Annotated in this window: 51 protein-coding genes, 1 rRNA gene, 5 pseudogenes and 1 riboswitch (1 of these 58 cut by a window edge); of the genes and pseudogenes, 21 read left to right on the top strand and 36 right to left on the bottom strand. The window is 71.6% G+C overall.

Features of this window, described 5'->3' with window-relative positions:
* Positions 1 to 574, top strand: partial view of a PHP domain-containing protein gene (locus AB0F13_RS23590; protein WP_362085679.1) — the 3' portion only. Its footprint begins 434 nt before the window's first position; only the last 574 of its 1008 coding nucleotides appear in the window; the start codon falls outside the window, past its left edge; its stop codon occupies positions 572 to 574.
* A gap of 32 nt (positions 575 to 606) precedes the next feature.
* On the top strand, positions 607 to 1530 hold the full coding sequence (gene ligD, locus AB0F13_RS23585; protein ID WP_362085676.1) for a non-homologous end-joining DNA ligase: 924 nt from the start codon (positions 607 to 609) through the stop codon (positions 1528 to 1530).
* Positions 1531 to 1533: 3 nt separating this feature from the next.
* On the opposite strand, the gene ligD (AB0F13_RS23580) is transcribed toward ligD (AB0F13_RS23585), so the two are convergent.
* Complete coding sequence (ligD, locus tag AB0F13_RS23580; protein WP_362085673.1) at positions 1534 to 2454, bottom strand: non-homologous end-joining DNA ligase; 921 nt, start codon at positions 2452 to 2454, stop codon at positions 1534 to 1536.
* 32 nt (positions 2455 to 2486) lie between these two features.
* On the opposite strand from ligD (AB0F13_RS23580), the gene AB0F13_RS23575 reads away from it, so the two are divergent.
* Positions 2487 to 3506: a Ku protein gene (locus tag AB0F13_RS23575; RefSeq protein ID WP_362085670.1), complete on the top strand. Its 1020-nt coding sequence runs from the start codon at positions 2487 to 2489 to the stop codon at positions 3504 to 3506.
* A gap of 36 nt (positions 3507 to 3542) precedes the next feature.
* On the opposite strand, the gene AB0F13_RS23570 is transcribed toward AB0F13_RS23575, so the two are convergent.
* Positions 3543 to 6272: an AAA family ATPase gene (locus AB0F13_RS23570; protein WP_362085667.1), complete on the bottom strand. Its 2730-nt coding sequence runs from the start codon at positions 6270 to 6272 to the stop codon at positions 3543 to 3545.
* A gap of 382 nt (positions 6273 to 6654) precedes the next feature.
* Here AB0F13_RS23570 and AB0F13_RS23565 point away from each other — a divergent pair, with 382 nt between their 5' ends.
* From AB0F13_RS23565 to AB0F13_RS23545, 5 genes are read left to right on the top strand one after another with little or no spacing between them, the layout of a single operon-like run.
* Positions 6655 to 8169, top strand: a complete 1515-nt coding sequence (locus AB0F13_RS23565; RefSeq protein WP_362085664.1) for an ATP-binding protein — start codon at positions 6655 to 6657, stop codon at positions 8167 to 8169.
* A 28-nt stretch (positions 8170 to 8197) separates the two neighbouring features.
* The gene (locus AB0F13_RS23560) at positions 8198 to 8584 is read left to right on the top strand and encodes a roadblock/LC7 domain-containing protein (RefSeq protein ID WP_190132885.1); all 387 of its coding nucleotides are present in this window, start codon (positions 8198 to 8200) and stop codon (positions 8582 to 8584) included.
* On the top strand, positions 8581 to 8952 hold the full coding sequence (locus AB0F13_RS23555; protein ID WP_362085661.1) for a DUF742 domain-containing protein: 372 nt from the start codon (positions 8581 to 8583) through the stop codon (positions 8950 to 8952). Before AB0F13_RS23560 ends, AB0F13_RS23555 begins: the two co-directional genes overlap by 4 nt.
* Positions 8933 to 9556 (top strand): ATP/GTP-binding protein, encoded by a 624-nt coding sequence (locus tag AB0F13_RS23550; RefSeq protein ID WP_362085659.1) that lies wholly within the window; start codon positions 8933 to 8935, stop codon positions 9554 to 9556. Before AB0F13_RS23555 ends, AB0F13_RS23550 begins: the two co-directional genes overlap by 20 nt.
* Complete coding sequence (locus tag AB0F13_RS23545; protein WP_362085656.1) at positions 9553 to 10980, top strand: cytochrome P450; 1428 nt, start codon at positions 9553 to 9555, stop codon at positions 10978 to 10980. Before AB0F13_RS23550 ends, AB0F13_RS23545 begins: the two co-directional genes overlap by 4 nt.
* A 225-nt stretch (positions 10981 to 11205) precedes the next feature.
* Here the strand turns inward: AB0F13_RS23545 and AB0F13_RS23540 are convergent, their stop codons facing one another.
* Positions 11206 to 12267, bottom strand: coding sequence for a hypothetical protein (locus AB0F13_RS23540; protein WP_362085653.1), 1062 nt, complete (start codon positions 12265 to 12267; stop codon positions 11206 to 11208).
* Positions 12268 to 13160: 893 nt separating this feature from the next.
* On the opposite strand from AB0F13_RS23540, the gene lnt reads away from it, so the two are divergent.
* Positions 13161 to 14708 (top strand): apolipoprotein N-acyltransferase, encoded by a 1548-nt coding sequence (gene lnt / locus AB0F13_RS23535; protein WP_362085788.1) that lies wholly within the window; start codon positions 13161 to 13163, stop codon positions 14706 to 14708.
* On the opposite strand, the pseudogene AB0F13_RS23530 reads toward lnt, so the two are convergent.
* The 3 genes and pseudogenes from AB0F13_RS23530 to AB0F13_RS23520 all read right to left on the bottom strand — a co-directional run.
* Positions 14680 to 14900: pseudogene (locus AB0F13_RS23530) on the bottom strand (gfo/Idh/MocA family oxidoreductase); the annotation flags it as partial. The gene lnt and the pseudogene AB0F13_RS23530 sit on opposite strands and share 29 nt — an antisense overlap.
* Positions 14901 to 14990: 90 nt before the next feature.
* Positions 14991 to 15487, bottom strand: a pseudogene (locus tag AB0F13_RS23525) (transposase); the annotation flags it as partial.
* 45 nt (positions 15488 to 15532) lie between these two features.
* The gene (locus AB0F13_RS23520; RefSeq protein WP_362085650.1) at positions 15533 to 15991 is read right to left on the bottom strand and encodes a MarR family transcriptional regulator; all 459 of its coding nucleotides are present in this window, start codon (positions 15989 to 15991) and stop codon (positions 15533 to 15535) included.
* Between the two features lie 84 nt (positions 15992 to 16075).
* Here AB0F13_RS23520 and AB0F13_RS23515 point away from each other — a divergent pair, with 84 nt between their 5' ends.
* A complete protein-coding gene (locus AB0F13_RS23515) occupies positions 16076 to 16447 on the top strand; it encodes a VOC family protein (RefSeq protein WP_362085647.1) in 372 nt (123 codons plus the stop codon).
* A gap of 82 nt (positions 16448 to 16529) precedes the next feature.
* On the opposite strand, the pseudogene AB0F13_RS23510 reads toward AB0F13_RS23515, so the two are convergent.
* Positions 16530 to 16646, bottom strand: a pseudogene (locus AB0F13_RS23510) (gfo/Idh/MocA family oxidoreductase); the annotation flags it as partial.
* 22 nt (positions 16647 to 16668) lie between these two features.
* Positions 16669 to 17850 (bottom strand): FAD-dependent monooxygenase, encoded by a 1182-nt coding sequence (locus AB0F13_RS23505; RefSeq protein ID WP_362085644.1) that lies wholly within the window; start codon positions 17848 to 17850, stop codon positions 16669 to 16671.
* A 71-nt stretch (positions 17851 to 17921) separates the two neighbouring features.
* Here AB0F13_RS23505 and AB0F13_RS23500 point away from each other — a divergent pair, with 71 nt between their 5' ends.
* The 3 genes and pseudogenes from AB0F13_RS23500 (at position 17922) to AB0F13_RS23490 (ending at position 19898) form a co-directional block, all read left to right on the top strand.
* A complete protein-coding gene (locus AB0F13_RS23500; protein ID WP_362085641.1) occupies positions 17922 to 18527 on the top strand; it encodes a TetR/AcrR family transcriptional regulator in 606 nt (201 codons plus the stop codon).
* Between the two features lie 133 nt (positions 18528 to 18660).
* Positions 18661 to 19103 (top strand): annotated as a pseudogene (locus tag AB0F13_RS23495) (DinB family protein).
* Between the two features lie 105 nt (positions 19104 to 19208).
* The gene (locus AB0F13_RS23490) at positions 19209 to 19898 is read left to right on the top strand and encodes a hypothetical protein (RefSeq protein ID WP_362085638.1); all 690 of its coding nucleotides are present in this window, start codon (positions 19209 to 19211) and stop codon (positions 19896 to 19898) included.
* 51 nt (positions 19899 to 19949) lie between these two features.
* Here AB0F13_RS23490 and AB0F13_RS23485 read toward each other — a convergent pair whose 3' ends face one another.
* From AB0F13_RS23485 to AB0F13_RS23465, 5 genes are all read right to left on the bottom strand, one after another.
* Positions 19950 to 20642 carry a uracil-DNA glycosylase gene (locus AB0F13_RS23485; protein WP_362085635.1) on the bottom strand — a complete coding sequence of 231 codons (693 nt, stop codon included), beginning with the start codon at positions 20640 to 20642 and terminating at the stop codon, positions 19950 to 19952.
* Positions 20643 to 20775: 133 nt separating this feature from the next.
* A complete protein-coding gene (locus tag AB0F13_RS23480; RefSeq protein WP_362085632.1) occupies positions 20776 to 21537 on the bottom strand; it encodes an SDR family oxidoreductase in 762 nt (253 codons plus the stop codon).
* A gap of 17 nt (positions 21538 to 21554) precedes the next feature.
* Positions 21555 to 22316 carry a 3-oxoacyl-ACP reductase FabG gene (gene fabG / locus AB0F13_RS23475; protein WP_362085629.1) on the bottom strand — a complete coding sequence of 254 codons (762 nt, stop codon included), beginning with the start codon at positions 22314 to 22316 and terminating at the stop codon, positions 21555 to 21557.
* Positions 22317 to 22454: 138 nt separating this feature from the next.
* A complete protein-coding gene (locus AB0F13_RS23470; protein ID WP_362085627.1) occupies positions 22455 to 22847 on the bottom strand; it encodes a DUF3037 domain-containing protein in 393 nt (130 codons plus the stop codon).
* Complete coding sequence (locus AB0F13_RS23465) at positions 22844 to 23668, bottom strand: HipA family kinase (protein ID WP_362085624.1); 825 nt, start codon at positions 23666 to 23668, stop codon at positions 22844 to 22846. Before AB0F13_RS23465 ends, AB0F13_RS23470 begins: the two co-directional genes overlap by 4 nt.
* Positions 23669 to 23785: 117 nt before the next feature.
* On the opposite strand from AB0F13_RS23465, the gene AB0F13_RS23460 reads away from it, so the two are divergent.
* Positions 23786 to 24280, top strand: a complete 495-nt coding sequence (locus AB0F13_RS23460) for a Rieske (2Fe-2S) protein (protein ID WP_362085621.1) — start codon at positions 23786 to 23788, stop codon at positions 24278 to 24280.
* A 29-nt stretch (positions 24281 to 24309) separates the two neighbouring features.
* Here AB0F13_RS23460 and AB0F13_RS23455 read toward each other — a convergent pair whose 3' ends face one another.
* Entirely contained in the window at positions 24310 to 24951 is a 642-nt protein-coding gene (locus AB0F13_RS23455; protein ID WP_362085618.1) for a cysteine hydrolase, read from the bottom strand.
* Between the two features lie 126 nt (positions 24952 to 25077).
* On the opposite strand from AB0F13_RS23455, the gene AB0F13_RS23450 reads away from it, so the two are divergent.
* Complete coding sequence (locus tag AB0F13_RS23450; RefSeq protein WP_362085615.1) at positions 25078 to 25563, top strand: pyridoxamine 5'-phosphate oxidase family protein; 486 nt, start codon at positions 25078 to 25080, stop codon at positions 25561 to 25563.
* Here AB0F13_RS23450 and AB0F13_RS23445 read toward each other — a convergent pair.
* Positions 25560 to 26468 carry a LysR substrate-binding domain-containing protein gene (locus AB0F13_RS23445; protein ID WP_362085612.1) on the bottom strand — a complete coding sequence of 303 codons (909 nt, stop codon included), beginning with the start codon at positions 26466 to 26468 and terminating at the stop codon, positions 25560 to 25562. The two genes, AB0F13_RS23450 and AB0F13_RS23445, sit on opposite strands and share 4 nt — an antisense overlap.
* Before the next feature lie 73 nt (positions 26469 to 26541).
* On the opposite strand from AB0F13_RS23445, the gene AB0F13_RS23440 reads away from it, so the two are divergent.
* Positions 26542 to 27585: a DMT family transporter gene (locus AB0F13_RS23440; protein WP_362085609.1), complete on the top strand. Its 1044-nt coding sequence runs from the start codon at positions 26542 to 26544 to the stop codon at positions 27583 to 27585.
* On the opposite strand, the gene AB0F13_RS23435 is transcribed toward AB0F13_RS23440, so the two are convergent.
* On the bottom strand, positions 27576 to 28907 hold the full coding sequence (locus AB0F13_RS23435; protein WP_362085606.1) for an aminotransferase class I/II-fold pyridoxal phosphate-dependent enzyme: 1332 nt from the start codon (positions 28905 to 28907) through the stop codon (positions 27576 to 27578). The two genes, AB0F13_RS23440 and AB0F13_RS23435, sit on opposite strands and share 10 nt — an antisense overlap.
* Positions 28908 to 28942: 35 nt before the next feature.
* Between AB0F13_RS23435 and AB0F13_RS23430 the strand changes: the two genes are divergently transcribed.
* Positions 28943 to 29635, top strand: a complete 693-nt coding sequence (locus AB0F13_RS23430; protein ID WP_362085603.1) for a pyridoxamine 5'-phosphate oxidase family protein — start codon at positions 28943 to 28945, stop codon at positions 29633 to 29635.
* On the opposite strand, the gene AB0F13_RS23425 is transcribed toward AB0F13_RS23430, so the two are convergent.
* The 5 genes from AB0F13_RS23425 to AB0F13_RS23405 all read right to left on the bottom strand — a co-directional run bounded on the left by AB0F13_RS23425 (position 29622) and on the right by AB0F13_RS23405 (position 35632).
* A complete protein-coding gene (locus tag AB0F13_RS23425) occupies positions 29622 to 30698 on the bottom strand; it encodes an EamA family transporter (RefSeq protein ID WP_362085600.1) in 1077 nt (358 codons plus the stop codon). The genes AB0F13_RS23430 and AB0F13_RS23425 overlap by 14 nt on opposite strands.
* A gap of 155 nt (positions 30699 to 30853) precedes the next feature.
* Entirely contained in the window at positions 30854 to 31855 is a 1002-nt protein-coding gene (locus AB0F13_RS23420; protein ID WP_362085597.1) for an EamA family transporter, read from the bottom strand.
* 112 nt (positions 31856 to 31967) lie between these two features.
* Positions 31968 to 32492: a Clp protease N-terminal domain-containing protein gene (locus AB0F13_RS23415; protein WP_362085594.1), complete on the bottom strand. Its 525-nt coding sequence runs from the start codon at positions 32490 to 32492 to the stop codon at positions 31968 to 31970.
* Between the two features lie 157 nt (positions 32493 to 32649).
* On the bottom strand, positions 32650 to 34932 hold the full coding sequence (locus AB0F13_RS23410; protein WP_362085591.1) for a glycoside hydrolase family 3 N-terminal domain-containing protein: 2283 nt from the start codon (positions 34930 to 34932) through the stop codon (positions 32650 to 32652).
* A 121-nt stretch (positions 34933 to 35053) separates the two neighbouring features.
* A complete protein-coding gene (locus AB0F13_RS23405) occupies positions 35054 to 35632 on the bottom strand; it encodes a PadR family transcriptional regulator (protein ID WP_362085588.1) in 579 nt (192 codons plus the stop codon).
* Positions 35633 to 35822: 190 nt separating this feature from the next.
* Here AB0F13_RS23405 and AB0F13_RS23400 point away from each other — a divergent pair, with 190 nt between their 5' ends.
* Positions 35823 to 36638 (top strand): PhzF family phenazine biosynthesis protein, encoded by an 816-nt coding sequence (locus AB0F13_RS23400; RefSeq protein WP_362085585.1) that lies wholly within the window; start codon positions 35823 to 35825, stop codon positions 36636 to 36638.
* A 19-nt stretch (positions 36639 to 36657) separates the two neighbouring features.
* Here AB0F13_RS23400 and AB0F13_RS23395 read toward each other — a convergent pair whose 3' ends face one another.
* A complete protein-coding gene (locus tag AB0F13_RS23395; RefSeq protein ID WP_362085785.1) occupies positions 36658 to 37407 on the bottom strand; it encodes a CPBP family intramembrane glutamic endopeptidase in 750 nt (249 codons plus the stop codon).
* Positions 37408 to 37592: 185 nt separating this feature from the next.
* On the bottom strand, positions 37593 to 39095 hold the full coding sequence (locus AB0F13_RS23390; protein ID WP_362085582.1) for a glutamate-cysteine ligase family protein: 1503 nt from the start codon (positions 39093 to 39095) through the stop codon (positions 37593 to 37595).
* 482 nt (positions 39096 to 39577) lie between these two features.
* Between AB0F13_RS23390 and AB0F13_RS23385 the strand changes: the two genes are divergently transcribed.
* Both AB0F13_RS23385 and AB0F13_RS23380 read left to right on the top strand, forming a co-directional pair.
* Entirely contained in the window at positions 39578 to 40165 is a 588-nt protein-coding gene (locus tag AB0F13_RS23385; protein WP_362085579.1) for a hypothetical protein, read from the top strand.
* Positions 40166 to 40482: 317 nt separating this feature from the next.
* The gene (locus AB0F13_RS23380; RefSeq protein ID WP_362085576.1) at positions 40483 to 40689 is read left to right on the top strand and encodes a DUF5999 family protein; all 207 of its coding nucleotides are present in this window, start codon (positions 40483 to 40485) and stop codon (positions 40687 to 40689) included.
* A 103-nt stretch (positions 40690 to 40792) separates the two neighbouring features.
* Here the strand turns inward: AB0F13_RS23380 and gcvP are convergent, their stop codons facing one another.
* The gene (gene gcvP / locus AB0F13_RS23375; RefSeq protein ID WP_362085573.1) at positions 40793 to 43678 is read right to left on the bottom strand and encodes an aminomethyl-transferring glycine dehydrogenase; all 2886 of its coding nucleotides are present in this window, start codon (positions 43676 to 43678) and stop codon (positions 40793 to 40795) included.
* A gap of 185 nt (positions 43679 to 43863) precedes the next feature.
* Positions 43864 to 43982, bottom strand: a riboswitch (glycine riboswitch).
* Between the two features lie 165 nt (positions 43983 to 44147).
* Between gcvP and AB0F13_RS23370 the strand changes: the two genes are divergently transcribed.
* The gene (locus AB0F13_RS23370) at positions 44148 to 44477 is read left to right on the top strand and encodes a PRC-barrel domain-containing protein (RefSeq protein ID WP_362085571.1); all 330 of its coding nucleotides are present in this window, start codon (positions 44148 to 44150) and stop codon (positions 44475 to 44477) included.
* Here the strand turns inward: AB0F13_RS23370 and AB0F13_RS23365 are convergent.
* The 12 genes and pseudogenes from AB0F13_RS23365 to rrf all read right to left on the bottom strand — a co-directional run.
* A complete protein-coding gene (locus tag AB0F13_RS23365; protein WP_362085568.1) occupies positions 44441 to 45823 on the bottom strand; it encodes a DNA polymerase IV in 1383 nt (460 codons plus the stop codon). The genes AB0F13_RS23370 and AB0F13_RS23365 overlap by 37 nt on opposite strands.
* A gap of 112 nt (positions 45824 to 45935) precedes the next feature.
* Entirely contained in the window at positions 45936 to 46577 is a 642-nt protein-coding gene (locus AB0F13_RS23360) for a MerR family transcriptional regulator (RefSeq protein WP_362085565.1), read from the bottom strand.
* A 217-nt stretch (positions 46578 to 46794) separates the two neighbouring features.
* Complete coding sequence (locus tag AB0F13_RS23355; protein ID WP_004947186.1) at positions 46795 to 47268, bottom strand: bifunctional nuclease family protein; 474 nt, start codon at positions 47266 to 47268, stop codon at positions 46795 to 46797.
* Between the two features lie 51 nt (positions 47269 to 47319).
* Positions 47320 to 48099 (bottom strand): MerR family transcriptional regulator, encoded by a 780-nt coding sequence (locus AB0F13_RS23350; protein WP_362085562.1) that lies wholly within the window; start codon positions 48097 to 48099, stop codon positions 47320 to 47322.
* A 43-nt stretch (positions 48100 to 48142) separates the two neighbouring features.
* Positions 48143 to 48586: an FHA domain-containing protein gene (locus tag AB0F13_RS23345; protein WP_362085782.1), complete on the bottom strand. Its 444-nt coding sequence runs from the start codon at positions 48584 to 48586 to the stop codon at positions 48143 to 48145.
* 18 nt (positions 48587 to 48604) lie between these two features.
* A pseudogene (locus tag AB0F13_RS23340) lies at positions 48605 to 48802 on the bottom strand (zinc-ribbon domain-containing protein); the annotation flags it as partial.
* A gap of 319 nt (positions 48803 to 49121) precedes the next feature.
* Positions 49122 to 50132, bottom strand: coding sequence for a DUF881 domain-containing protein (locus tag AB0F13_RS23335; RefSeq protein WP_362085559.1), 1011 nt, complete (start codon positions 50130 to 50132; stop codon positions 49122 to 49124).
* A 5-nt stretch (positions 50133 to 50137) separates the two neighbouring features.
* Positions 50138 to 50470, bottom strand: a complete 333-nt coding sequence (locus AB0F13_RS23330; RefSeq protein WP_071964751.1) for a small basic family protein — start codon at positions 50468 to 50470, stop codon at positions 50138 to 50140.
* Complete coding sequence (locus AB0F13_RS23325; RefSeq protein ID WP_362085556.1) at positions 50467 to 51348, bottom strand: DUF881 domain-containing protein; 882 nt, start codon at positions 51346 to 51348, stop codon at positions 50467 to 50469. The genes AB0F13_RS23330 and AB0F13_RS23325 overlap by 4 nt, the downstream gene beginning before the upstream one ends.
* Before the next feature lie 138 nt (positions 51349 to 51486).
* A complete protein-coding gene (locus AB0F13_RS23320) occupies positions 51487 to 53982 on the bottom strand; it encodes a mannose-1-phosphate guanyltransferase (RefSeq protein WP_362085554.1) in 2496 nt (831 codons plus the stop codon).
* Between the two features lie 74 nt (positions 53983 to 54056).
* Positions 54057 to 54647 carry a CDP-alcohol phosphatidyltransferase family protein gene (locus AB0F13_RS23315; protein WP_362085551.1) on the bottom strand — a complete coding sequence of 197 codons (591 nt, stop codon included), beginning with the start codon at positions 54645 to 54647 and terminating at the stop codon, positions 54057 to 54059.
* A 153-nt stretch (positions 54648 to 54800) separates the two neighbouring features.
* Positions 54801 to 54874 (bottom strand): 5S ribosomal RNA (rrf, locus tag AB0F13_RS23310); the annotation flags it as partial.

Genomic DNA, 54874 nt, shown 5'->3' with positions numbered 1-54874 from the left:
ACTGTCCCCGGAGCGGCTGCGCGCCCAGCTGGAGGTGGTCGCGGAGGTCAACGAGCGGCTCGGCGACGGCTTCCGGCTGCTGACGGGGATCGAGTGCGACATCCTGGCCGACGGCTCGCTGGACCAGGAGGAGGAGCTGCTGGAGCTGCTGGACGTGGTGGTCGCCTCCGTGCACTCGAAGCTGCGCATGGACGCGGAGAGCATGACCCGGCGCATGGTCTCGGCGGTCGCCAGCCCGCTCGTGGACGTCCTGGGGCACTGCACCGGGCGGATCGTGGGGCACCGGCCCGAGTCGGAGTTCGACGCGGAGATGGTCTTCGCGGCGTGCGCCCGCTTCGGCACCGCCCTGGAGATCAACAGCCGGCCCGAGCGGCTCGACCCGCCGCGCCGGCTGCTGCGCACGGCACTCGACGCGGGGGTGCTCTTCTCGGTCGACAGCGACGCCCACGCCCCGGGCCAGCTCGACTGGCAGATCCACGGCTGTGCCCGGGCAGAGGAGTGCGGCGTGCCCGCCGAGCGGGTCATCACGACCTGGACGGCGCAGGAGTTGCTGGAATGGGCCGGGTCGAAGTGACGCCGGCGCACGCTCTCCCCGGGATCAGGCCCATGCTGGCCACACCGGCCCCGCTGCCCGCGGAGGACGACGAGGCCTCCTGGGGCTTCGAGGTCAAGTGGGACGGCGTGCGCTGCGTCGTCAGCTCGCCGGGCGACGGCTCCCTGAGGCTGGTCACCCGGGCGGGCAACGACGCCACCGGAACCTATCCCGAGCTGCAGGGACTCGGCGAGCGGCTGCCCGGCCGGCCGGTGGTGCTCGACGGGGAGGTCGTGGTCGTGGACGAGCGGGGACGGCCCGACTTCGGGCTGCTGCAGCGCCGGATGGGGGTCAGCAATCCGCGCCGCGCCGCACATCTGGCGATGGAGTACCCCGTGCACCTGATGCTCTTCGACGTCATGTACCTCGACGGCGCCCTGCTGACCGGCCTGCCGTACCGGGAGCGCCGCGCCGTGCTGTACGGGCTGGGCCTCGGGGGCCCCAACTGGTCGGTGCCCGCACACCTGGAGGGACACGGCCGGCAGGCGTGGGACGCCACGCTGCGCAGCGGCTTCGAGGGCGTCCTGGCCAAGCGGCTCTCGTCCCGCTACCTGCCGGGCGTGCGTTCACCCGACTGGCGCAAGACCAAGCACGTCATCACTCTTGACGTGGTCATCGGCGGCTGGGCGGAGGGGCGCGGCCGCCTCGCCGGACTTCCCGGTGCCGTCCTGGCCGGCCTGCGGGAGCCGTCCGGCCTGCGCTACGTGGGGTCCGTCGGGTCCGGGCTCTCCGAGCGCGAACGGCAGGACCTCTCCCGCTACCTGTCGGTGATCCCGCGCGCCGGCTCCCCCTTCGCCGGCCCGGTCGACGTTCCCGGCGCGCACTGGGTCGAGCCGCGCCTGGTCGCCGAGATCGTCTTCACCGGGTGGACGGCCGGCGACCGGCTGCGGCACCCGACCTGGCACCGGCTGCGCCCGGACCTGACACAGCTGGGGTGAGGCTCAGGGCAGCCTGCCCCGGGCGCGGTCGCCGGCGAGGGCGGCCAGCAGGTCGCCGTGCGCGTCGAGGCGGTCGAGGACCTGCTCGGGGGTGAAGGCGAGCTCGCCGGGTTCGGTGCAGGCGGCGACCTCGTCCCAGGTGACGGGGGCGGCCACACCGGGGCGGTCGGGCAGCAGGCGCACGGTGTAGGGGGCGGCGGTGGTCTTCGCGCTGGCGTTCTGCGACCAGTCGATGAGCACCTTGCCCCTGCGTTCGGCCTTGGCCATGGAGACGACCACCAGGCCGGGGTGTTCGTTCATCATCCGGGCGGCCAAGCCCTTGGCGTAGTGCCCGGTGGCACGGCCGGAGGCGGCCTCGACGGGCGCGTACAGGTGCAGCCCCTTCGCGCCGGAGACCACCGGGTGGGCCGTGAGCCCGTCGTCGGCGAGCAGCTGGCGCAGCCGCTGGGCGACGCGGCAGCAGACGACGAGGTCGGTGCCGGGGCCGGGATCGAGGTCGAGGACCAGGCGGTCGTGGCCGTCGGGGCCCGCCTCGGCGGTCCACTGCGGGACGTGCACCTCGTACGCGCCGAGGTTCACCATGGCGATCAGGGCCGCCGCGGAGTCGATCATCACCTGTTCGGCCACCCCGTCCCTGTGCCTGACCGGCACGCGGGGCACCCAGCCGGGTGACCCGTTGGGCGGCGTCTTGGCGATCCAGCTCTGCCCGCCGCTGCCCTCGGGGGCACGGACGAAGGAGGCCGGCCGCCCTTCGGCGTGCGGCAGCATCGCCGGGGCGACACGGGCGTAGTACCGCAGGACCTGGGCCTTGGTGTGCCCGGACGCCGGGAAGAGCACCCGGTCGAGATGGGACAGGGAGAGCCTGCGGCCCTCGACCTCCACCACCTGCCGCTCCTGGGACTGCCGCTCCGAAGAAGTGGACATAAGGTAATAATTCCCACGGAGGGACACGAGCTATGCGGACCATGTGGAAAGGCTCGATCGGCTTCGGGCTGGTTTCCGTGCCCGTACGGCTGTACGCCGCCACGCAGGAGCACGGCATCAGGCTGCACCAGGTCCACGACGAGGACGGCGGCCGCATCCACCTCAAGCGCGTCTGCGACGTGTGCGGCAAGGAAGTCGACTACGAGCACGTCGCCAAGGGCTTCGAGGACGACGAGGGCCACACCGCCGTCGTCACTAAGAACGACCTCGCGGGCCTGCCCCTGCCCAGCAAGAAGCTCATCGACGTCCTGGCCTTCGTCGACGCCGACCGCATCGACCCCCTCCAGCTGTCCGGCGCCTACTACCTGGCCCCCGAGAGCGCGGCGGCGAACAAGCCCTACGTCCTGCTGCGCGAGACCCTGAAGCAGACCGAACGGGTCGCCGTCACCAAGATCGCGCTACGGACCCGGGAGTCGCTGGCGCTGCTGCGCGTCCATGAGGACCTGCTGACCCTGCACACCATGTACTGGCCCGACGAGATCCGCGTCGCCGGCGACCTGGCCCCGCCCTCGTCCGTCAGCGTGCGGCCGCAGGAGCTCAAGATGGCCACGAGCCTGATGGACACGCTGTCGGAGGACTTCGACCTCGACTCCCTGGAGGACGAGTACGAGGTGGCCCTCGGCGAGCTGATCAGCGCGCACCTGGACCACCGGCCCGCACCCAGGAAGGAGACGACCCCGGCGCCCGACAATGTGATCGACCTGATGGCCGCCCTGCAGGCATCCATCGACTCGGCGGGCAAGAAGGAAGAACGGAAAGAACCCGGAAAAACAACTGCGGGCGTCGCCTCGCGCAGCCGCGCCAAGAAGACTGTCGAATCGAATAAAGGGGCGACCAAAAAGACCACGGCCAAGAAAACCGCGGCCAAAAGCACCGCGTCGAAGAGCGCGGCCTCCAAAAGCACGGCATCGAAGAGCGCTTCTTCCACAAGCGCCTCCTCGAAGACCACGAAAAAGGCCACCGCCAAGAAAACGGGCCGCCGCGCCTCGTGAGCCTTCGCCCCTCGGCCGGCGACCCGTCCTCCCGCGTCAGCCTCCTTGCTGCTCCCCGCCCTTGAAAGCGCACGCCACGACCTCGGACCGGGCCCTCTCGACGAGCCCGTCGGCCCCGCAGCGCTCGGCGACCGCCAGCCCCTCATGGAGGTGCTCGACCGCCTCGACCTGACGGCCCACCGCCCGCAGCGCGGAACCGTGGTCGACCAGCGCCGCCGCGTACTCGAACCGGCAGGGCGACATCCTCAGCTGCCCGACCGCCTTGCCGAGCCTTTCCACCCGCTCCTGCAGCCCGTACAGCGGGGCCGAGCGGCGCAGAGCCTCGCCGACCGCGGTCTCGGTGCCGAACCGGTGTGCGTGCCTGACGGCCTGGCCGGCGAGGTCCCGGGCGCGCTCGGGCTCCTCCTCAGCGAGGGCGCTCGCCAGGTCGAGCGCCCAGGGCGCCCACAGGGTGTTGTGGCGGCCGCGCTCGTCCAGTCTGCGCCCGGCGGCCTCCAGTTCGGCGACCGCCTCCTTCGTCCGGCCCCGCTCCAGCAGCAGCCGTCCGGCCAGGCACGCGGCATCCGGCAGGACGATCGCCGGGGAGTACGGCGGGTAGAACTGGTTCTCCTCCGCGACGGCCTGGGCCTCCTCGATCTTGCCGCGCGCGATCAAGGTGTCGATCAGCAGGCAGATGCCGTCCCATTGGACGGGCAGCCCCGGGCCGAGGCGGTAGGCCAGCTCCAGCCCCTTGCGCAGGGCCGCCTCGGCCTGGACCAGCTCGCCCCGCCGCCGGTGGACCAGGCCCCGGAAGTCATGCGCGGCCGCGAGGTGGGCGCCGCTCCAGCCGGAGATCTCGAAGGCGCGCACGGCCTCGGTGAAGAACTCCTCCGCCTGGTCGAGCTGGTCGGTGTAGGCGAGGGTGATGCCGATGAGGGTGGGCAGCTCGAAGCCCCACTCGGTGTTGGTCCAGCCCATGCCCTCGGCGAGTCGGCCGCCCACCAGCGCCCGCTGGATGATCTCGACGACCTCCAGGGCGTTCTCACCACGGATCATGCCGTCGAAGCCGCGGAGGGCGAGCAGGGCACGCTCCGCGTTGTCCCGGCCGTCCAGGGGCCGGGCGAGCTCGGCGATGCGCCGGGACCGGCCGAGGGCGTCCTCCTCCTCGACCTGGATGCCCTTCCACAGATAGTGGGCGGCCTGCAGGCGCATCCGGCCGGAGCCCGGCGGGGTGAGCGATGCCTGGTCGGCCACCACCGCGGCGGCCTCACGGAGCTGGCTGTTGTGCCCGTACGCCTGCGAGAGCCGGTAGGTGGCGTCGACGCGCAGCTCGTCGCTGAGGTCCGGCAGGTCCAGTGCGGCGCGCAGGTGGTTCACGGTGGTCTGCGGCGACGTGAGCAGCGCGGCACAGCCCAGTTCGTACAGGAGCATGGCGCGCTCCTCCTCGGGCGGCGGCTCCTGCAGCGCCCGCTCAAGACAGCGGCGGGCGGCGTCCGGGGCGCCCACCGCGAGGTGCTCACGGGCGGCGGCGCGCAGCTGGGTGACCACCTCGGGGTCGTCGTCCGGGTGGACCTCCAGCAGGTGCCGGGCGGCGACGGCCACTCCCTGGCCCGCGTCGGCCGACAGCCAGGCCGCCTGCCCGTGCATGGCGGTGCGGGTGGCCGCGGGGATCGCGCGGTAGACGGCGGTGGCGATCAGCGGATGGACGAACTCCAGCCGGGAGTTGCCGACGAGGATGCGCGCCTCCCGCAGCCGGTCGGCGCTGTCGGCCGCCTCGGCGGGGCCCATGCCCGCCAGGCCGGCGGCCAGTCGCGCCTCGATCTCCGTGCCGAGGACGGCCGCGGCCCAGGCGAAGCGGGTGACCGACGACCCCAGCTGCTCGAGGCGGGACACGAGGCCCTTGCCCCGGGCCGCGGCGCCCAGGTCGCGCAGGAGGGCCGCGGAGTCCTCGACCGGCTCCAGGTCCCGGTCCTGTGCCTTGGCTATCAGCTCCACGACCTCGTACGGGTTTCCGCCGGTGACCGCCCACACCTCGCGGCAGAACGGGTCGTCGGCCCCCTCGCCGAGGGTGTCGCGCACCAGGCCGGCCACGGCCTCCGGCGTCAGGGCCCGCAGCTCGGCCGGGCGGAACTCCCGGCTCTCGACCAGTTCGCGGAAGGCCGGGGTGTGATCGGGCACTTCCTCGGGCCGGTAGGCCAGCACGAGCAGCAGCGGAATCTCACCCAGCCGCACCGTGAAGGACGTGAGCCAGGAGAGGGACTCCGGGTCGGACCAGTGGGCGTCGTCGACCACGACGACCAAGGGCTTGCGGGTCAGGGAGAGTTGGGTGACCACCCAGTCCAGCCCGTCGCGCACGCCCTGGGGGTCGGCCTGGGGGCCGACGGGCGGCGCGATGCCGAGGGCGGGTCCCGCGATGTCGTACCAGCCGCCGAGCAACTCCTGCCGGGCGGCCGTGGTCATCGGTGCGAGAGCGGGCTGGAGCAGCTGCCGGACGACATGGAACGGCACCTTCTCGGCGGACCTGCTGCCACGGGCGAAGAGCACGGTGCAGTCACCGCACTCGCCCGCCATCCGCCGCAGCTCGGTGAGCAACGCCGTCTTGCCCAGACCCGCTTCACCGCTGAAGAGAAGGAGACCTCCTTCCCTCGGCTGGTCGATGTCCTCTGCCGGCCCGTCCGGTCCCTGGCGACGGCAGAGGCCGTGCACCGCTCGTTCGGCGAAGCCGAGCTCACGCTCGCGCTCGAACAGGGCGGCAGATGGGTCGCGTTCACGCTGGTGCCCCGACATGGCGATGTCTCCCCGGAGAAATGTGGTGGGGCGAGCCTAGCCCCGTCCGTCGCCGGGCGGGCAGGGTTCGCCGGACGGACCACCCGTGAGCGTGACTTCCGACGCGTGCCGAACGCCCATTCATGCCGTTCGGAAATACATTCGTTCATGTGGTGCAGGACATTATGAGGCCATTCGAATTCGCTTGTCAGGTCGTCACGCGAATATGACAACTTCGCGCCGGAGCACCGCGCGACAAGCTACGCTCCATCTCGCGCAGCGGGCCGCCTCGACTTCGGCACGCTGCGGTCAAGTGCTGTGCTGCCGCCGCCTTTCCGGGAGAACGGAAAACGCCGCGCGCCGGCCCCCACTCCTTTATGTCTCAAGAGTTCCGAGGATCTCGATGGTTGGTACTGGCTCGTCGGCTCCAGGGCGGCCCCCCTCCGCTCTTATATGGGTGGTCTCCCCTCTGGTACTGGCCGTGTGCACGGTCACGGCGTCCCTCGCCGTGACGCCCGAAGCGCGCGCGCCCGTGGCCTGGTGCGGAGCGGCCGCCACGATCGCGGTGGCGCTGGCCGCCGCCGAGGCGGCGCGCCGCGGACGGGTGATCGCCGGGCTGCGCCGGCGCCACGCCGAGCGGGAGGCCCTCCTGCAGCACCGGCTCGACCAGCACGACGCGGAGACCTGGCGGTTCGCCCGCGATGTGATGCCCGAGGCGCTCAAGCTGATGCGCCACGGCGCCCCCACCGACCAGGTCCTGCGGGTCACCATCCCGATCCACGAGCTCGAACCGGGCTTCGCCGCGGCGCACCGGTCGATCGTGCGCTCGGTGATCGAAGCCGTCCAGGCGGAAGAGGCGCTGCGTGACGCCGCCCACCGCGCGTTCGTCAACATCGCCCGCCGCATGCAGGCCATCGTTCACCAACAGGCCTATGACATCAGGGAGATGGAACACAAGCACGGCAACAACCCGGATGTGTTCGGCGATCTGCTGCACCTGGACCACGGCAACGCCCTGACCGGCCGGCTCGCGGACAGCATCGCGGTGCTGGGCGGCTCGCGCCCGGGCCGCCAGTGGCGGTCCGAGATCCCCCTCTACAACGTGCTGCGCGGCGCGATGTCGCGCATCCTCGAGTACCGCCGCGTGGATCTGCACTCGGTGGCGGACGTGGCCGTCGTCGGCCCCGCCGTCGAGCCCGTGATCCACGCGCTGGCCGAGCTGCTCGACAACGCCACCCGCTACTCCCCGCCGCAGACCCGGGTGCACCTGACCGCCGTGGACATCCAGTCCGGGATCGCGGTCGAGATCGAGGACGCCGGCGTCGGCCTGACCGACGAGGCCCGTCGCCGTACCGACCGGGTGCTCTCCAAGGAGGGCGGCCTCGACCTGGACGACCTCGGCGAGTCACCGCGGCTGGGTCTGGCGGTGGTCAGCCGGCTCGCCAACGCCCACGACTTCATCGTGTCGCTGCGGCCCTCGGCGTACGGCGGTGTCCGCGCAGTGTTGGTGATCCCGCCGAACCTGATCACCGCGAGCAGGTTCCCCGGCGGCGACATCGCCCGCGCCCCCAAGCTTCCGCCGTACAAGAAGAAGCGGCGGCCCGGCTCCGGCTCCATCCCCGCCCAGCCCTCGGCGGCGCCGATCATGGACAGCCCCGTCCCCCCGCCCCTGGGCGACACCGGACTCCCCCAGCGCCGGCGCCGGCGCGGCCCCGCACCGCTCCCGTTCGGCCGGGGTGCGGCCGAACGCGGCCGGGGCACGGCCGCCCGGCGGACCCCGGCCCCGCCCGCTCCCGAGGAGCAATCCGTGCAGCCCGGACTGTGGCTGGCCGCCTTCACCAGCGGCGTCAACGGAGAGCTGCCGCAGGACGGGCCCGGCCGGCCGAACAGTGATATCCCGTCAGACAAGGAAGAGTAGCCAAGTGACGCAGCAGCCGCGGTTCAACATGGACTGGATGCTCAAGGACCTGGCAACCAGCGTCCCCCAGACCCGCCACGTGATTGTGCTGTCCTCGGACGGCCTGCGCATGGCCCAGCACGGCACGGACACGGAGGTCGCCGACCGTCTCGCCGCAGCCTGCGCCGGACTGCAGAGCCTCTCGACGGCCATCGCCTCGGAGTTCCCGCACGGGGACGGGCAGATGCGCCTGGTCGTGATCGAGGTCGACGGCGGTTTCTTCTACCTGATGGCCGCCGGCGCCGGGGCCTACCTGGCGGTACTGGCCGACGACGACGTGGACGCCGGCCTGATGGGCATGAAGATGCGGGATCTGGTGGCCCGTATCGGGTCCCATCTCACCAGCCCGCCGCGGGTCGGTGGGCCGGTGACATGAACGGCTCCGGACCCCAGCGCGAGTCCGGTCCGGAGCCACCGGGCAATCCGGACCGGCTGTACATCCTCACCGGCGAAGGCACCGCGGAGGCGAAGAGGGACCTCGACCTGGTAACGCTCATCGTGACCCGGACCGAGTCCGACCCCGGGCTCCAGCCGGAACACACCGCCGTGGTCAGGATGTGTGACTTCCCCCTGTCGGTCGCCGAAATATCGGCGTACCTGGAGCTGCCGGTCAGCACGCTCACCCCGCTCCTCACCGAGCTGCTCTCCGGTGGGCAGGTCGAGGCCCGCCCACCGGTTCCCGCGGCCGCGCTGCCCGATGTTCGACTGCTTGAGGCGGTGATGCATGGACTACAAAAGCTCTGACGGCTACGCCGGGCCGCGCAGCGAGGACATCCTCCCGGCCTCCGCCACCGCGGCCGTGAAGGTGGTGATCGTCGGAGGATTCGGGGTCGGCAAGACGACCCTGGTCGGTGCGGTGAGCGAGATCCGGCCGCTGACGACCGAGGAGACGATGACCCAGGCCGGGGTCGGCGTGGACGACCTGGCCGGGATCGAGCAGAAGACCGAGACCACGGTCGCCATGGACTTCGGCCGCATCAGCATCAACGACCAGCTGGTGCTGTACCTGTTCGGCACGCCCGGCCAGGAACGCTTCTGGTTCCTGTGGAACGGGCTCTTCGAGGGGGCGCTGGGGGCCGTGGTGCTCCTCGACACCCGGCGGATGGAGGTCAGTTACGACGTGATCGGCCGCCTCGAGGAGCGCGGGGTGCCGTTCGTCGTCGGAGTCAACGCCTTCCCCGGCGCACCCCGGTACCCGATGTCGGAACTGCGCACCGCGATGGACCTGGACGATTCCGTACCCATGGTCGACTGCGACGCCCGCGACCGCGCTTCCTGCCGCGACACCCTGATGGCGCTGATGCGCTATCTGTACACCCTCACGACCGTCCCCACGGAGTCACAGTGACCAACCCCTCTGAACACGCGCGCGCCGAAGCCCTCACGACGCCGCCGCCCGGCTGTCCGGCACACGCCGGCGCAACGCGGCTGTACGGCCCGGAGGCCGAGTCCGACCCGTACGGGCTGTACGAGCGGCTGCGCACCAAACACGGACCTGTGGCGCCCGTCCTGCTCTCCGGCGACATCCCGGCGTGGCTGGTATTGGGCTACCGGGAGAACCTCGATGTGACGCGTACGCCTTCGCGGTTCTCACGGGACTCCCGGCACTGGCGCGAGATTCGCGAGGGCAGGGTCCCGCCCGACCACCCGCTGGCGCCCGTCACCACCTGGCAGCCGATCTGCGTCTTCGCCGACGGTGAGCAGCACGAGCGGTGGCGTGGCGCCGTGAACGACAGCATCGCGCGCTTCGACAAGAGGGGCATCCGCCGCCATGTCACACAGTGCGTCAATCAGCTGGTCGACCGCTTCTGCGCCTCGGGTCAGGCCGATCTTGTAAGTCAGTTCGCCGAGCATCTGCCGATGATGGCGATGACCCAGCTGCTCGGCATGCCCGAGGAGTACAGCCCCCAGCTGGTCAACGCCGCACTCGACATGCTCAGGGGCACCGAGACTGCGGTCGCGAGCAATGCGTTCCTCCAGGAGACCCTGCGCAAGCTCGTGGCGCGGAAGCACGCCCAGCCCGGAGCCGACTTCACCACCTGGCTACTGGAGCATCCCTCCGGCCTTTCGGACGACGAGGTGCAGCAGCATCTGCGACTCGTTCTGATCGCCGCTTTCGAATCTACGGCGAATGTCATCGCGAACACCCTGAAGATGGTGCTCACCGACATCCGCTTCCGGGCCTCCCTGGCGGGCGGGCACATGACCCTGCCCGACGCTGTCGAGCAAGTACTCTGGGATGAACCACCGTTCATCACCATCCTGGGCCGCTGGGCGACTCAGGACACGGAGCTCGGCGGGCAGCAGATCAAGTCGGGCGACGCACTGGTACTGGGACTGGCCGCCGCCAATGTGGACAAGGCGGTGCGGCCCGACCTGGACGCGCCCATCCACGGCAACCGCGCCCACCTTTCCTTCAGTGGCGGAGCTCACGAATGCCCCGGTCAAGACGTGGGGCGGGCTATCGCGGGCACGGGAATCGACGCCCTGTTGTGGCGACTGCCCGATCTGGCGCTCGCCTGTGAGGAGTCCGAACTGAACTACCGGTCGGCCATGATGAGCCGCCGTCTGACTGAACTACCGGTGAAGTTCACGCCACATGAGCCCCAGCTTCTGGAGCCGGCCGACGACGAGTCTCCGTCGGCACAGCCGGTCGGTCCAGAGCACCGGGCAACCGCTCCGGTAGCGACTCCCGGGGAGTCGGCCCCCGCACGTTCCTCGTGGTGGCGGTCGATCACGAAGCGGAGGTGGCTGCGCCGCCGCCGCTCCTGAACTTGATCGGGAGAGATACGCGCAGGGCGACAGCCGGTGTTCTGCCGAAGGGGGCGCACGGACGGTGCCCATGGGCGCGCTCTGCGCCAATCTCAGGGAAGGAACGGGGCTTCCGCTGGCGTGACTTCCCTGACCTGCACCTTGGGTGGCGGGGTGGCGGGGTGGCGCTGGAGCCAGCGCGGTCGAATCACCATTCCCATAACACCCAACCGGCTGGCTGGCTGATCAGCCGACTGGGACAGCCGCGGCAGTCGGGCGTTGTCCTGGGAGCGGTTCGTCCTCAGGAACGTAGCGGCGTGCGCTGGTGTACCAAGCGTAGAGGCCGGACAGGAAACTGAGGGCTCCCTGCAGCCACGTCTCCAGCCCGGCGCGCTCACAGGCGTTCAGCCCGGCCTGCCGGATGAGCGGGGGCAGTTCGGTCTGCGCGAGATGCTCGAAATAGCGAAGCCTGGCATTGACCAGATCAGCTGCGGCACACACCGCCTCCTGGACCGTGATACCCAGGGACGCTTCGAGGACGACGACGAGGTTGTTGACATCGCGTTCGTCGTCAACCTCCCGCTGGTAGGAGACGATGTCGTTCGCCAGTCCCATGTGGTCCATGAAGGCGTCGAGCAGGGCGGAAACGGTCCGGGTGTGCCTGATGTTCTCGGGGATCTGCGCGCCGGTGGAGAGCTCGACAAAGCAGGGGGCGGTGTAGGCGGCGAAGCTTTCGCGCCGAAACAGGGCGTACTCGATGAGGTCGGGCACACGGCCTGCGAGGTTGTTGGCCAGCTCCTGCACTCCCGCGTCGATGTACCTCCGCAGGGCCCGGTTGAGTTCCTGCTGCATGTGCGCCGGTGTGGAGCGGAGCAGATGGTCCTGGATGTCGGCCAGTCCCTGTTCCACGGCGTTGGTCGGATCCGGAACCACCGCCCCCGGCACCGACGACAGGAAGGCGTGGAGACGGGTGGTGAAGGCCCGTGCCCCCGGCAAGTCGCCTGGCTGTTTGAAGGCGGAAGCGAAATAGTCGTCCCAGGCCAGAGTCCAGAGCATGAGCCGGTGAGCGAGCCGAAGATCGGCGAGGGAGGCGCCGGGGACAGTCCATGCCGTCAGCCGGTCAACGGCCATAGCGTGAAACTGGGGCAGGCTCCAGATCGCTTCGCGGGTGGATGACGCGCCACAACCCAGCATGCCCATACGACGGGCCCATGTCTCGTTCTCCTCATGCAGAGCCGGGAAGTGGGAATTCACGTGCGTGGGGTACGGCATCCGCAGCTTTGGGAGCTCGATAGCCTGTCGTGTCACGGGGCTCCTCCTTCAACCAGGCTTCCACCCTGATTTTGGCCACTGACTGTCACGCTGCGATGCCAACGTAATTGAAGAGACACCGGTCGGAGAGTCTTCGTCGGCACCTCTTTCGAGCCATTTTCTCGACCGGAAAGACTTCGGGCAGCTTCACCACCACAACGCCAAGAGGCCCGGCGACACCGACATGGGCTACGGCAGTAGGGAGACTGGGTGCCGCTTCTCAGCAGGCCACTACAACTGGTTCGGATCACACAGGGGATCAAGAAAGCAGGTCTCTTGGGCCTGAGCGCTTCGCCCAGCGAGGAACATGCCTGCCGTCCCGTCGGATTCGAGAACTGCACAGCCGGGAAGCCGGAGCGATCTGGTGCTCATGAGAACCTCCACTGTGAGTACGGAAAGCGCGGCCCATACTCCCGAGAAGCCTCAGGTGTCCGGTAGGCGGAGTGAAAGAGCAGAGGACAGAGCTGGCTGCTCCGACGGATGAGGCGAAGTACTGGCTTCCGGCGCGCTGTTCGCTGACACTGTCTGCCCCTGGCAGTGCTTCTCGTCGCCTGTTTGAGCTGACTCCGGGTACAGGCGACGGTTTGCGCAGCCGGTCGAGTTGCCTGTTAATACGCCTGCGTTCAGGGCGTCGTTGACAAGCTTCTGCCAGTGTGCACGACAGGGACTGTGCGGATGTCTCGGCCGCTTGAGGGGTGGCTGCGGTGCCGTTCCACGCCGCAGGCATGGTTCTTGCGATGCCGGATCATCGTGGAGTGGGCAACCCCGGGGCGGCGAGCAGAGACGTTGCAGCTGCCCTGCGTTCGACGCCATGCGTGGTGACACAGGTGAAATGCCGGGGCATGCCCGACACTGGTGACCAGCGCGCTTGAGGGAGGCACGTGATGACGATGCGGTCGTCGGCGGAGCAGCTCGGACGATTTCTCGCTTCACCCTGGTGGCGGGCCCTTGCGGCCGTCGTCGCCGGGGCGCTGCCCGCGTTGGCCTTTCCCGAGCCGTCGCTGTGGTGGCTGGCCTGGGTGGCCCTCGTACCGTGGCTGCTCATCGTGCGCTCGGCGCGTAGCGGGCGGCGGGCGGCTGTCGACGGGTGGCTGGGCGGCGCCGGGTTTCTGCTGGCCGTGCACCATTGGCTGCTACCGAACCTGCATGTCTTCATTCTGGTGCTGGCCGCGCTGCTGGGGCTGTTGTGGGCGCCCTGGGGGCTGCTGGCCCACCGGTTGCTGGGCGGATCGCCCGGGGCCGGCCGGGTGGTGGTGGCGCTGGTGGTGCTGCCGTCCGGCTGGCTGCTGGCCGAAGGGGTGCGGTCCTGGGAGTACTTGGGCGGTCCGTGGGGGTTGCTCGGCGCCAGCCAGTGGCAGGTCGCGCCCGCGCTGCGGGTGGCCTCGGTGGGGGGCGTGTGGCTGGTCGGCTTCCTGCTGGTAGCGGTCAACACGGGGCTCGCCGCGCTGATTTCGGCGCCCCGTGCCCGTACGGCCGCGGTGGCGGGGGTGCTCGCCTGTGGGGCGGTGGTCGGCGGCGTGTGGGTGTGGGCGCCCGTGCCGCAGCTCGTGGGCACGGTGCGGGTGGCACTCGTGCAGCCGGGGGTGATCGACGGCCAGGGCAGCGTGGAGCGCCGCTTCGACCGCGAGGAGGAGCTCACCCGGCGCCTGGCCGGGCAGCGTCTGGACCTGGTGGTGTGGGGCGAGAGCAGCGTCGGCCAGGACCTGGGGAGCCGTGCGGACCTGCGGGACCGGCTCGCCGCGCTCTCCCGGGCCGTCGGTGCGGACGTGCTGGTCAACGTGGACGCGCGGCGCTCGGACCGGCCGGGCATCTTCAAGAGCTCCGTGCTGGTCGGTCCGGACGGGCCCACCGGGGACCGCTACGACAAGATGCGGCTGGTCCCGTTCGGGGAGTACATCCCGGCCCGCTCGGCGCTGGGCTGGGTCACCTCGGTGGGCAAGGCGGCCGGCGAGGACCGCAGGCGTGGCGAGCGGCAGGTGGTGATGCGGCTGCCGGACACGCGCGGCAGCGGTCTGCGCGTGGGCCCGCTGGTGTGCTTCGAGTCGGCGTTCCCCGACATGAGCCGGCGGCTGACGAAGGACGGCGCCCAGTTGCTCGTGGCCCAGTCGGCGACCTCGACGTTCCAGCACAGCTGGGCCCCTGCGCAGCACGCCTCGCTCGCCGCGCTGCGGGCGGCGGAGACGTGGCGGCCGATGGCGCACGCGACGCTCACCGGAGTGAGCACGGTGGCCGACCCGCGAGGCCGCACGGTCGGCGAGCGGCTGGGCACGGAACGCGGTGCGGCGGCCGTCTACGACGTCCCGCTGGCGCGGGGCACCAGCCCGTACGTGCGGACCGGGGACTGGGCCCTCTACGGCTCGCTCGTGGTCGTGGCCGTCTTCTGTGCCGTCGCTGTCGGCCGACGAGCGGTCAGGAGGCCTGTCGCCGCACGTCGGTGACGATCCGCTCGCACAGTTCGTGGGTGAGCAGCGCGTCCGGCGCGTCCAGCGTCCTGCCTGCCGGCCACCGCCTCGACGAAGGCGTCGAGGCGTCGACGGCCTGCTCGGTGCCGCGCTGCCGGACGACGGGCACCCAGTCGCCGCGGCGGCGGACGGTCGGCCCTTGTGGTCCACGACCTCGGCGAGGTTGAGGGGGTAGCTGTCGCGCGGCATATCCCCGAGAGCCAAGGCTTCGGACGCGGCATCAAGGGCCCTCGACAGCTTCGCTGCCATGTGGAAGTGGGACAGCATCGGCTTCAGGGCGAGGCTGTCGTGGGTGTGGGCCGCGGAGAGCCCGACGCGGAGGGGCAGCCCGGCAGCATCGGACAGGACGTGCATCTTGGAACCCGACCTGCCACGGTCCACGGGCGACGGACCTGCCAGTTCGGCCCCTTTTTGGCGCGGATACGGGCGGAGTCCAGCACCGTGCGCGACAGGTCGGCCAACCCCTGCCCGTCCAGGAGCTCGAGGACCTTCTGGTGGAGCCGGCCCCAGGCGCCGGCCCGTGACCAGATCAGGAACCGGCGGTGGACCGTGGACTTCGATGCCCCGGAACGCGGCGGCAGTGCACGCCCGGCACAGCCTCTGACCAGCACAGACACGATCGCGGCGAAGACCGCCTCATCGTCAATGTTCGCCACCCCACCGCCCTGCGGACGCACCCGCGCCGCAGGCAGCAACGGCTTCACCAACTGCCACAGACCACCCGGAACAATCCAGTACCACCGCCCACCGCCCACTCCCCATGACCACAACAACAGTCACCAGCCGTGTAGGACACAGTCTTACTTGTCGAGTGCTGCTGTCATGCGGTCGAGGTCGGCGAGGAGTTGGGTGAGGCGTTGCTCGGGGACGGCGTCGGTCATGCGTTGATCGATGGCGTAGACGGCGGAGCGTGCCGTCGCGAGGCGGCGGTGGCCTTCCCGGGTGAGGTGGGCGGGTAGGGCGCGGCCGTGGTCGGTGGTGGCCGGGCGGGTGATGAGGCCGGCGTCCTGCAGTCCACGAAGGACGACGTTCATGGACTGCCGTGTGACGAAGGTGCCGCGGGCCAGTTCGGCGTTGGACAGGCCGGGGCGCTGGTCGAGGAGTTCGAGGCAGGCGTACTGCGGCACCGTCAGGCCGTACTCGCGCAGTGCCCTGTCCATCGCGGTGCGCAGGGCCGCGGCGGTGCGCTTGAGGCGGTAGCCCAGGCGTTCGGTCACGTCGGCGGTCGGCGGGGCCTGGCTGGAGGAAGCATCGTGCATGTCAGGAGTTTGACATGAACGGGCGCCGCCGTCTAACTTCTGGGCATGTCAGAGTCCTGACATGCCACAGATTGGGAGGTACTCATGACGGTCACCGTCAGCGGGCCGGACTTCATCGCTCTGCAGGTACGCGATGTGGAAGCGGCTGCCGCCTTCTACGAGGAGCGTCTCGGGTTGCGCCGGGCGCCTGCCTCACCGCCGGGCGCGGTGGTGTTCGCCACCGAGCCGGTTCCGTTCGCCGTCCGCGAGCCGCTGCCGGGAGTGGATCTGGGCACCGTCGAGCGGCCCGGCATCGGGGTCGCCCTGTGGTTCCGCACCACTGACGCACAGGCGCTGCATGACGGGCTCCACGCCGCCGGGATCCCTATCGTCAAGGCGCCCGAAGACGGTCCGTTCGGCAGGATGTTCACATTCGTCGGCCCTGAGGGCTACGCCATCACCGCACACGAAGGCTGACCATGACGGCCATCGCGCGCTGCGCCCTCACCACTTCCTGACATCCCCTCGCTGCATTGCGTGCTCAATGCAGCGGCTTTCAGTGCTCCAGGAACTGGGCGTGCCCGGGGGCGTAGCGGCGGTTGAAGCCGACCATGAGGGAGACCTGCCGCTCCCGGGCCAGGCGGACGAGCCGCTCGGACTCGGCGAGGTCGTAGGCAGGTGCACCTGATGATGACTGTCTAGGCAGCGTACGTGCGGGCCGGTGGCCGCCAGTCGGCGATGCCGTCGAAGCCGCGCAGCAGGAGCCCGGGGGCGAGGCGGCTTGCGGCGGTGATCGCGCCGTCGCGCAGGGCGGTGGCGGGGGCGGGGGCGAGCAGGGCCGTCCGGGCGGCCCGTGCCGAGCGGCGCACGACGTCCATGGTGCGCGGCAGCCGGTCCCGGGTGTAGGCGGCCAGCGCGGGCGCGAGGTCCCGCTCACCGGGCGTCAGGTGGTGGGCGAGGACGACCGCGTCCTCGATGGCCTGGTTGCCGCCCTGGCCGAGGTTCGGGTGCATGGCGTGGGCGGCGTCGCCGAGCAGGGCGGTGCGGCCCCGGTGATAGGCGGGCAGCGCCTCGGCCATGACGTGCACGTCGTGGCGCAGGATCGCCTCGGGACCGGCCGCGGCGAGGAGGGCGGGAACGGGGTGGTGCCAGGTGCCGAAGCGGCGCAGCAGTTCGGCCTTCTCGTCGTCGGGGGCGCGGTCGCGGGCCGGGGCGGCGGCCGAGGCGTAGGCGTAGATCCGCCCGTCCTGCAGCGGCTGGGTGCCCCAGAGCTGTCCGCTGCCCCAGGTCTCGTGCGGTGCGAAGGGCTGCCTGGGCGCGGGGACGATCATGCGCCAGGTGGTGAATCCGGTGTGGACGGGGCCGGGGTGGGCGGGGAAGAGGGCGCGGCGCACGGCCGAGGAGATGCCGTCGGCGCCGACGACGAGGTCCGCCGCGATGTCGCCGTGCGGGGTGGTGACCGTGGCCGGGCGGCCGGATGTGCCGGGGTCGGCGAGCGTCGCGGGGGTGCCGGTGCGGACGGCTCCCGCGGGCAGCCGTGCGGTGAGCAGGCCGGCGAGGGTGGCGCGGTGCAGCAGGACGAGGGGGCCGCCGAAGCGGCGGGCCGCGGCCGCGCTGTCCGTACGGGCCAGCCAGCGGCCGCTCGGCGCGCGCAGTCCGCCGCCGCCCTGCCAGGCGGCCAGTGCGCGGATGTCGTCGCCCAGGCCGAGGACGTCGAGGGCGCGCTGGGCGTTGGGGGCGAGGGAGATGCCGGCGCCCACGGGTTCGAGGGTGGCCGCCCGCTCGAGGACCGTGACCTGCCAGCCGCTCTGCCGCAGGGCGACGGCGGCGGTGAGCCCGCCGACTCCGGCACCTATGACGACGGCATGGGGTTGTTCCATGATTCCTCCTCGTCACTACATTCGTAGTGAGAGATTACTACGGACGTAGTGGAGCGGCTAGATTGGACGCCATGACCGCCGAACGCAGCGCCCGCCCAGCGGGCGCGTCGACCCGCGCCGAGCTGATCGCCGACACCGCCATCGCCCTCCTCGCGGAGCGCGGCATGCGGGGGCTGACCCACCGCGCGGTGGACGAGGCGGCGGGGCTGCCGCCGGGCTCGACCTCCAATCACGCCCGGACGCGTGCGGCGCTGCTGGAGCTCGCGGTACGCCGGCACGCGGTGCGTGAGGCGCGGGTACTGACGCCCCAGGAGATGACCGGCCTCGCGGGCGGGCCCGAGGCGCTGGCCGACGCGCTGGCCCTGGCGCTGCACCGCTCGCTCACCGGCCACCGCGATCTGGTCGTCGCCCGCTACGAGCTGGCGCTGGAGGCGACGCGGCGGCCGGAGCTGCGGAAGATCTACGACGAGGAGGGCCGGGCCTTCCGCGAACCGCTGGTCGCGCTCATGACCGCCGCGGGGTCCACCGATCCGCAGCGCCACGCGCTGTCCCTGCTGGCATGGTGCGAGGGCCTGATGTTCTCGTGCGTGGCCGGCTCGTTCCACGCCGAGGTGCCGGAGCGAGGCGAGTTGCGGGCCGGGTTCGCGGAACTGCTGGGCGGGATGCTCGGCCGATAATCCTCGGCACTGCCGCGCGGCGGCCGCCAGGATGGCGGCCATGATCACTGCCGAACGCGTCGACCTGCCCACCGTGGCCGGCTAGCGCACCGCCCTCGAAGGCTTCCTCGACTATCAGCGCGCCACCCTCGCCATGAAGTGCGCCGGTCTCGGCGACGAGCAGCTGCGGGAGGCCTCGGTGCCGCCCTCGGCGCTGACGCTGCTCGGGCTCGTAGGGCACTTGGCCGACGTCGAACGGCACTGGTTCCGGCGGATACTCGCCGGCGAGATGACGGCCGGGCCCCTCCATTACAGCGACGAGGACCTCGACGGGGAGTCCCACCTGACCGGGCAGGACACGGGAGAGCCGGGCAGGACACGGGGGAAGTGGCCCTCGCCGCCTGGCAGGCGGAGATCGCCGCGGCCCGCGAGGCGGCAGGCGGGCGGTCGCTGGACGACCTGAGCGCCGGCACACGCGCCAACGGCGACCACCATGACCTGCGCTGGATCCTCCTTCACATGATCGAGGAGTATGCGCGCCACAACGGTCACGCGGACCTCATCCGTGAGCGGATCGACGGCGCGACCGGGGAGTGATCCATGCTGCGGGTGGCGCACGGCGGCAGGCAGTGATCCCGTATCACCCCTGCGGGGAGTTCCCCATGGCCGTGGCGAGCCAGCAGGGTTGGGCGGGTGCATCGAATGCCCGCAGCGGCTGCCCTGGTGGCGGTGGCGATGTCGGCCACCGCCGGCTGTGTCTCCGTCAGCCCGCATGACGACCGGTCCGGACCGCCCCGCCTCTCGCGGGCCGCGGAGCCGGAGGCCGGGCCGGGCCCTGCCCGCGAGTCCCTGGTCACCACCGGTGACGACCCGGCCCGTGGCAGAGCGTCACTGGGGCGGTCGTCGGATCCGCCCCTGGCCCTGACCGGTGACCTCTCATGGGGCCCGTCGCGGAACCCCGCCTGGAAGCCGGCATGGGGTCCGGCGTTTGGCCCGTCATGGGACCGGCAGGGCACGGACAGGGGCGCGGCCGGTCCGGCGGACCCCACGCAGCCCGGCGTCCGGGAGCCCGCCCGGCCGCCGCGCCCGGCGCAGCGGCCGCAGGGTGGCGGGCGGTCCGCAGCGCCCCCGCCCCCCGCGTCCGCCCCCGCCTACCAGGAGGCTCACGAGGCGCCCGCCCACCGGCACGATGCGCCCGCACCGCATGCCGGCCGGCACGCGGAGAGCCGGCCGCGGCCCGGGCCCGAGTCGCACGGGGCGGCCGCCGCACCGGAGGCACCGGCGCCCCGCGGCCGTAAGGGCAGCGGCGTCTGTGCCCTGGGCGACTCCTACGGGAAGTGGGAGAAGGGCGGGGACGCCTCGCGGATCTGCCACCAGGTGTACGGGCACTGACCCGTGCGGGGCCGGGCGGGCCGTGCACAGGTCCCGCCCTGCCCGGCGCGGTCAGACCGCGAGGTCCGGGATGCGCCAGTCGACGGGCTCGTGGCCCTGGGCCGTGATGGCCTCGTTGATCTGCGTGAAGGGGCGGCTGCCGAAGAACCTCTTCGCCGACAGCGGCGAGGGGTGCGCGCCCTTGACGACGGTGTGCCGCTCCTCGTCGATGAGCGGCAGCTTCTTCTGGGCGTAGTTGCCCCAGAGCACGAAGACGGCCGGGTCGGGCCGGGAGGCCACGGCGCGGATGACCGCGTCGGTGAACTTCTCCCAGCCCTTGCCCTTGTGGGAGTTGGGCTCGCCGCCGCGGACCGTCAGTACGGCGTTGAGCAGCAGGACGCCCTGCTGGGCCCACGGCATGAGGAAGCCGTTGTCCGGCACGTCGTGGCCGAGCTCCTCCTGCATCTCCTTGTAGATGTTGCGCAACGAGGGCGGCGTCCTGACGCCCGGCCGCACCGAGAAGCACAGGCCGTGGCCCTGGCCGGCGCCGTGGTACGGGTCCTGGCCGAGGATGAGGACCTTCACCTGCTCGTACGGCGTCGCCTCCAGGGCGGCGAAGACCTCCCCGCGCGGCGGGTACACCGGTGCCTTCGTCCGCTCCTCCTCCACGAAGTCGATGAGCTCCTTGAAGTACGGCTTCTCCAGCTCCTCGCCGAGAACACCGCGCCAGGACTCGGGCAGCTTGTCGGTGACGGTCACGCACAACCTCCGGGGTTCGATCCGTTCTCGTCGAAGAACTTACCGGCGACCACTGACAACGCCCGCCGCGGAGCGTCCCCGGCCTCTCGTACCCCGCCTCTCGTACCCCGTACCCCGCCTCCCGGGCCGCACTCGCCCCTCAGACCCCGGCGTTGAGGAAGAGGCCTCCGTCCACGACGAGCGTCTGGCCCGTGATCCAGCCGGCGGCGTCGGACAGCAGGAACGCGGCCGCGCCACCGATGTCCTGCGGCACACCGAGCCGCCCGAGCGGGTACGAGGCCACGGCCTCCTCCTCGCGCCCCTCGTAGAGGGCGGCGGCGAACTTGGTCTTCACCACGGCCGGGGCGATGGAGTTCACGCGCACGCCCGGTGCCATCTCGTGCGCGAGCTGCAGGGTGAGGTTGACCATGGCGGCCTTGCTCATGCCGTACGCGCCGACGAAGGGGGACGCCCCGAGGCCGGCGACGGAGGCGATGTTGACGATCGCGCCGCCGTTGTCCTTCTGCCACGCCTTCCAGGTCTGCTGGGCGAAGCCCAGCGCCGAGACGACGTTGGTCTCGAAGACCTTGCGGGCGACGGCCAGGTCGAGCTCGGCGAGAGGGCCGAACACCGGGTTCGTACCGGCGTTGTTGACGAGGTAGTCCACGCGGCCGAAGGCCTCCATGGTGCGCTCCACGGCCACGGCCTGGTGGGCCTCGTCGTGCGCCTTGCCCGCCACGCCGATCACCTGCCGGTCGCCGAGCGAGGCCACGGCCTGTTTGAGGGCATCCTCGTTGCGGCCGGTGATGACGACACGGTCACCGCGGGCCACGAGGGCCTCGGCGATGCCGTAGCCGATGCCCCTGCTGGCGCCGGTGACCAGAGCGACTCTTCCGGAGAGCTCTCGCTCCTGAACGGTCATGTGTCCCTACCCTTCCCTCAGTTGAGCGGGCCGCCGGCCACGTACAGAACCTGGCCGGAGACGAAGCCGGCCTGTTCACCGGTGAAGAAGGCGACGGCGTTGGCGATGTCCGCGGGCTCGCCGACCCGCTGCACCGGGATCTGGCTCGCCGCGGCGGTCTTGAAGTCCTCGAAGTCCATGCCCACCCGGGCCGCGGTGGCGGCGGTCATGTCGGTGGCGATGAAGCCGGGGGCGACGGAGTTGGCGGTGATGCCGAACTTGCCGAGCTCCTTGGCGAGCGTCTTGGTGAACCCTTGCATTCCGGCCTTGGCGGCCGCGTAGTTGGCCTGGCCGCGGTTGCCGAGGGCCGAGCTGCTGGAGAGGTTGACGATCCGGCCGAAGCCGGCGTCCACCATGTGCTTCTGGCAGGCGCGCGACATCAGGAACGCGCCGCGCAGGTGCACGTTCATGACGGTGTCCCAGTCACTGTCGCTCATCTTGAACAGCAGGTTGTCGCGGAGCACACCCGCGTTGTTGACGAGGATGACGGGGGCGCCCAGCTCCGTGGCGACGCGGGTCACGGCGGTGTCCACCTGGGCGGAGTCGGAGACGTCACAGCCGACGGCGAGGGCCGTACCGCCCGCCACCGTGATCTTCTCCACGGTGTCCGCGCAGGCCGCCTCGTCGAGGTCGAGGACGGCGACCGCACGCCCCTCGGCAGCCAGGCGCACGGCGGTCGCGGCGCCGATGCCACGGGCCGCGCCCGTGACCAGGGCTACGCGCTGCTCGGTGGTGGACATGCGGGTTCTCCTCACCTCGAAGGGCGGCTCTCCCGGCCCCGGATCAGCGGGTGAGCAACCGCTTAGTAACGTCGACGATCTCAGACGCTAGAAGCCCCGCCACCAGCTGTCAACGCCCCGCGGGGCGCCACCGCCCGCTCACCTGACCAGCAGGTCGAGGAGGCGCTCGGACTCGCGGTCGGGGTCGGCGGTCAGGCCGGTGTGCACCGGCCCGGGCTGTACGACCGTGCTGCGCGGCGCGATCAGCCAGCGGAAACGGCGCCCCGCGTCGTCACAGGCCGCCTGGCCGGCCCGGTCGCCGCCGGCGCAGACCCCCTCCACGGCGTGCAGCGCGGCGCGCACGCCCGCCACGTCCGCCGTGGGGTCGAGCGCCAGCAGCCGGGCCTCGTCCAGGTGGACGCGGGCGGCGACATAGGACTTCGCCTGGCAGTAGAGGACGACGCCCGCGTTGATCTGCTCTCCTCGCTCCACGCGCGGTACGACGCGCAGCAGCGCGTACTCGAAGACGTCGCGTCCGTTGTGGCGCGTCATTTCCCGGCCTTTCCGTTCAGCCTGACACGCACCCATTCCGGCGCCTGTGAGGGTTTGCCGGCGCTACGCTCGCCAACGGTGATGCGGTCGCCTATGGTCGCCGCGCGTTCGAGCAGGACCTCGGTGTAGGCGCGGCGCAGGGCGTCCGGGCTGTCGAAGCCCGGCTCGTCCACGAGCCATTCGTCGGGCACGTCGGCGGTGACCTCGGCCAGCAGCTCCGCGGTGACCCGGGGAGCGAGCTCGGCCGCGGCGGCCGCGACGTCCGGACCGAAGGAGGCGAGCACATGGTCGGAGGCGTCGTACGCCTTGCCGGCCGCGGCCGCCGCGCCCGGCCAGTTGTGGTGCCAGATCAGGGTGGCGCCGTGGTCGATGAGCCACAGCCGGCCGTGCCAGACCAGCAGGTTCGGGTTGCGCCAGGAGCGGTCGACGTTGTTGACGAGCGCGTCGAACCAGACCACGCGCCCGGCCTCGGCGGCGTCGGTCTCGAAGGCGAGCGGGTCGAAGCCGAGGGCGCCGGGGAGGAAGTCCATGCCCAGGTTGAGCCCGCCGCTCGCCTTGAGGAGCGCCTGCACCTCGGGGTCCGGCTCGCCCCGGCCGATGACCGGGTCCAGCTGGATGCGGGCCAGCTCCGGGACGCGCAGGTCGAGGCGGCGGGCCAGCTGCCCGCAGACGACCTCGGCCACCAGCGTCTTGCGGCCCTGCCCGGCGCCGCTGAATTTCATGACGTACGTACCGAGATCGTCGGCCTCGACGATGCCGGGGAGCGAGCCGCCCTCACGCAAGGGCGTGACATAGCGGGTCGCCGTGACTTCGGGGAGCATCGCCCCAGGTTACTCGGCTGTTGAACGCACCGGGCGCGGCGATGAACGCCGCGGGCCCGCGAACCGTATGGCTTCTCGTACCAAGCCACTCCTGGAACGAACAGCGAGGGATCGATCATGACGCATTCGTCACCCGCCCCGGCCGGCGCGACCCGGCGCACCGTCGTCGCGACGGCCGGGGCCGCCGGTCTCGCAGCCGTGCTCGCCGCGTGCGGCAGTTCGGACGGCGAGAAGTCCCCGGACGCCTCGCGGCCGGCCGCCCCGGCGACCGAGGGGACCGGCACGGCAGGGACGACGGCCGGGGCGAGCGGGCAGCCCGGCGGGGGTGAGGCCCTGGCCCGGACCGCGGACATCCCGGTGGGCGGCGGAAAGGTGTTCCCGGACCGGAAGGTGGTCGTCACCCAGCCGGCGAAGGGCGAGTTCAAGGCGTTCTCCGCGGTCTGCACGCATCAGGGGTGCCTGGTCAAGGAGGTGGCGAACGGGACCATCGACTGTCCCTGTCACGGCAGCAAGTTCTCCGCCACGGACGGCAGCGTGCGCAACGGCCCCGCGCGCAAGCCCCTGCCGCCGGAGCGGGTCTCGGTGAGCGGCGACTCCCTCACCCTGGGCTGAGCCGAGCCCGGCCGGTCCGCCGCGCCCACTCAACGCTGCCGCCGGTGCCGCCAGTCGCGCAGGAGCGCTTCGGTGGTGGTGAGGGTGGCAACGAGGGAGAGGGTGTGGCGGACCATGGCCGATGTGTAGTCGGCGGGCACTCCGGCGATGGCGTCGGAGGGGACGACGGCGGTGTAGCCGAGGTTGACGGCGTCGAAGACGGTGTTGGGGATCGCGACGTTGGCGGAGACGCCGGTGACGACCAGGGTGCGGCAGCCGAGGTTGCGCAGCAGGGCGTCCACGCCGGTGCCGGACAGCGGTGAGAGCCCGTGCAGCCGGCGTACGACCAGATCGCCCTCGCCGACGGGCACCGGGTCGGCGACGCGGACCGCCAGGGTACCGGTCAGCTGCTGGACGGGCAGGCGTTCGGCGGCGCGGAAGAGGTGGGCGTTGCGGCTGGCGCCGCGGCCGTCGGGGCGGCGCTCGGCGACGGCGTGCACGACCTGGATGCCCGCGTGGTGCGCCGCGGCGACGAGGCGGGCGACGTTGACCAGGGCTCCCGAGGCGCGGGCGACGGCGGCGAGCTCGGGCAGGGCGCTGTCGGGGCCGACGACTCCGCGCTGGCACTCGACGGTCAGCAGCACGGTGGTTGCCGGGTCGAACCCCTCGGCGAGCTGTTCCTGCGGCTCCATGGTGCTCCCTCGTCGGGTCTGCGCGGGGTCGGTCGGGGCGCGTGAGGGTAGCGGGCATTGCGCGGCGGGGGAAGAGCATCCATTCTTTCTGACAGTCAGTCAGATATCGAGGGCGGGTGGTGGGCGATGACCGTCACGCAGCGGCGGGGCCGCCGGATCATGATGACGGCGGACGAGCTGGACGCCTTCCTCACCGGGCAGCGCACCTGCCGGGTGGCGACGGCCGGCCGGGACGGGCGGCCGCACGTCAGCGCGCTGTGGTTCGTGTGGGACGGGCGGGCGCTGTGGCTGTACTCCCTCACCCGCAGCCGGCGGTGGGCCGACGTGCGGCATGATCCGCGCATGGCGGTGGTGGTCGACGACGGCCTGGAGTACGGGGAGCTGCGCGGGGCCGAGCTGTCGGGTGCGGCGGCCCCCGTCGGGGAGGCACCGCGCCGGGGTGTGCCGTGCACCGAGCTGGAGGCGCCGGAGCGGCTCTTCGCCGCCAAGTACTTCGCCCTGGAGGCGATGCCGCACGACGGCCGGCACGGCTGGCTGCGACTGACGCCGCTGAGCGTGGCCTCGTGGGACTTCCGCAAGCTGCCGGGCGCACGCCCCGGTGGCATGGGCTAGGCGCCCGCGCCCCCGCCGGCCGCCACCCGCAGCGCCTCGACGGCCGCCCGGATCGAGGGCCTGCGGTCGGCGTCCGCCCGCCAGATGGCGAACACGTGGCGGCACATGGTGGGCCGTACGGTCACGATGCGCACTCCCTCCGGCACCGGGCCCCGGCCCAGGCGGGGGGCCACGGCGATGCCGAGGCCGGCGGCGACGAGGGCGAGCTGGGTGTGGTGTTCGTCGGCCTTGTGCGAGATGCGGGGCTCCACGCCCTTGCCGCGCAGCGTGAACAGCAGCCAGTCGTGGCAGAACTCGCCCTTGGGCCAGGAGATCCACTCGTCGTCGGCAAAGTCCTCCAGGGCCACCTGTTCCCGGTCGGCGAGCGGGTGGCCGGCGGGGACCGCCACGTCGACGCGGTCGTCGAGCAGCGGGGCCTTGGCGAGGTCGTCGGGCACCGGCAGCGGCTTGTTGTACCAGTCGAGGACGACGGCGAGGTCGATGTCGCCGCGCACCACGCGCGGGACGGCCTCGTCCTGCTCCATCTCCTCCAGCCGGACGCGCAGCTGCGGATGGCCGGCGCGCAGCCCGGCGAGCGCGGCCGGGAACAGACCGCGGGCAGCCGTGGGGAAGGCACCCAGCAGGAGCTCGCCCACGGCGTGGCCGCGCTGGGCCTCCAGGTCGGCCTGGGCCAGCTCCACCTGGGAGAGGATGCGCGAGGCGTGCGAGGCGAGCAGCCGGCCGGCATCGGTCAGGCGCACCCCCCGGCCGTTCTTGGCGAGCAGCTGCTGGCCCGTCTCGCGTTCCAGCTTGGCCAGCTGCTGTGACACCGCGGACGTGGTCACGTGCAGTCCGTCCGCCGCACCGCTGACGGAACCGTGACGGGCGACGGCATCGAGGGTACGCAGACGCTCCAGGTTCAACATGTAAGTGATGCTACGCGATGCTCGATAATTTTATTTGCTTGTTCTAATACGTACGGTCCTGCATCGTAGTCCCATGAGCACCGTCGCCACTCCCAAGCCGCCATCCGCATCTGAGGTCACAAGTACCCCTGCCGCCACTGGCTCCGACTCCCCCACCGCCCCTGCGGCGCAGGAGCGCTCCCCCCTCGACTGGCGGATCCGCTTCGGCGCTCTCTCCCTCATCTGGGGATTCAGCTTTCTGTTCACCAAGCTCGGCACCGACGGCTACGCCCCGGCGTACGTCTCCTTCGGCCGGATGTTCTTCGGTGCGGCAGTGCTCGCCGTGGCAATGGCGGTCAAGCGGCAGCGGTTGCCGCGCTCCCCGCGTACCTGGGCACACCTGGCCGTGGCGGCCTTCCTCCTCAACGCCCTGCCGTTCACGCTCTTCGCCTACTCAGAGCTGACCATTCCCTCCACCCTGGCCGGCATCTGCAACGCCACGACCCCGCTGTGGGGCATGGTGCTCTCCCTCGTGGCGCTGTCCGAGGACCGCCCCACCCGGCGCCGCTTCGCCGGGCTCGGGCTCGGCTTCGCCGGCGTGCTCACCGTGCTCGGTGCCTGGCAGGGCTTCTCGGGGCAGGACCCGGCGGGCACCGTGATGGCGCTCATCGCCTCCGCCAGCTACGCCGTCGGCTGGATCTACGTCCGGCGCACGCTGTCGGGCACGGGTGACTCCCACCTCTCGCTCTCCGGCGCCCAGCTGCTCCTGGGCACCGCCCAGCTGGCCCTCGCCGCACCGGTGTTCAGCCCGCTGCCGGCATCCTTCCCCCTGCTGCCGCTGCTGGCCGTGGTCGCGCTCGGCGCCCTGGGCACCGGCTTCGCCTTCCTCCTGCAGTACGGGCTGGTCGCCGAGGTCGGACCGACGACCGCCACCCTGACGACGTACTTCATCCCGGTCGTCGCGACCGCGGCAGGCGTGGCCCTGCTGGGCGAGGACCTCACCTGGAACACCCCGGTCGGCGCGCTGATCGTGCTCGCCGGTGCGGCTCTGACCCAGAGCGGGTCAGCCGGCACCGCCCGGGCGGCCCGGTCCCGGGCCCGCCGGGCGAGGGCGGACCGGCAGAGCGCTCAGTCGTAGCGCCCCGCCGGCACCGGGACGGTCGCGGCCGCCAGCGCGTCGGCGACCGTCCCTATGTCCTCCATCGCCAGGGGGGAGACGGTCAGCCGCACCGCCGGCGGCGAGGCGACGCGAAAACGCGCGCCGGGCGCCACGGCCCATCCCGCCTGCAGCAGCCGCGTCACTGCCCCGGTCTCGTCCGGCACCGGCAGCCATACGTTCATCCCGCTGCGCCCGTGCGCCTCGATGCCCCGCTCCCGCAGTGCCCGCACGAGCGCGTCCCGGCGCCGCCCGTACGCGTCCGCCACCGCGGCCGCGTCCACGGCCCCGCTCCGCCACAGGTGCAGCACGGCGTCCTGCAGCACATGGCTCACCCATCCGTGCCCCAGCCGCTGCCGCCCGCGCACCCGGTCCACGGTCACGGCATCGCCGGTGAGCACCGCCAGCCGCAGATCGGGCCCGTAGGCCTTGGCGACCGAACGCACCAGCGCCCAGTGGCCGGTCACTCCGGCGAGCGGGTGCAGCGGCAGGTCGACGATGCCGTGACCGTGGTCGTCCTCGATGAGCAGGACATGGGGGTGCCGCGCGAGGACGGCCCGCAGCTGACGGGCACGCCCCTCACTGACGGCCGCGCCCGTGGGATTCTGCGCCCGGTCGGTGACCACCAGGGCCCTGGCGCCCTGCTTCAGCACCCGCTCGGCGTCCTGCGGAAGAGGGCCGTCGTCGTCGACCGCGACGGGGAGCACCCGCAGGCCGAGCGCGGGCACGAGGTCGAGGAGACTACCCCAGCCCGGGTCCTCGACCGCCACGGCGTCCCCAGGCCGCAGGTGCGCGGTCAGCACCCGCTCGATCCCGTCCAGCGCCCCCGAGGTGACCGCCACCGGCCCCTGCGGCACGCCGTCCCGCGCGAACGTCGACCGGGCCATGCGCTCGAGCTCCGTGTCGACCGCGGGAGCGCCGTACAGCACCGGATGGCGGCGCGCCCGCTCGGCGGCCGCCGCGAGCGCCTCGCCCAGCGGGGGCAGCAGCACCGGATCGGGGTTGCCGGTGGACACGTCCCGGACGCCCTCCGGCGCCTCCACGCGGATCAGCTCGCGCGGCGCGGTGGCCGGGCGCTCGCGCACCCGGCTGCCCCGCCGCCCCGACGTCTCGATCACCCCGCGGTCGCGCAGCGTCCTGTAGGCGGCCGCGACGGTGTTGGGATTGACGCCCAGCTCGACCGCCAATTCCCGCATCGGTGGCAGCAGTTCGCCCGGTGCGAGCCTGCCCGTTCCGACGGCGCGCTCCACATTCGCGGAAATCTCCGCCGCGCGACGACCTTCGATCCGATAGTCTCCTAGCACAAACACGAGTATGCACTAGTGCAATGGAGAACGCAATGTCTTCTTCCACGGTCGTCGAGCAGTCCTCCGGGGCCGGAGAATACGAGCGGACCGAGCGCACCACCCCCACCCGCGCCCGCGAACGCGCCTCCTACGACCGCGAGCGCATCCACGCGATACTCGACGCGGGGTACGTCTGCCACCTCGGCTTCGTCCGCGACGGCGCTCCCGTCGTCCTGCCCACGCTCTACGGGCGCATCGGGGAGCGCCTGTACGTGCACGGCTCGACCGGCTCGCGTCCGCTGCGTGACGCCGGGGAGGCGGAGGAGCCGGGAATGCCCGTGTGCGTCACGGTCACCCATGTCGACGGCCTCGTCCTCGCCCGCTCCGCCTTCCACCACTCCCTCAACTACCGTTCGGTCGTGGTGCAGGGCACGGCCCGGCGGGTCACCGACAAGGCCGAGCTGACCGCCGCCCTCGACGCCCTGGTGGAGCAGGTCGTGCCGGGCCGGGCGGCCGACTCCCGGCCGGCGTCGGCGAAGGAGCTGGCCGCCACGGCCGTGCTCCGCATCGATCTCAGCGAGGTGTCGGCCAAGGCGCGCGAGGGCGGCCCCAGCGATGACGCCGAGGACCTCGCCCTCCCCCACTGGAGCGGCGTCGTCCCCGTGACGACCGCCTACGGCGCCCCGGTCCCGGCCGACGACCTCGCCCCCGGCATCCCCGTTCCGGATTACCTCACCGGTCTCTGAGCACTTCCGCCGGCGCGGTGGCCGCCGGACCGCGTGCCTCCGCGCAGGCCAGCGCGGCCACCGCGCTCAGCAGGACGGCCGTTCCGGCCGCCGTGGCGGCGGTCAGGCGTTCACCGAGCACGACGACCGCGACGGCCGCCGCCGTGACCGGCTCCAGCAGGGTGACAACGCTCACCGTCGTGGCCCGCACCGCTGCGAGCCCCGCGAAGAACAACGCGTAGGCCAGCGCCGTCGGCACCGACACCAGGTATCCCAACAGCCACAGGGTCCGCCCCAGTTCATGCGCCCGCGGCCATAGGCCCTCGGTCATCGCGAGCGGCAGCAGGCACACCGTGCCGACCGCGAACGACGTCAAGGTCGTCGTGAACGGGTCCGACGCCCCGCCCCGCCGGCCGGCGAACCGGGTGTACAGGGTGATCAGCGCATAGCCCGCCGCCGACAGCAGCCCCATGGCGACCCCCACCGGGCGCACCGCGCCCGTGTCGTCGCCGAGCATCAGGACCGCCAGCCCGGCGAGGGCGCCGGCCACGGCCGCCCTGCCGCCCGCTCCGAGCCGCTCCCCCATGAGCAGCCTGCCGCCCAGCGCCACCATCACGGGGGCGGCTCCCAGCGTGACGACGGTGCCGACCGCTATGCCCGTCCCGTCGACCGCCGCGAAATAAGCGGCCTGGAAGACGGTGAGACCGGCGCCTGTGATCACCAGCCGTACCGCCCGCCGCCTGTTCGGTTCGCGGGGATACACCCGGCGCGGGCGCAGGGCCCGCACGGCCCATGCGGCCAGCAGAAGGGCGAAACCGCCCGCGGTGCGCCAGAAGGTGAGGGCGAGGGGGCCGAGGCCGCTGCTGTCGAAGGCCAGAGCGGCGACCGGCCCGGTGGTGCCCCAGGCCACGGCCGCGAAGGTGACGCAGGCCAGGCCACGGCCCACGGAGAGGCCGGCGGTCGCGCCCTTGACCGGAACCGCCGAGGGACCGGCCGGCCCGCCGGCGGGCGGGTCCGTGGCGTAGGACGGCCCGGTGGCCGGCCCGCCCGGAGAAGGGCAGGCCGGAAGAGAGGTGTTGTGCATGACTGTTCTCCCGCAGAAGACATGAGTGATCGCGTAGTCCGTGTGCGGGCAGCGGCGATCAGCCCGGGAACTCGTCCCGGGCCCGGTCCTCCGGGAGCGGCCGCCCGCGCTACGCGGCGGGAGGCGGCAGAACAGTCATCGGCATGATCGCCAGCCTAGGACGAACGGGTCCCCCCGGACAACTCCCGCCCGGCGTGCGCCTCGACGACCGCACCGGCGCCTCCCTGGGCCACGGGCGCCGTGGGCGCCTCTCCGGGCGTGGAGCGCTGCGCGATGAACGCGCCCGTCAGAACGACCGCTCCCCCGGCGATCTGCGGCGCGGAGAGGTGCTCCCCGAGCAGCACCCAGGCCAGCACCGTGGCGATGACCGCCTCCAGGCAGGCGACGACGCCCGCGACCTGTGGGGAGAGCCGGCGCACGGACACCACTCCGGTGAGGTAGGCGGCCACTGTCGCGACCAGCACGATCCAGCCCAGCAGCACCAGGGCGGGCACGGATGTGCCGTTCAGGTCCGCGCTGCCGCGGAGCACCTCCCAGTCCATGTCCCAGGGGGTCGCCACCGCGGTCAGCAGCACGGCGCCGACGAGCAGTCCGTACGCGATGACCCCGACCGGGTCGGCCGGGTCGTCGCCGTCACCCCCGTGGTCGGAGAGGATGAAGTAGCCGACCTGGCAGCAGGCAGCGCACAGCGCCAGCAGCAGGCCCACGGCGTCGAAGCTCAGCCCGGACCACACCTCCACGACACAGGCGAGCCCGCCGACCGCCAGGACCACGCCCGAGGCGGCGGCCCGGCTCACCGGCCGCCGCTGGACGAACCGCACCCAGCCGAGCACGAGCGCCGGGGCGAGGTATTCCACCAGCAGGGCGACGCCGACCGGGATGCGGGATATCGCCGCGAAGTAGCAGGCCTGGACGCCCGCCACGGCGAGCAGTCCGAAGCCGGCCAGCAGCGCCGGACGCCGCGTCACCAGGGCGCGATGGCGCCAGGCCACGGGCAGCAGCACCAGGGCCGCGCCCGTCACCCGCAGCCACACCACGTGGAGGGGGGCCAGGCCCGCCTCGATCAGCGGCTTGGCCGCGACACCGGATCCACCGAACGCGAGCGCGGACACCAGGGCCAGGCCCAGGCCGACGCTTCTGCCTTGAGACGCTTGCATCGCTGCATCATGGCAGCAATCGACAGGACCGTCACCCCTTTTGGTCCTGGCACATCTCGGGAGACCTCGTACGACCTGGCACAATCCGCCCCGTGAAGCCTCTCAGCCGCACTCAGCCGCACTCGGAACAGGCGGGGTCCTCCAGGCGTGCGGCGATCAGGGCCGGGTCGGCACCCGCCCGGCGCAGGACTTCGACGGCACGGCAGCGGGGGTCGCGGACGAGGGCGGCGAGCAGGTCCACGCCCTCCACACGCCCCGCGCCCCGCGCGTGCGCCCGGGCACGCGCCTTGCTCATGGCACCGGCGGCGGCCGGCGACCAGCCGGGCACCACGGCCGCGGGCAGGGCGGGCAGGGCTCCGGAGTCCTCCACCGTGCCGCTCCAGCGCAGCGCGTAGCCGATGGTGCGCTGGACGAGATAACCGAGCAGCCGGGCGACCCGGGCGGGACCGCCGTGCAGGCAGTCCCGGACGCCGGGGTCGGCTTCGAGCAGGGTGTGCAGCAGATGGGCGGTGTCGATCTGCCGGTCGCCGTCGCGTGCGGCGCGCCTGCGGGCGCCTGCTACCGCCGAGGCGAGCTCGGCGCTGAGCAGTTCGCCCGTGGCCCCGGTCCGGCCGGTGTCAGGTGTACGGCTTTGCACCCTGCCACCCCATCAGTCCCATGTGATGAGAGCATGCCCGCAGGGTTGCGTTTGCGCATCCGACGCCGGTCGGGCAGGGCCTGCCGGCTCGTCATCCTTCAGGAGAAGGGAGGACGACGGCTGTCTCAGGGACGCGCGTTGCGCGTTGACGCGCGCCCTATGTCACATCCAGTGCGGCCGTGCGCTCCCCGGCGGTGAACACATACGCCCCACGCTCCACGCGCGGCGGCCCCGCGCCGTCGAGGTCGCCCGGGGTCACCGCGAGCACGCGCGCCGGGACGGTCAGCCGCACCGCCGCGGACTGCCCCGCCTTCAGGTGCGTCCTGGTGAACGCCACCAGCCTGCGCGGCGGAGCCAGGACGCCGCTGACCGGCCGGGACACGTACAGCGGTACGACCATGTCGCCGTCGCGCGCTCCGGTGTTGCTCACCCGCACCGTCACCCGCACCGCCCGGCCCGCCGGCACGGAGGCCGCGCCGAGCGTGAGGGAGTCGAAGCGGTAGCCGGTGTAGGAGAGCCCGGCGCCGAAGTCGTACGCCACGTCGTGCGCGGACTCCGGCCCCGCGTTCGTCCCGGGCAACTGCTGGTAGTACAGCGGCTCGTTGCCGGTCCGCCGGGGCCAGGACACCGGAAGCCGGCCGCTCGGGTTCACCCTGCCGAAGAGCACATCCGCGACCGCGTGCCCGCCTTCGCCGCCCGGCAGCCAGGACATCAACAGCCCTTCGGTTCCGGCCGCCTCCCCCAGCACCGGCGGGCGCCCGGCGATCACCACGACCACGACGGGTCTTCCGCTCGCCTTCAGGGACGACACCAGCGCCTGCTGACCGGCCGGGAGCTCGGGCCGGGGACTGTCGGCCTCGCCCTCGGCCGCGGCCTTCTCACCGACCACGACGACCGTCACATCGGCGGTACGGGCCTCCTCCGCCGCCCGCGCGGCGTCCTCGGCGTGGACGACCCGGGTTCCGGCGGGCGCGGCCTCCTCGATGCCCCGCAGCACGGTCGTACCGGGCAGCCGCACCCCTTCGGGCACCCGGTGCCAGCCGACGGTCCAGCCGCCCGCCTGGTCGGCGATGTCGTCCGCGTGGGCGCCTGCGACGACGATCTTCCGCGCCGACGGCCGGATCGGCAGCACGTCCTTCTCGTTGCGCAGCAGCACCTGCGAGGCAGCGGCGGCACGCCGGGCGATCTCGCGGCCCGCTCCGAGAACTTCCGCGTTTGCGCGCTCGGCGTCGACAAACGGTCGCTCGAAGAGACCGAGGCCGAATTTCAGCCGTAGGACGCGCCCCGCGGCCTCGTCGATCCGCTCGCGGCTCACCAGTCCCTTGCGTACCGCCGTTCGCAGGCCCTCGGTGAACTCCGCGGCCTCGTAGGGCTCCATCGTCATGTCGACACCGGCGTTGACCGCCAGCGCGATTGCATGCGGGTAGTCGGGGGCAACCTTGTACTTGGTCCACAGGGCACGGACGTCCTGCCAGTCGGAGACCGTGACGCCGGTGAAACCCCACTGCCGGCGCAGCACCGTCGTCAGCAGATGGCGGGAGGCTGTCGCCGGTACACCGTTGACGGCACCGGAGTTGACCATCACGGTCCTCGCCCCGGCCTCGACGGCGGCGCGGTAGGGCGGCAGGAGTGTGTCCTGGAGGTAGCGCGGGGAGACGTCGGCAGGCACCCGGTCGTGACCGTTGGCGGGTTCGGAGTAGCCGCCGAGGTGCTTGACCGTGGCGGCGACGTTCTTGGCCCCGTGAGCGCTCTGGATGCCCCGTACGCTCGCGGCGGCAAGGGTCCCGGCCAGCAGCGGGTCCTCGCCGTAGGTCTCGTAGTAGCGCCCCCAGCGGCGGTCGCGGGCGAGGTCGGCGACGGGGGCGAAGTTCCAGTCGACTCCGGTTGCGGCGACCGCGCGGGCGGTGGTGGCGGCGGCGTCCCGTACGAGCGCGGGGTCCCAGGTCGCGGCGAGGCCGATCTGGTGGGGCAGGACGGTGGCGCCGAGGACGTTGTTGTGGCCGTGGACGGCGTCGATGCCGTAGAGCACGGGGACGTGCAACCGGCTGTGGTCGACGGCGTACTTCTGCACGGCGTTGACCATGCGGGCCCAGTCGCCCGGCGTGTTGCGGGGCGGCCCCATGCCGCCGCCGGAGAGCACCGAGCCGACGGCATGGTCGCGCAGCACGGTCTTCATGCAGGCCCCGTCGGGCTCACCACCGCTGCCACGGCAGTCGCCCTGCAGTCTGTTCACGGCGATCTGCACCATCTGCCCGATCTTCTCGCCGAGGGTCATGCGGTGCAGCAGGTCGCGGGCACGGTCGTCCGGCGCGGCGCGTGCGTCGAGGTAGCGCGGGGCGCCGTCGTCGGCTCCGGCCGGGACGCCCGCAAGGGAAGCCGCGCAGACGGCGAGGGCCGTGAGCGCGAGCACGGGGCGCCGCGGACGCGTGCGCAGGGCCATGGCATGGCTCCGTTCCTGATCGGATCCGGAACCGGAGTCTGGCCATGTCCTGACGCCCCGTCAAGGAACGTGGCGGGGCGTCCACGGAATACCGGTTCCGCGGGCGCCCCCACTCCTCGCTTCAGCTCTCGTCGGCGAGGATCAGATAGAGCTTCTTGCGTGCTTCGCCGATGACGGCCATGGCTTTTTCGCGCTGCTCGGCGCTGCCGGTCCGCCAGACCTGCCCGAAGGCCTCCATCAGGCCGAAGCCGGCCTTGCGGACCTCCTGCACGGCCTCCCAGTCGGCTCCGCGCCCGACGTCCTCCCACGGGGCGCCGGAGCCGGCGTCGGCCTCGGCCCGGCCGGCGTCGGTGAGCGTGAACAGCTTCTTGCCGCCCTCGCTCGCGCTGCGGATCAGGCCCTCGTCCTCCAGCAGCTGGAGCGTCGGGTAGACGGATCCGGGGCTCGGCTTCCAGGCCCCGCCACTGCGCTCGGCGATCTCCTGAATCATCTCGTAGCCGTGCATCGGGCGGTCCTTCAGCAGCGCCAGGATCGACGCGCGCACATTGCCGCGCCGCGCCCTGCCACCCGGTCCGCCACGCCCCCGGCCGCCGAACGGCGGGCCACCGAAGGGCGGACCGAACGACCCGAAGGCCCGCCGGCCACCACCAGCGCCCCGATCGGACCCACGGTACTCATGACCGTGACCATGGAAACGCATGACGTAACTCCAATCGTCGATCAGTTGCGATGTTTCGACGATATATCGCTAACGCTCGGACGGCAAGACCCCGCGACCATGCGACTCGGGCAGTGCGCAACCAGCCCCGCGACAACGGCCGGGGCACATCCGGGCCACTTCCGGCCGATTGGCTCTGGCCTGCGGCTTCTGGGGCCCCTACCGTCCCGTCATGCGAATCCGAATCGTCGATGCCTTCACCGACCGCCCCTTCGCCGGCAACCCGGCCGGGGTTCTGCTCCTGGACTCCGGCGCCTTCCCGGACGACGCCTGGCTGCAGCACGTCGCCACCGAGGTCAACCACGCCGAGACGGCGTTCACCCACCCCCTGCCGGCCGGCTCCGACGCCGACTGGGCGCTGCGCTGGTTCACGCCCGCCACCGAGGTCGACATGTGCGGCCACGCCACGCTCGCCACGGCCCATGTCCTGCACACCACGGGCAACGCCACCGGAACCGTGCGCTTCGCCGCCCGCTGCGGCATCCTCACCGCGACCGCGCACGAGAACGGCTCGATCACCCTGGACTTCCCGACCGCCCCGCTCACCGGGGTGCCCTTGCCCGACGGCGTGGCCGAGGCCCTCGGCGCCACACCGCTGAGCACGCACGACACGGGCCCGCACATCGGAGACCTCCTCGTCGAACTCGCCGACGAGAAGACCGTACGGGCGCTGACCCCGGACATCCCGGCGCTCGCCCGGCACTCCCGCCGGGGCATCATCGTCACCGCCCCCGCCGAGGACCCGGCGCGCGGCCACGACTACGTCTCGCGCTGCTTCTTCCCCAACGTCGGCATCGACGAGGATCCCGTCACCGGCAGCGCGCACACCGCGCTGGCCCCGTTCTGGTCCGCCCGGCTCGGCCGCGAGGACCTCACGGGCCTCCAGGCATCCGCGCGGACCGGCCTGGTGCGCACCGCGCTGCGCGGCGAGCGGACGCTGCTGACCGGCTCGGCCGTCACCGTCATCGACGGCGAGCTGCTGGCGTAGCCGGACCGCCGGGGGCCGGTCAGGCCGTGGGCAGCCAGCCCACCTTGCCGGCGAGCAGCGCGTAGCCGACGAACGCCACGACGTCGATCAGCGCGTGCGCGGCCACCAGCGGCCCGACCCGCCCCCACCGCCGGTACAGCAGGACGAAGACCACACCCATCACCATGTTGCCGACCAGGCCGCCGATGCCCTGGTAGAGGTGGTACGAGCCGCGCAGCACCGCGCTCGCCGCCAGCGCCGCCACCGGGGTCCAGCCCAGCTGCCCGAGCCGGCGCAGCAGGTAGCCGACGACCACGACCTCCTCCAGCACCGCGTTCTGCAGGGCCGAGGCGATCAGTACCGGAAGCTTCCACCACACGTCGGGCAGGTTCTCCGGCACCACGGTCAGGTTGAAGCCGGCTGCCCGTACGGCGAGGTAGAACGCCAGCCCCGTGCCGCCGATGGCCGCGGCCAGGCCCGCGCCGCGCGTGAGGTCGAAGGCCGGGCGCTCACGGTCGAAGCCGATGACCCGCAGCCCCCCGGTCCGCCGGGCCTCGCGCATCAGCAGGTACGCCACCAGGAGGACGGGCACGAGCGCGGTCGCGATGCCGAACAGCTGCCAGGCGAGGTCGAGCCAGGGCCGGCCGGGCGCGCGGGAGGCATTGAGCGTGGCGGCCTGGTCCTTGAGGCCGCCCGGCCTGGTGGCCGCACCGATGAAGCTGATCAGCGACGAGACCGCGCTGGCCCCGAGCGACAGCGCCAGGACGATCAGCAGCTCCGCGCGCAGCACCCGCCGCGGCGGCGTCCCGGCGCCGCCCGGCCGCCCGTGCGGGACCTCCGGCCGGGTGCCCGCGTCACCGTTTGGAGCGTTCTGCCGCACTGTCGTCTCCCGTCTGGCCGCCGTCACGACCGTTGCGCGACGGTCGTCACAGCTTGCCCGACGGCCTCGTGCGGGTACGAACAGGGGCCGCCGTGTCAGCCGGTGATGCCGGGCGGCCAGGCGTGCACCGGTTCGCCGGTGCGCATCAGCTCGCAGTAGCGCCGCGTGGTGGCGGCCAGCGCGTGGTCCCGGCCCAGGCCCCGTTCGAGCGCCCGGTGGTAGGTGGCGGCCTGCCAGGACGCCCCGTTGACGCGGCGCCGGCAGCGTTCCTCGATGACGCCGAGGTAGTGGTCGCGGTCGGCGGGTTCCACACCCCACGCGTCGAGACCGGCCGCGGCCAGCGGCAGCAGCTCGTCCAGGACGAGCCGCACGGCCGGCACCCGCGCCGGGGCGCCGCCCCGGCCCGCCCGGGGCCAGCGCAGGAAGGCCTCGATGCCGTGACGGCAGGCGGCGTCGAAGTTGTCGGCGGCGACGGCGAACGGCATCCGGCTCCACACCGGCCGGGGTTCCTCGGCGAGAGCCCTGATCAGCCCGTAGTAGAAGGCGGCGTTGGCGACGACATCGGTGATGGTGGGGCCGGCGGGCAGGACCCGGTTCTCCACGCGCAGGTGGGGGACGCCGCCAGCGATCCCGTACACGGGGCGGTTCCAGCGGTAGATCGTGCCGTTGTGCAGCGCCAGTTCATGCAGCATCGGCACGCCGCCCTCGCCCAGGACGCGCAGGGGGTCCTCGTCGCTGGAGATGGGCAGCAGCGGCGGGAAGAAGCGCACGTTCTCCTCGAACAGCTCGTACGCGGAGGTGATCCAGCGCTCCCCGAACCAGGTCCGCGGCCGTACGCCCTGGACCTGGAGCTCGGGCGGGCGGGTGTCGGTGGACTGGACGAACAGCGGCGGCCGGGACTCGCGCCACAGCTCCCGGCCGAAGAGGAAGGGCGAGTTGGCGCCCACGGCTATCTGGACTGCCGCGACGGCCTGCGCGGCATTCCACACCGCGGCGAAGCGGCCCGGGGTGACCTGCAGGTGCAGCTGCACGGAGGTGCAGGCGGCCTCCGGGGCGATGGACCTGGCAGTGCACGTGAGCCGCTCGACGCCGGCGATGTCGATGGTGAATTCCTCACCGCGGGCGGCCACGACCTGGTCGTTGAGCAGGAAGTAGCGGTCGCCGTCGGAGAGGTTCGACGACACCAGGTCGCGGCTCGTGAGGGTCGGCAGAATCCCGATCATGACGATTCCGGAATCGACTTCCATGGCCTTGCGGTCGGCGTAGGAGAGGCCGGTGCGCAGCTCTTCGGCAAGCTGGTCGAGCACTCTTCCCGAGAGCCGGTGAGGGACGATGTTCACTTCCAGGTTGAACTGCCCGAGCTCGGTCTGGAAATCATGACTTGCAATACGCTCCAGCACCTCGGCATTCACCATGCTCGGCATGCCGTCAGAGCCCGCGAGATTCAGCTCGATCTCCAGCCCCATAAGATTGCGCGGGCGGTCGAACCGCTTCTCCTCCAGCAGTCTCGCCAGCCCTTCCAGACACTGCCGGAGCTTGTCCCGGTGGTGCTGTCGGTCGGCGAGGTCGAACCCCACGGCTGCGACCTTCTCACCCATTCAAGCGTCCCTCCTCGAGCGGGCCGCCCCGGCGCCGGCCGCCGTGTCACGGTCGATGATGCCCAGGCGACGCGATCCATAACGCCTCGCGGCGACCGCACACCCGGTAGGATCTCGTCGGGCGCACTCCGGCACATTCCGTCGGCATAAAGTGGACTGAGGGGCTCAGGGCAATGCGCTGGTGATAAACACCGATCGGATCCGGCCTACCGTATATGGCGAAACGGCCGAGGTCATGGGTGCGGGCACGTCACAAAAACACCGAAATCCCCCGGGGATCGAGCCCTGATTTCGCCTTGCCGGAAATACTGGCGACAGCTAGGCGAAACATCATGTGAACATGTGTCGTATAAACTCCGGAATGAGGCAGAGAGTAGGCGCCCTGGAGTCGGTCCCGGCCCCCCTCTGACCCCGCACGCGACAGCGTCGTCCGCACCTGCCCAAGCTCCACCGTGTCTCCGAAGCGAGAGGCGACCCACACCATGCCGCTGCATGTCCCCCCTGCCCCCGCGCCTGCCCTCCGTAGCGTCCGCACGGCCCTCGGTTCCCCCACCGCCGTCCGTGAGGCCCGCACCCCGTCACTGAGGTCCACCCAGACCCCGCTCACCCCCGAACTCCCGCTGCCCGTACACGTCCTGGAGCGGATGCCCGCTCGCGGCGGGGCCCCCCGCACCCGGCTCACCGGCTGGCGCTTCCTGATCAGGGGAGGCGAGCGCGTGGTGGCCGCCGGCGAGGCGATGCCCACCCCCGACGGCTGGGCCTTCTCCCACTTCTTCGAGGGGCCCTATCTGGCGTCCACCGAGCGGGCGCTGCGCCAGGCGGAGGCGCTGCCCACGCCGTACCAGCCACGGCTGCTGTCCGTGCCCGAGCTCTACATGCTCACGCTCTGGCTGCATGCCGACATCGCGGCCGACGCCTCCTCGGAGCTCTTCGCCCCGGGCGACCTTCTGGTGCCCCTCGCCCCCGCGCCGCCCGGCATCGCCGCGCACCGCCCGCACCGGGTCAGTGATCTGCTGCCGATGCTCACCCTCCGGCTGACCCCCGGCCCCGCGCTCAAGGCGACCGCCTGAGAAGGCCTACGCGATCACGCGCCCCGCGCCCGGAAGAACCCGGTGAGCCGCGGGGCGCACCACTTTGTCACCACCCTCACCCCTACGGGCTAGCCCACCGTGGCTATGCCGAACCACCCAAAGGGACTGCCGAGTTGGAGGCAACCGCTCGCACGGGTGACGCGTCATCCTCCTGTGAGGAGCGTCACTGTGAATTCCCTGCGGAATCGATCCCGTAGGGCAACACTGGGACCGACCGACGATTCACAACGGGGGGCGGCATGAACACCGCATCGAGCCGCAGGACAGCCACCACAACAGAACGAAAGATCCCTTCCATGTGCCAGCACCAGCCCGCGTGCCCGTCAGCAGACTCCGCCGACCGGGAGGCCGCCCATCTCGTGGCCGCCTATCCGGAGCAGGGATGGAGCCTGCTGTGCAATGGCGTCCTCTGCTTCGAGGACACCGGTGAGCTGCTGCCCGACGGGCAGATCATCGCACCGCACCGGTCGCTCGGCACCGACCACGTGGTGACGGCCGCCTAGCGCGACAGTTACCCGGCTCAGCCGCAGATGACACACGACAGCACATGAAGGGGCCGGCCCGGCGTGAACGCCGAACCGGCCCCGACCCGTCTCCGGGCCCCTGTCAGCCGTCGTACTCCTCCATCGGCGGGCAGGAGCAGACCAGGTTGCGGTCGCCGTAGGCGCCGTCGACGCGGCGCACCGGCGGCCAGTACTTGTCGGCGGCCGTCACCCCGGCCGGGAAGACGGCCTCTTCACGGCTGTACGGGTGCTCCCAGGCGCCGGCCACCGAGGCGGCGGTGTGGGGGGCGTTGCGCAGCGGGTTGTCGTCCTTGTCCCACTCGCCCGACCCGGCCTTCTCGATCTCGGCGCGGATGGCGATCATCGCCTCGCAGAAACGGTCCAGCTCGGCGAGGTCCTCGCTCTCCGTCGGCTCGATCATCAGCGTTCCGGCCACCGGGAAGGACATGGTCGGCGCGTGGAAGCCGTAGTCGATGAGCCGCTTGGCGACGTCGTCGACGCTCACCCCGGTCGCCTTGGTCAGCGGCCGCAGGTCGACGATGCACTCGTGCGCGACCAGCCCGTTGGGGCCGGTGTAGAGCACGGGGTAGTGCGGCTCCAGGCGCTTGGCGATGTAGTTGGCGCCGAGTACCGCGACCTGCGTGGCGCGCTTGAGGCCCTCGCCGCCCATCAGCCGGACGTACGCCCAGGAGATCGGCAGGATGCCGGCGGAGCCCCACGGCGCGGCCGAGATCGGCCCGACGCCCGTCGCCGGGCCCGCGGTGGGCTGCAGCGGGTGGTTGGGCAGGTACGGGGCGAGGTGCGCGCGGACGGCCACCGGGCCGACGCCCGGGCCGCCGCCGCCGTGCGGGATGCAGAAGGTCTTGTGCAGGTTCAGGTGCGAGACGTCGCCGCCGAACTCACCCGGCTTGGCCACGCCCACCAAGGCGTTGAGGTTGGCCCCGTCGACGTAGACCTGGCCGCCCGCCTCGTGCACGAGGGCGCAGATGTCGGCGACGTGCTCCTCGAACACGCCGTGCGTGGACGGGTAGGTGATCATCAGCACGGCCAGCTCGTCGCGGTACTGCTCGATCTTGGCGCGCAGGTCCCCGGCGTCCACCTCGCCGTCGTCGGCGGTCTTGACGACGACGACCTTCATGCCGGCCATCACGGCGCTCGCCGCGTTGGTGCCGTGCGCGGAGGAGGGGATGAGGCAGACGGTGCGCTGCTCGTCACCGTTGGCACGGTGGTAGGCCCGGACCGCCAGCAGACCCGCGAGCTCGCCCTGCGAGCCGGCGTTGGGCTGGATGGAGACCTTGTCGTAGCCGGTGACCTCGGCGAGCCGCTCCTCCAGCTCGGTGATGAGCGTGAGGTAGCCGCCGGCCTGCTCGACCGGTGCGAAGGGGTGCAGCGCGGCGAACTCGGGCCAGGTGACCGGCTCCATCTCGGTGGTGGCGTTGAGCTTCATGGTGCAGGAGCCGAGCGGGATCATGCCCCGGTCCAGGGCGTAGTCGCGGTCGGCGAGGCGGCGCAGGTAGCGCAGCATCGCGGTCTCCGAGCGGTGCTGGTGGAAGACCGGGTGGGCGAGGTACTCGCCGGCGCGCACCAGTTCCCCGGGCAGCGCGTCGGCCACCTCCGCGTCGAGCGCCTCGACGTCCGCATCGACGCCGAACGCCGACCACACCGATGCCAGGTGGGCGCGGGTGGTGGTCTCGTCGCAGGCGATGCCGACGTGGTCGGCGTCGGTCGGGCGGAGGTTGACGCCGAGCGCGCGGGCCGCGGCGACGACCTCGGCCGCCCGTCCCGGGACGCGCGCGGTGAGGGTGTCGAAGTACGAGCCGTGGACGATCTCGACACCGCCGGCGCGCAGGCCCTCGGCGAGGACCGTGGCGTAGCGGTGGGTGCGGCGCGCGATGCCGGCCAGGCCGTCGGGGCCGTGGTAGACCGCGTACATGCCGGCCATGACGGCGAGCAGCACCTGGGCGGTGCAGATGTTGCTGGTGGCCTTCTCGCGGCGGATGTGCTGCTCACGCGTCTGCAGGGCGAGCCGGTAGGCCTTGTTGCCGTCCGCGTCGACGGATACGCCGACGAGGCGGCCGGGCAGGCTGCGGGCGAATCGGTCGCGTACGGCCATGAAGCCGGCGTGCGGCCCGCCGAAGCCCATGGGGACGCCGAAGCGCTGGCTGGTGCCGACCGCGATGTCGGCGCCGAGCTCGCCGGGCGGCGTGAGCAGCGTCAGGGCGAGCAGGTCGGCGGCGACGGTGACGATCGATCCGAGCTCGTGGGCCCGCTCGATGACCGGGCGCAGGTCGCGCACGGCACCCGAGGCGCCGGGATACTGCAGCAGCACGCCGAAGACGCCGCGCTCGGCGATCTCGTCGGGGATGCCCGCCGAGAGGTCGGCGACGACGACCTCGACGCCGGTGGGCTCGGCGCGCGTCTGTATGACGGCGATGGTCTGCGGCAGGGTGTCGGCGTCGATGAGGAAGACGCCGTTCTTGACCTTGCCGACCCGGCGGGAGAGCGCCATCGCCTCGGCGGCGGCGGTGCCCTCGTCGAGGAGGGAGGCGCCGGAGGTGGGCAGCCCGGTCAGATCGGCGACGACGGTCTGGAAGTTGAGGAGCGCCTCCAGCCGGCCCTGGGAGATCTCGGGCTGGTAGGGCGTGTACGCCGTGTACCAGGCCGGGTTCTCCATGACGTTGCGCAGGATCACCGGCGGGGTGAACGTGCCGTGGTAGCCGAGGCCGATCATGGGGGCGAGCACCTGGTTGCGGTCCGCGAGGGTGCGCAGCTCGGCGAGGACGTCGGCCTCGGTGCGGGCGGCGGGCAGCCGGAGCGCCTCGGCGCTGCGGATCACGGCCGGCACGGCGGCCGCGGTGAGTTCGTCGAGCGAGCCGAAGCCGACCTGGGCGAGCATCTTCGCCTGGGCCTCCCCGTCGGGCCCGATGTGGCGGGCCTCGAAGGGCATGCCACGTTCCAGGTCGGAAAGGGAGCTGCGGTGGGCTGTCATCTGCGGAGGCCTCCTGGTCGTCACGACCTGCGAGGGGTACCACGGCGCGGGTACCCGGACGGCCTCCCCCTCTGTCATCTCAACCTGAGAGCTTCACCGGGCATGCTGCGGCCCGGCTTTCACCGTCGGTGAGGAAGGGCTCGGCGTCATGCCTGACCGGGGCCCGCCCTGCTTTCCAGAGTGACCTCGCCTGTGCGGTACGGGGTGCCTGAGAGATTCCGGGGAGGATTTGCTCCTTCGGCGCCTCCGCCAGCGCCCGGCCTCTGGACCGGGTGTTGATGGAGGACTCTCCCGCACGGGTCTGCGGCCAATCGCCAGCCTACCAGCGCGCCTTTCCGGGCGGATCTCCCGAGTGGCCGGTTACCGCTTTGTGCCTTTTCGTGGTTGTCACAGGGCTCTGCGAGGCATCCGGGGGGCTCGTCGGCGGGGGTCCGGCCGGCGGGGCAGGTGCGTGATCAAGGGAGGAACCGTGCAGACCGACATCGACCCGCGGAGTCTGATCGGCCGGAAGGCCTTCGACCGCGACGGCATGAAGATCGGCACGGTGGACGAGGTGTACCTCGACGACGCGACCGGGGAACCGCAGTGGGCGGCCGTACGCACCGGGCTCTTCGGCCGGGACGCCTTCGTGCCACTGGAGCCGAGCCACGTCGAGGGCGATGTGCTGCGCATTCCCTACGACCGCGCCCTGATCCGGCAGGCTCCGGGCTTCGGGGTGGGCCGGCATCTCTCGCCGGAGCAGGAGCTGCAGCTCTACCACCACTACGGGCTCGAGCTGCCGGGCGCCCGAGGGGGCTGATCCTCGGGGGGCCGCACGAGCGGCAGCGGCTCGGCCGGCTGGAGTGCGGGGTCCTCGACGCGGAAGGTCCGTACCCGGCCGGGCCCGGACCAGGGTTGTTCGAAGCGGACGGTGACCCGCCCGACGCCGCTGCCCTGCACCCAGCCGCTCCCGTACTCCTCGTGCCGGACGTCCAGCCCGGGCAGCCACTGGTGGGGCCTGCCGGGGGCGTCGGCGGCCTGCTGGGGCTCGTCGCCCTCCTGTGGCGCGGCGCCGGGAGCGGCCGCCGCCTCGCTCGCGGCCTGGGCGAAGAGGTCCTCCTGGGTGTAGTCGGCGAGCCCGGAGACCCCGACGCCGAGCAGCCGCACGCCCGCGGTGGTGTCCACGCCGTCGAGCAGCCGGGCCGCCGCCTCCCGCACCACCGCGGGGTCGTCGGTCGGGCCGCGCAGGGTCTCCGAGCGGGTGAGCGTCGAGAAGTCGTAGCGGCGCACCTTGATGACCACGGTGCGCCCCGAGCGCCCGGCATCCCGCAGCCGCCGTACGCACCGGTCGGCGAGGCGGGCGAGCTCCAGCTGCACCCGGATGCGGTCGGTGAGGTCCTCCGCGAAGGTGTCCTCGGCCGATACGGACTTGGCGTCCCGCTCGGCGACGACGGGCCGCTCGTCGTGGCCGGTGGCGAGGGCGTGCAGCCCGGCGCCGTGGGCCCTGCCGAGGAGCCGCACCAGCTCGTCCTCGCCCGCCTCGGCCGTCTCGGCCACGGTGGTGATCCCGGCGCGCCGCAACGTTTCGGCGGTGGCGGGTCCCACGCCGGGGATGGCGCGGACCGACATCGGCCCGAGCATCTCCAGCTCCGTGCCGGGCTCGATGACGACCAGGCCGTCGGGCTTGGCCTCCTCCGAGGCGATCTTGGCGAGCATCTTGGATCCGGCGAGGCCGACGGACCCGGTGAGCCCCGTGGCCGCCTTGATGTCCCGCCGCAGCCGCTCCCCCACCGCCCGCACGGCCACCGAGGACGCCTCCACGCCGCCCGCCTCGAGGTCGACGAACGCCTCGTCGAGGCTCAGCGGCTCCACCAGGGGCGACAGCTCGCCGAGCAGCCGCATGACCTCCTGGCTGACCTGCTGGTACAGCCGGAAGCGGGGGGTGAGGTAGGCGGCGTGGGGGCAGAGCCTGCGGGCCTGGGCCGTCGCCATGGCGGAGTGGACGCCGAAGACCCGCGCCTCGTACGACGCGGTGGCCACCACGCCACGCGGACCGATGCCTCCGACCACCACGGGCTTTCCGCGCAGGCTGGGCTTGGACGCCTGCTCCACCGAAGCGTAGAAAGCGTCCATGTCCAGATGGAGAATCGTCGGCGCACCCCTCACCCGACAGATGCTGCCGCATGCCACTGACAATGGCGCCGACCTGCGGCGGAGCGCCCCTCGCGGCGCCGCTTCGCGGCGGGCGGGGGCGCCCGGTGCGTGCTGCCCGGCCGGCTCAGCCGGCCCGGTTGCGGCGCCGCGCCAGCTCGTCCGCCGGGTTGTGGCCCACGAGCGTCTCCCCGGTGTCCACACGCTCCCCGTGCAGCTGCGCCAGCGCGCTCTCGACGTCGCGCCAGACGACACCCACGGCGATCCCGAAGACCCCTTGGCCGCCCTGGAGGAGGTCGACGACCTCGTCGGGCGAGGTGCATTCGTACACCGTGGCGCCGTCGCACATCAATGTCATCTGCGCCAGATCCGCCATGCCGCGGGTGCTCAGATGCTGCACCGCGGTGCGGATGTTCTGCAGGGAGACCCCGGTGTCCAGCAGCCGCTTCACGATCTTCAGGACGACGACGTCCCGGAAGCTGTAGAGCCGCTGACTGCCCGAACCGTATGCGGGGCGCACACTGGGCTCCACGAGCCCGGTACGCGCCCAGTAGTCCAGCTGCCGGTAGGTGATGCCCGCCGCCGCGCATGCCGTCGGCCCCCGGTATCCGATGCCGTCCGAGGCCCGGGAGCCCTCGGAGCCCTCGGAATCGCTCCCCCGCGGAGTGGTGACCGCCGCCGTAGCGGAATAGCGGGGCACTGGTTCGACCGTTCCCCCCTGCAGCGGATACGGACCGCCAACCGCCGTACCGTCGCCCGTGCTTCTCACGCCGACCTCCGTCCTTGACCTGCCTTCTCGACGGTAGGCAGTCACTCGGGGTGCGTCAACGATCGCCACACTCGGCACGCCGAGTGATAATCACCCTGAGAGTGGTTTTACGTGTCCAGGTAGCGGGAAAGGCTACTCGAATGCGCCACGCGGTCGCCTCGATGCGACCATCGCACGGCCCGCTCTCCGCGGCCGTGCGCCTGCCGTCGCGCGCGCCTCACTGGCTGTTGGTGCCGAAGTCCTCCGGCGAGATCTGGTCGAGGAACTCGCGGAACTTCTCCACCTCGTCCTCCTGCTCGTCCGGGATGGCGATCCCCGCGTCGTCCAGCACGCCGTCACTGCCGTAGATCGGCGTGCCGGTGCGCAGTGCAAGCGCTATGGCGTCGGAGGGCCTCGCACTGACCTCCACCCCGCTGGCGAAGACGAGCTCCGCGTAGAACACGCCCTCGCGCAGGTCCGTGATGCGGACCTCCGCGAGCTGCTGTCCGACCGCCTCCAGCACGTCCTTGAACAGGTCGTGAGTCAGCGGGCGGGCAGGCGCCATGCCCTGCTGGGCGAAGGCGATGGCCGTCGCCTCCCCGGGTCCGATCCAGATCGGGAGGTAACGGTCGCCTCCCACTTCACGCAGGAGCACGATCGGCTGGTTGGAGGGCATTTCCACCCGGACACCCACGACATCGAGCTCGTTCACACAGCAACCCTAGGACGTGCCCGGCAGGTTTGGGTAGTCGGGCACTGACAGTCACCGTCCCCGCGGGTGCAGTGCGGCCCGCACGAGGGCGGCGTGCAGCCGCACGGACAAGGCGGCCAGCTCCTTGGCGGTGGCCTCGGCATGTGCCCTGGTCTGGGGGTTGCGGTGCCTGCGCAGCGGGGCGATCACCTGTTCGATGAGCCCGGCCTCGCGGTCGGCGGCCGCCTTCGCGGCGCGCAGGTGGCGCGGCTCGAGCCCGTAGCCGCCCAGGTCGGAGACGAGCCGTGCGATCGTCACGGAATCGGCATCGAATCCGCCGTCCGGGTGGGCGCACAGCAGGCCGTAGGACTCCCACTCGGCCAGCTCGTCCTCGGTGACGCCCGTGGTGGCCAGCAGCTCCGCCCGGCCGATGCGGGCGGCTGTGCGGCCCGCAGGGGCGCCGGCTCCCCCGTCGGCACCCTCCGGCACCTCGGGGGCGTCCAGGAGGTCCAGCGCGTCACGGGGCTGCGCCGGGGCGGGCAGCTGGACCCGCTCGCCCCGGGCCAGTGCGTCCAGCTGCTCGCGGATGACCTTGAGCGGGAGATAGTGGTCGCGCTGCACCCGCAGCACGTACCCGAGCCGCTCCACATCGTCCGTGCTGAACTTGCGGTATCCGGACGGCGTGCGCTGCGGCTCGACCAGGCCCTCCGCCTCCAGGAAACGGATCTTGGAGATGGTGACCTCGGGAAACTCCTCGCGCAGCAGGTTGAGCACCGTTCCGATGCTCACCAGCCGGCCCTCCGCACCGGCGGCACCGGGAGATCCGGTACCGCCCGACGGTGTTCGAAGCATGGCCCTTCCCTGGGGGTACCCCCGGACGGAGTCCGGGGGAGGGTCAGATGCCCCGCTGGCTGCCGAAGAAGACCAGCCGGTACTTGCCGATCTGCACCTCGTCGCCGTTGGACAGCGCGACCGAGTCGATGGGCTCACGGTTGACGTAGGTGCCGTTGAGGCTGCCGACGTCGGTGACGGTGAAGCTGCCGTCCCGCTCGCGGCGGAACTCCACGTGCCGGCGCGAGACCGTCACGTCGTCGAGGAAGATGTCGCTCTGCGGGTGCCGGCCCGCGGTGGTCACATCGGCGTCCAGCAGGAAGCGGCTGCCGGAGTTGGGACCGCGCCGGACCACCAGCAGCGCCGAGCCCAACGGCAGCGCGTCGACGGCGGCCTGCGCCTCGGGCGACAGGGCCGGGATCTGCGTCTGGCCGGTCGTCTCGGAGTCGTACGCCTCAAGACCTGAGATGGAGATGGTCGAGGTCGTCTCCGACGCGCGCTCGGCCACGGCTCCCGGCCGCAGCGGCGCACCGCAGTTGGAACAGAACCGACTGGCCTCGGCGTTCCGGTGGCCACACCTCGTACATACCGGCAAGGCAAACCCTCCACCCGCACTTGAGGTTGCTGGTGCCCCGAAACCTATGCGCCCCGCCTGGGCAGGGTCAACAGAGGACGCGCCCTGACTGCCCGGAATGTCGCCTCCTGGCGCTCCCGCGGCGTCCATCTGGTCGCGGAACAGCGGACGGCCTTCCTGGCCCCCCTCACCGCTGTCCACCGGGCGCGACGCCCGGTGCCGGGCGGTGCCGCCCTCCTGGCGTGCGCTCTTGCCGAACAACTTCGCAAACAACTTCACGGGCGATTCCCCTTGACCGAAACAGACCCGCCCGTGGGGCAGGACAAACCCTTGCTGCACACACCGTCCGACCTGGACATCCTTACAACGTCCGCAGTCAACAGACAGTTTCCATCACGCACCACGAACTTGGTGCGGCGACCCCCCGCAACCTCCCGCCCTCCCCACGGGCCCCGTCTGCGCGACGGTCTCACTGCGATGACGACCGAGCGTAGTCAGGCCGCTTCGCCGGGCGCAAGGCATCCACAATGATCTTCTCAGACCGGGAGACGGAGACGGCGGCCTGCTCCTTCTCCAGAGTCTGCACCACACCACCGGGGATGTTCAGTGCGGGCTCCAGATCCTGCGGCTTGCCGATGACCTTGAACTTATAGGGCTGAGAGACCTTTTTGCCATCGATCTCCACCTTTCCGGCAGAGCCCGAGAAGTAGGTGTCGGCGACGACCCGGACATCGTTGATCTGGATCGCCTCCGCGCCCGCCGCCCGCAGCTCCTGGATGGCGTCGAGCAGCTTGTCCGCCTCGACCGCACCCTTGGTGTCGCTCACCGTGAGCTCGATGCCGGGCCCCTGGGCCGCCACCGTACCCGCGAGCACCCCGAGCTGCTCCTCCTTCTGCGCCGTCTGCTTACGGGCTTCGGCAGCCTGGTTGGAACTGCTTTCCAGCTGCGTGCGCTGGTTGTCCAGCCGCCGCTTCTCGTCCTCGAGCCGCTTGGTCCGGTTGTCCAGCTCGTCGAGAATCCGTACGAGGTCCTCCTGCCGGGCCCCGCGCAGAGCACTGTTGTCGCTCGTCGACCGGACCTGGATGGCCAGCCCGAGGCCGAGCACGCACAGCAGAACCGCCACGGTGAGCTGCGCCCTCGTCAACCTGGGTGGCCACAGTCCGTTCAGCAGCCGTTGACGTCCCGTCAACGGCACGGCCTTTGGACCGTCTTCCGATCGGGTCACGGGCCCGGCCTGCGGGACGGGCTCCGGCTGCGGTGCGGCCTCGGATTCCGCTTCAGGCCGCGGCGTCTCGCCGGGCTCCGGCAGGGCGGGCCGCTCCGGCTCGCCGGCGCCGGCCTCCTCGCCCGACGGCCCGGCAGGCCCAGGCCGCTCCCGCGCACCCTCCGAGGGCTGCGGCTTCTGCGGCTTTCGCGGCTCCTCCGCGCCCTCGGGCTGTCCCGCCGCTCCGGACTTCTCCGGGGTGTCGTCTGTGCTCATCGGTCTCACGCCCGGAAGATGTGCCGCCGGATAGCGGCCGCATTGGAGAAGATTCGGATACCCAGGACGACCACGACGCCCGTGGACAACTGCGCCCCTACGCCGAGTTTGTCGCCCAGGAAGACGATCAGCGCGGCCACGACCACATTGGACAGGAACGACACGACGAAGACCTTGTCGTCGAAGATGCCGTCCAGCATGGCCCGCAAGCCGCCGAACACCGCGTCCAGCGCCGCCACGACGGCGATGGGAAGGTAGGGCTCGACCGCCGTCGGCACCACGGGGCGGACGACCAGTCCGACCACGACTCCCACGATGAGGCCCAATACGGCGATCACGATCTGCCCTTCCCTGGCTTTGCGGTACGTACGATCAGACTCGGCGCGGCAGGCAGCCGGACTTCGTCCTGGGCGGAAATGCTGGCGCGGACCCCGTAGTTCTGCTGCAGAACATGCAGATACTGCCCGTCGGCACTGTCCTGGAAAGCGGTGCTCAGCCGCTGACCGTTCCCGATCGCCAGCACCGTGTACGGCGGCACCAGCGGCCTGTTGTCGACCAGTATGGCGTCACCGGCGGCCCTGATCGCCGACAGCGCCGTCAGCCGCTGCCCATTGACGGAGACCGCCTCCGCGCCGGACTGCCACAGACCGTTGACGATGCGCTGCATGTCACGGTCGCGCACGCGCCCGGTGTCGGAGAAACCACTGCTCTCACGGGGCCCGCCACCGCCCGTTTTGGTCTGTTTGGCATCGTCGACGACTACTTTGACCCCGGGTCCCTGCACAGGCGTGGCTCCGGCGAGCAGGGACACCAACTCCGCCTTGTCGCCCCCGTGTTTCTGCAGCACATCACGCTGCTTGGTGCCGACCGCGTCGCGCAGGGTATCGACGTTCTTCTGCAGCGTGTCGGCGGCCGAGGTCTCCGCCTCGATGCGCGCGATGAGCTGTTCACGCTCCTTGGCCAGCGTGGGTGCCGATATCCGCGCCTGCGCCGCCCCGAGGGTCACCACCACGGCCGCCAGCAGAAGCGCGGCGGCAAGCCCCAACTTGGCGCGCAGCGTGCTCGGGAGGCCCTTGCCGCCCTCGCCCCGACGGGCCGCCGCCTCCGCGTAGCCGTCGTCGAGGCTGTGATCCATCACATTGGTCAGCAGCGACATCGAGGCATCGGGGCGCGGCGGCGGCGATGAGGTGCTCCGAACGGGGGGCTGCTGCGACATGCCGCACATCGTCGCACGTCGGGGGCGCCGTCTCCCAATGGCCCCACCGGCGCGCCGGATCCGGGACAGATCCGGGACATTCCGGGGAACAGGGAGACGGCGCCCCTCACGCCCCAGTCGCGCTGCGCCCCGCCGGCGTCAGCGCCCGGCGCCGTCCACGACTGCCGACCACTCGTCCAGCAGCGCCTGCGCGGAGGCGTCGTCAGGCCCCTCCGCCCACAGATGCGTCACCGCTTCCGCGGGATCGGGCAGCACCATCACCCAGCGCCCGTCGGCCTCGACCACCCGCACACCGTCGGTGGTGTCGACCGACCGATCCCCCGCCGCCTCCACGACGTGCCGCATGACCAGGCCCTTGACGGCCCACGGCGTCGCCAGGTCGCGGCGCAGGACGTGCGCACGGGGAATCCGTGCGTCTATCTGGCTGAGCGTGAGCTGCGTACGCGCCACCAGCCCGATGAGACGGACGAACGCGGCCGTCCCGTCGAAGACACTGCTGGACTCGGGCACGATGAACCCGCCGCGGCCGTCCCCGCCGAAAATGGTCGACTCGGCCCGCCCGACCCTCGTCAGGTCGTCGGGCGACGTCGTCGTCCACTCCACCTGCGTGCCGTGGTACGCGGCCACCTGCTCGGCGATACGGGTGGTGGTCACAGGCAGCGCCACGCGCCCGCTGCGCCGCTCGGCGGCGACCAGGTCGAGCAGCACCAGCAGGGCCCGGTCGTCCTCCACGATGCGCCCGCGCTCGTCCACGAGGGAGATCCGCTCGCCCACCGGATCGAACCGCACACCGAACGCCGCCCGCGCCGACGCGACGATCTCCCCGAGCCGCACCAGCCCGGAACGCCGGGCGTCGGCGGTCTCCGTCGGCCGCGCTTCATCGAGCCCGGGATTGATGGTGAGCGCGTCCACCCCGAGCCGGCCGAGGAGGCTGGGCAGAACGAGCCCCGCGCTGCCGTTCGAGGCGTCGACGACCACCTTCAGACCGGCCTCCGCGACACCGGTGGTGTCCACGGACCGCAGCAGCGAACCGGTGTAGGAATCGTAGACGCTGGAGGGGAAGGACAGATCACCGATCTCCCCGGGGAAGGCACGCCGGTACTCCTGGCGGGCGAAGACCCGGTCGAGCTTGCGCTGCCCGGCCTGGGAGAGGTCGGCCCCGCGCTCGTCGAGAAACATGATGTCCACCGAGTCCGGCACGCCCGGCGATGTACGGATCATGATGCCGCCGGCGCTGCCGCGCGCGGTCTGCTGGCGGGCCACCGGCAGCGGTACGTTCTCCAGGTCCCGGACGTCGATGGCGCTGGCCTGCAGGGCGGAGATCACCGCCCGCTTGAGCGCCCGCGCACCACGGGAGTGGTCACGCGCCGTGGTGACGGTCGCGCCCTTCTTGAGGGTGGTCGCGTACGCGCCGGCGAGCCGCACCGCGAGCTCGGGGGTGATCTCCACATTGAGGATGCCGGACACCCCTCGGGCGCCGAAGAGATGGGCCTGGCCCCGGGACTCCCAGATGACCGAGGTATTGACGAACGCGCCCGCCTCGATGGTCTTGAAGGGGTAGACCCGGACGTTGCCCTGAATAATCGATTCCTCACCGACCAGGCACTCGTCCCCGATGACGGCCCCGTCCTCGATCCGGGCGGCGCGCATGATGTCGGTGTTCTTGCCGATGACGCAGCCGCGCAGATTGCTCTGCTGACCGACATAGACGTTGTCATGGACGACGGCCTTGTGGAGGAAGGCACCGCTCTTGACGACGACGTTGGAGCCGACGACGGTGTGCTCACGGATCTCGGCGCCGGCTTCGACCTTCGCGTAGTCGCCGATATAGAGCGGACCGCGCAGGACCGCGTCGGGGTGCACCTCGGCACCCTCGGCCACCCAGACGCCCGGTGAGATCTCGAAACCGTCGAGATCGACGTCCACTTTGCCTTCGAGGACGTCGGCCTGAGCCTTGACGTAGCTCTCGTGGGTGCCGACATCCTCCCAGTACCCCTCGGCCACATAGCCGTAGACGGGCTTGCCTTCCTTCATCAGCTGCGGGAAGACATCGCCCGACCAGTCGACGGGTTCGTCGGCCTTGACGTAGTTGAACACCTCGGGCTCCATGACGTAGATGCCCGTATTGACGGTGTCGGAGAAGACCTGGCCCCAGGTGGGCTTCTCGAGGAAGCGCTCGACCTTGCCCTGCTCATCGACAATGGTGATGCCGAATTCCAGCGGGTTGGGGACCCGGGTGAGGCAGACGGTGACGAGGGCGCCCTTCTCCTTGTGAAAACGGATCAGGTCGGTCAGGTCGAAATCGGTGAGGGCATCGCCGGAGATGACCAGGAAGGCATCGTCCTTGAGCGCCTCTTCCGCGTTCTTGACGCTGCCTGCCGTGCCGAGTGGCTTTTCCTCGTTGGCATAGGTGAGCTCCATGCCGAGTTCCTCACCGTCACCGAAGTAGTTCTTCACGAGGGAGGCGAGGAATTGCACGGTCACCACGGTCTCGGTGAGCCCGTGCCGTTTGAGCAGGCGTAGCACATGCTCCATGATCGGCCGGTTGGCAACCGGCAGGAGCGGCTTGGGCATGCTCGAGGTCATGGGGCGAAGACGGGTCCCTTCGCCACCGGCCATCACGACGGCCTTCATGTCGGAAGCGTCCTCCTTGAGAGACGACGGTCATGCCGACTTCACGCCCGCTAGAGCCTCGCGACTGGGCGGGATCAGTCGGCAGTGGCGTCCGCCGTGACTAGCCGGCGAACCTGAACCACATAGAGGATCCCTGCCCACCAATAGAGGGTTGTACCCCACCCGGCGAACGCCCATCCGAAAATCGCGGCGAGTGAGGGCAACCAGCCCTCTCCATCACTGAGAAGCAGCAACGGGAACGCATACATCAGGTTGAAGGTCGCGGCCTTGCCGAGGAAGTTCACCTGCGGCGGCGGATAACCGTGGCGCCTCAGGATCCACACCATGACCAGCAGCATGGCCTCACGGGCGAGGAGTGCCAGGGTCATCCACAGCGGGAGGATCTCACGCCAGGTCAGGCCGAAGAGAGTGGAGAGGACGTACAGCCGGTCGGCCGCCGGGTCCAGCAGCCGGCCGAGGCTGCTGATCTGGTTCCAGCGCCGGGCGAGCTTGCCGTCGAGGTAGTCGCTGACGCCGCTGAGCGCCAGGACGAGGAGCGCCCAGCCGTCGTGCTCCTGAAGAATCAGCCACAGGAAGAGGGGTACGCCGACCAGGCGCGCCATGCTGAGGATGTTCGGGATGGTGAGGACGCGGTCGGTCTGAACGCGCGTCTCCTGGACCTCCACCCGGGGGCCTCCTGTGGGGATATGTACCAACGATGTCCCATGACTTTACCCCCCGACGACTTGGGCCCGTGCGGAGGGGGCGGTGACAGCCTGAAAACGCAAAAAAGCCCTGGCAGGAACCTTTCGGTTCCCACCAGGGCTTTCTCAAAAATTGTTCGGCGGCGTCCTACTCTCCCACAGGGTCCCCCCTGCAGTACCATCGGCGCTGAAAGGCTTAGCTTCCGGGT

The organism is Streptomyces sp. NPDC026206 (genome assembly GCF_040638465.1).
In the GTDB taxonomy this organism is placed as follows: Bacteria; Actinomycetota; Actinomycetes; order Streptomycetales; family Streptomycetaceae; genus Streptomyces.
This window is presented reverse-complemented; position numbering and strand designations above follow the sequence as displayed.

Excerpts from the sequence above, each read along its gene's own strand:
- AB0F13_RS23385 (WP_362085579.1), top strand. The coding sequence starts at position 39,578 with ATGCCGCTGCATGTCCCCCCTGCCCCCGCGCCTGCCCTCCGTAGCGTC.
- AB0F13_RS23470 (WP_362085627.1), bottom strand. The coding sequence starts at position 22,847 with ATGACGCGCCACAACGGACGCGACGTCTTCGAGTACGCGCTGCTGCGC.
- AB0F13_RS23335 (WP_362085559.1), bottom strand. The coding sequence starts at position 50,132 with ATGAGCACAGACGACACCCCGGAGAAGTCCGGAGCGGCGGGACAGCCC.
- AB0F13_RS23425 (WP_362085600.1), bottom strand. The coding sequence starts at position 30,698 with ATGCACAACACCTCTCTTCCGGCCTGCCCTTCTCCGGGCGGGCCGGCC.
- AB0F13_RS23575 (WP_362085670.1), top strand. The coding sequence starts at position 2,487 with ATGCGGACCATGTGGAAAGGCTCGATCGGCTTCGGGCTGGTTTCCGTG.
- AB0F13_RS23440 (WP_362085609.1), top strand. The coding sequence starts at position 26,542 with ATGAGCACCGTCGCCACTCCCAAGCCGCCATCCGCATCTGAGGTCACA.
- AB0F13_RS23430 (WP_362085603.1), top strand. The coding sequence starts at position 28,943 with ATGTCTTCTTCCACGGTCGTCGAGCAGTCCTCCGGGGCCGGAGAATAC.
- AB0F13_RS23505 (WP_362085644.1), bottom strand. The coding sequence starts at position 17,850 with ATGGAACAACCCCATGCCGTCGTCATAGGTGCCGGAGTCGGCGGGCTC.
- AB0F13_RS23570 (WP_362085667.1), bottom strand. The coding sequence starts at position 6,272 with ATGTCGGGGCACCAGCGTGAACGCGACCCATCTGCCGCCCTGTTCGAG.
- AB0F13_RS23350 (WP_362085562.1), bottom strand. The coding sequence starts at position 48,099 with ATGCTTCGAACACCGTCGGGCGGTACCGGATCTCCCGGTGCCGCCGGT.
- AB0F13_RS23490 (WP_362085638.1), top strand. The coding sequence starts at position 19,209 with ATGCCCGCAGCGGCTGCCCTGGTGGCGGTGGCGATGTCGGCCACCGCC.
- AB0F13_RS23560 (WP_190132885.1), top strand. The coding sequence starts at position 8,198 with ATGGACTGGATGCTCAAGGACCTGGCAACCAGCGTCCCCCAGACCCGC.
- AB0F13_RS23500 (WP_362085641.1), top strand. The coding sequence starts at position 17,922 with ATGACCGCCGAACGCAGCGCCCGCCCAGCGGGCGCGTCGACCCGCGCC.
- AB0F13_RS23325 (WP_362085556.1), bottom strand. The coding sequence starts at position 51,348 with ATGTCGCAGCAGCCCCCCGTTCGGAGCACCTCATCGCCGCCGCCGCGC.
- AB0F13_RS23410 (WP_362085591.1), bottom strand. The coding sequence starts at position 34,932 with ATGGCCCTGCGCACGCGTCCGCGGCGCCCCGTGCTCGCGCTCACGGCC.
- AB0F13_RS23380 (WP_362085576.1), top strand. The coding sequence starts at position 40,483 with ATGTGCCAGCACCAGCCCGCGTGCCCGTCAGCAGACTCCGCCGACCGG.
- ligD (WP_362085673.1), bottom strand. The coding sequence starts at position 2,454 with ATGTCCACTTCTTCGGAGCGGCAGTCCCAGGAGCGGCAGGTGGTGGAG.
- AB0F13_RS23400 (WP_362085585.1), top strand. The coding sequence starts at position 35,823 with ATGCGAATCCGAATCGTCGATGCCTTCACCGACCGCCCCTTCGCCGGC.
- AB0F13_RS23480 (WP_362085632.1), bottom strand. The coding sequence starts at position 21,537 with ATGACCGTTCAGGAGCGAGAGCTCTCCGGAAGAGTCGCTCTGGTCACC.
- fabG (WP_362085629.1), bottom strand. The coding sequence starts at position 22,316 with ATGTCCACCACCGAGCAGCGCGTAGCCCTGGTCACGGGCGCGGCCCGT.
- lnt (WP_362085788.1), top strand. The coding sequence starts at position 13,161 with ATGCGGTCGTCGGCGGAGCAGCTCGGACGATTTCTCGCTTCACCCTGG.
- AB0F13_RS23550 (WP_362085659.1), top strand. The coding sequence starts at position 8,933 with ATGGACTACAAAAGCTCTGACGGCTACGCCGGGCCGCGCAGCGAGGAC.
- AB0F13_RS23555 (WP_362085661.1), top strand. The coding sequence starts at position 8,581 with ATGAACGGCTCCGGACCCCAGCGCGAGTCCGGTCCGGAGCCACCGGGC.
- AB0F13_RS23515 (WP_362085647.1), top strand. The coding sequence starts at position 16,076 with ATGACGGTCACCGTCAGCGGGCCGGACTTCATCGCTCTGCAGGTACGC.
- AB0F13_RS23405 (WP_362085588.1), bottom strand. The coding sequence starts at position 35,632 with ATGCGTTTCCATGGTCACGGTCATGAGTACCGTGGGTCCGATCGGGGC.
- gcvP (WP_362085573.1), bottom strand. The coding sequence starts at position 43,678 with ATGACAGCCCACCGCAGCTCCCTTTCCGACCTGGAACGTGGCATGCCC.
- AB0F13_RS23455 (WP_362085618.1), bottom strand. The coding sequence starts at position 24,951 with ATGGAGCCGCAGGAACAGCTCGCCGAGGGGTTCGACCCGGCAACCACC.
- AB0F13_RS23565 (WP_362085664.1), top strand. The coding sequence starts at position 6,655 with ATGGTTGGTACTGGCTCGTCGGCTCCAGGGCGGCCCCCCTCCGCTCTT.
- AB0F13_RS23520 (WP_362085650.1), bottom strand. The coding sequence starts at position 15,991 with ATGCACGATGCTTCCTCCAGCCAGGCCCCGCCGACCGCCGACGTGACC.
- ligD (WP_362085676.1), top strand. The coding sequence starts at position 607 with ATGCTGGCCACACCGGCCCCGCTGCCCGCGGAGGACGACGAGGCCTCC.
- AB0F13_RS23420 (WP_362085597.1), bottom strand. The coding sequence starts at position 31,855 with ATGCAAGCGTCTCAAGGCAGAAGCGTCGGCCTGGGCCTGGCCCTGGTG.
- AB0F13_RS23450 (WP_362085615.1), top strand. The coding sequence starts at position 25,078 with ATGACCGTCACGCAGCGGCGGGGCCGCCGGATCATGATGACGGCGGAC.
- AB0F13_RS23320 (WP_362085554.1), bottom strand. The coding sequence starts at position 53,982 with ATGAAGGCCGTCGTGATGGCCGGTGGCGAAGGGACCCGTCTTCGCCCC.
- AB0F13_RS23465 (WP_362085624.1), bottom strand. The coding sequence starts at position 23,668 with ATGCTCCCCGAAGTCACGGCGACCCGCTATGTCACGCCCTTGCGTGAG.
- AB0F13_RS23460 (WP_362085621.1), top strand. The coding sequence starts at position 23,786 with ATGACGCATTCGTCACCCGCCCCGGCCGGCGCGACCCGGCGCACCGTC.
- AB0F13_RS23390 (WP_362085582.1), bottom strand. The coding sequence starts at position 39,095 with ATGGGTGAGAAGGTCGCAGCCGTGGGGTTCGACCTCGCCGACCGACAG.
- AB0F13_RS23445 (WP_362085612.1), bottom strand. The coding sequence starts at position 26,468 with ATGTTGAACCTGGAGCGTCTGCGTACCCTCGATGCCGTCGCCCGTCAC.